Below are 57,671 nucleotides of genomic sequence, written 5' to 3' on the forward strand. Positions count from 1 at the left end.
GAACAGGCAGACGCACAGGACTTAAAATCCTGCGGTGGGTGACCACCGTGCGGGTTCGACCCCCGCCCTCGGCACCATATGCGCCCGTAGCTCAATTGGATAGAGCGTTTGACTACGGATCAAGAGGTTAGGGGTTCGACTCCTCTCGGGCGCGCTTTTATTAACGGGAAGTGGCTCAGCTTGGTAGAGCACCTGGTTTGGGACCAGGGGGTCGCAGGTTCAAATCCTGTCTTCCCGATATTCCAAAAAACATGGGGCCTTAGCTCAGCTGGGAGAGCGCCTGCCTTGCACGCAGGAGGTCAGCGGTTCGATCCCGCTAGGCTCCACTTATTTTAATATCATTTATGGCGGTGTAGCTCAGCTGGCTAGAGCGTACGGTTCATACCCGTGAGGTCGGGGGTTCGATCCCCTCCGCCGCTACCATAAAGGACCTTTAGCTCAGCTGGTTAGAGCAGACGGCTCATAACCGTCCGGTCGTAGGTTCGAGTCCTACAAGGTCCACCACTAAAGGTTTATATCTCGGAGGTATACCCAAGTTCGGCTGAAGGGATCGGTCTTGAAAACCGACAGGCGGCGAGAGTCGCGCGGGGGTTCGAATCCCTCTACCTCCTCCATTTTTCTTAAATTACATATTATATCATCGCGGGGTGGAGCAGTACGGTAGCTCGTCGGGCTCATAACCCGAAGGTCGCAGGTTCAAATCCTGTCCCCGCAACCAAATGGTCCCGTGGTGTAGTGGTTAACATGCCTGCCTGTCACGCAGGAGATCGCCGGTTCGACCCCGGTCGGGACCGCCATTTTAATAAGGCTCGGTAGCTCAGTCGGTAGAGCAGAGGACTGAAAATCCTCGTGTCGGCGGTTCGATTCCGTCCCGAGCCACCATTTTGAAGTCGCAAGCCGGCTTAGCTCAATTGGTAGAGCAACTGACTTGTAATCAGTAGGTTGGGGGTTCAAGTCCTCTAGCCGGCACCACTTTCAAAATGAGCCATTAGCTCAGTTGGTAGAGCATCTGACTTTTAATCAGAGGGTCGAAGGTTCGAATCCTTCATGGCTCACCATTTTCAATTTAATGCGGGTGTAGTTTAGTGGTAAAACAAGAGCCTTCCAAGCTCTGGTCGAGAGTTCGATTCTCTTCACCCGCTTTTCAATTATGGGCCTATAGCTCAGCTGGTTAGAGCGCACGCCTGATAAGCGTGAGGTCGATGGTTCGAGTCCATTTAGGCCCACCATAATTATTCCGCAGTAGCTCAGTGGTAGAGCTATCGGCTGTTAACCGATCGGTCGTAGGTTCGAGTCCTACCTGCGGAGCCATATTATAGAGAAGTACCCAAGTGGCTCAAGGGGCTCCCCTGCTAAGGGAGTAGATCGCGAACGCGGTGCGAGGGTTCGAATCCCTTCTTCTCTGCCAGAACTGGCCCGTTGGTCAAGTGGTTAAGACACCGCCCTTTCACGGCGGTAACACGGGTTCGAATCCCGTACGGGTCATACTAAAAGAGATAGCATAGTCTGCTATCTCTTTTTTGTTGTGTATAGATATAGAAGAAGCTATGACAGATTATAAATAATAAGTTTAAAATAGGATTACCTTTTCTCATACATAAGAAAAGGTAATCCTATTTTTTGAATATGTTTTAACTGTCTATTGAATGTTCATCTTGTTTAATAACAGCATGACTATATGCGGAGTGAAGAGTTTTGTAACCTAAAAGTGCAATAGTTAAGGCGAGGCCTCCTGCTATAATAGCCACACTAAATCCTGCATGGGCTCCAAAGTTATCAATAACTAAACCAGCTATTGCTGACCCTAGGGAGACTCCAATACCAAGTCCTGTAATTGCCCAAGTCATTCCTTCGGTTATTTTTGATTCAGGTACGATTTTTTCCACAAGCCCCATAGTAATAATCATAGTAGGAGCGACAGATAGCCCTGCAAAGAAAACAATAACTACCAGCCAAGCAATAGTGTTTACAAAAACTAGTGGCAGCATTGTTATCATGGAAAGTGTGACTGCTATTAAAAACTGATTATAGGGTGGAGTATTGAGTTTAAGCGTACCAAAAATTAGACCTGCAAGGCATGAGCCGATTGCATAGACAGAAAGCACAAAGCTAGCAGCTACTGTGTTTCCTTGCTGTTCAGCAAAAGCTACACTAACGACATCTATTGTGCCAAATATAGTACCTATGGCGATGAGTGTGAATACTAGTACTCGCAAAGAACCAATTTTAAATACTGTTCCTTTATTTGTAATATCGTGAGGATGTACAGGAGGTTCTGTGCTTTTTTGTAGGGTGAATAGACATACCCCGATTGTAAGAAAAACAGATGACAAAAGTGGCCCTGCTTCTGGGAAGAACATAACACTTAAACTGACAGATAATACAGGACCAATTATGAAGCAAATTTCGTCGACGACCGATTCAAAGGAAAATGCTGTGTGCAATTTATGTGATCCACGGTATAGTTTAGTCCAACGTGCACGTACCATGGCTGACATGTTTGGCATACAACCTGCACATAAGGCGGATAGAAATAGCGTCCAATAAGGAGCTTCATATTTCGTACATAGAAGTAAGAGGATCGTAAAGAAAACACTGATACCTGTAGTCGGAAGAAGTATGCGAGATTGCCCTAATTGATCGGCCATCCGAGAAATATGAGGAGCTAGTAAAGCTGATGATAATGTAAAGGTAGCTGCAACAGCTCCAGCAAGCCAATAGTCACCACTTACTTGAGATAACATGGTAACAATACCAATGCCCATCATTGATATAGGCATCCGAGCTATAAATCCCGCTAATGAGAATCCTTTTGTACCAGGAGCACTGAAAATCTCACGGTAGGAATTAAACATGATCATCACCAAAGTATTTGACGTTTACATATACATTCTTCATTCTTTTAACTCCTCCTCTGGTTCATTAATACCTTCTATAAAAAGGGACTATAGGTAAGAAGTTATATTATCTTGTAAGCTAGAAATAATTGACATACGCACCGTATGCCAATATCATATTAACATACGGTGCGTATGTCAATTGAAATGTTTTATCTCTGGATAGAGAGATGACGTTTAGAGGAGTTATTCTTTTACATAGAGAACGATACTAATAATGCAATTCATTTTGAATAAATAGAATGAATAGAAGTAGGAGGAAAAGATGATTAAAAAAACAAGAGCAGAGATGATCATTGAAACACGTGCTAAATTGCTGAGTGCAGCAAGAGAGGCTTTTGGTACAGTGGGATATGTAAATACGTCTATGGATGATTTTACGGCATCTGTCGGTTTAACACGTGGTGCAATTTATCATCATTTTGGTGATAAAAAAGGATTGTTAGAAGCAGTTGTAAAAGAAATTGATATGGAAATGGATAATAAATTAGGGAAAGTATCAGATGAAGCGGAAGGAAAATGGGAAGGGTTTGTTGGGCGTTGTCGTGCATATTTAACGATGGCACTTAATCCAGAAATTCAGCGAATCGTACTTCGAGATGCACCAGCAGTATTAGGAACTAGTTATTATCAATCATCACAGTCACAATGTTTAGTAACGATGGCCGAGATGCTTCAGCAATTAATGAAGGACTGTATTATTGAAAAGACGGACTGTGAAGCTTTAGCAAGATTTATAAATGGCGGACTAGTGGACCTTGCTTGTTGGATTGCGAATTCTGAAGATGCAGAGGCACAGTTGTCTAAAACTTTGCATAGCCTATCACTTATATTGAATGGTTTATTATTAGAAAAGAATGCGTAATTTTAACGGATATTTTTTAATATATAGTAATGATTAAAAGGGAGGTGATAAAGTATAGGCTAATTCATTTATTTCACCGTATTCTATATAAGCTAATTGACGTCCATCTTGTAAGGGAATGATGTGATCAGTCAGTTTTAATCTTATAATGTGATTACATTTTTTGTGAATATTAGGATTTTGATTATAGAAAGTGAATTTAGTTACAGTGAGTAATTGAATCATACATTTTTATTCACAATCTAAAGAAAACACCTAATTTGGTATGGATTCCACACCCACCCCATCAACTTTACACTCTATGTGAAAAAGTTCACAAATAGGTCATAATTTGTGAAGTAATTCACAATGATACGTGCTACAATATGAATGTAAAGAAGTTAAACAACATTAAATTAGTATTTTAATTAATTACTTAAACAATCATAAAAAAATATATGTGAACAATAGAGAGGGGAAATTACCATGAAAAAAGGTATCAATCGTGTAGTATTAGTAGGAACAGGAGCTGTAGGTTGTAGTTACGCTTACTCAATGATCAACCAAGGTGTAGCTGAAGAATTCGTATTAGTAGATGTTAATGAAGCAAAAGCAGAAGGGGAAGCGATGGACTTAAGCCATGCGGTACCATTCTCTCCATCACCAACAAAAGTTTGGAGCGGTAGCTATGCAGATTGTAAAGATGCAGATTTAGTAGTCATCACTGCTGGGTTACCACAAAAGCCAGGTGAAACTCGTTTAGACTTAGTTGAGAAAAATACAAAGATCTTTAAACAAATCGTTCGCGGCATTATGGATAGCGGATTCGATGGAATCTTCTTAATCGCAACTAACCCAGTTGATATTTTAACTTACGTAACTTGGAAAGAATCTGGTTTACCGAAAGAGCGCGTAATCGGTTCTGGTACTACTTTAGACTCTGCTCGTTTCCGTTACATGTTAGGTGACTACTTAGATGTAGATCCACGTAACGTTCATGCTTACATCGTTGGTGAGCACGGTGACACTGAACTTCCAGTATGGAGCCACGCTACTATCGGTGTACAAAAACTAGAAACAATCTTAGCTAACAACGAACAGTACAAACAAGAAGACTTAGATAAAATCTTCGAAAATGTACGTGATGCAGCTTACCATATCATCGAACGTAAAGGTGCAACTTACTACGGAATCGGTATGTCACTACTTCGTGTAACTAAAGCGATCTTAAACAACGAGAACAGCGTATTAACTGTATCTGCATACCTTGAAGGTCAATATGGTGAGAAAGATGCTTACGTAGGTGTTCCAGCTGTTATTAACCGCGAAGGTGTACGTGAAATCGTAGAACTTGAGCTAAATGAAGAAGAAAAAGCGAAATTCGCTCATTCTGTAAAAGTATTAAAAGAAACTATGGCACCAGTACTATAATTAATTGCTAAATAATCCGGAAGTGGGGACCTGCTTCTTACTTCTGGATTTATATATAATTCAATATAAATTCCTTTTCCGGTTTCCCTTGTATATCCCCAATATACCCCTTTTGCTGGATAAGGGTCGTTTATAGAAAAAAGCACTCTACTTTACGTAGAGTGCTCTTTATTATTATTTTTTAGGCGTTAACCCCAATTTCTTTAAAATATCTGCCAGTGTACCGCTTTTTGATTTTTCTACAGGTGTTTGTGATTTAGATGCATCTGGCCCTTTTTTCAAGAAGTTCTTTTCAACGAAGCAAATATCTTTTTCGTCGACAATCCCATCTTTATTAAGATCTCCGTCTTTTACAGTTAGTCCTTTTTTACCATAGTTGCTAGTGATAATTTCAGCATCTTTAATATCGATTACTTTATCACCATTTACATCGCCGGCAAGGTTTTCGTCAGGTCTTGCATAATAATATTGGCCAAGCAGATTACCGTCTTTTTCAGTACCAAGTTTCGTTGTTAGGCGGCTTGAAATGAGTTACTTGATGTTTCTGAATCACTGAAATAGGCAAATACACCGCTGAATGTAAGGGATAAACCAAGTGAAGCAGTGACAACTCCAATTCCTACTTTTTGTTTTAATGACATAAGAAAGCCCCCCTAGTTAAATTTTTATAGCGACCGTTCGCAACAAGGATAAATAATTAAACATAGTAGTCCGCTGTGAATTATAGTTACGAAAAATCGAAGTGCTTTATTGAGAACATGTATATGCTTATGAATTTTGCATTTCAATAAAATTGTGACAAAAAATGTTGAGAAACATTTTTTTATGACAGATTATTTTGTTTTGATTTTGATTGGAAAATAGCATGAAAAATAGGATAAACCTAATAAAATAAAGATTGAGAAAAAATAATAGACAGAAAAACAGAAGAATAATAAAGCGTTTTCAATGAATATTCGTCAAAATTCGATATTTTACACGGAAATGTGAGGAAAAACTAACGTTTTTAAGAAAAAAACGAATATTTTTTATAAATTAACAAGGATATTGCAGTTTTTCGCAGAAATAGTTAAAGTATAAAAAATTCTGTCATCTAAGTGAGGTGAGCATATTGAGTGTAATAAATTGTGAAGAAGTGAAACGAGATGAGTTTCATACAGAAAAGTACTATGAAAGTTATAACATCTTTGGCGCACATGTTGTGACGGAAGATGAGATTCAAGGGGTACGATTTACAGTGTGGGCTCCTCATGCGAAAGCAATGAGTGTTGTTGGAGATTTTAATGAGTGGGATTATGAGCAACATAAGATGCTACAAGTGACAGAAGAAGGCATTTGGTCCTTATTTATACCGCATATTGAAGAAGGAGAAATATATAAATATGCGATTAAAACGTTGACTGGTGACGTCATTTTAAAGGCAGATCCGTATGCTGTATATGCAGAAGTAAGACCGAATACGGCATCTGTAGTTTTTGATATAAAAGGATATGAATGGAATGATAAAAACTGGAATCGTAAGAAAAAGAAAAAATCGATTTATAAAGAAGCGATGACAGTTTATGAATTACATTTTGGTTCTTGGAAAAAGAAAGAAGATGGAACGCTGTACTCTTACAGGGAAATGGTTGAAGAGCTCATCCCGTATGTGGTGGAACATCAATTTACACATATTGAAATTATGCCGCTTGTTGAGCATCCATATGATCGTTCTTGGGGATATCAAGGAACGGGATATTATGCAGCGACGAGTAGATTTGGTACACCGCATGATTTAATGCATTTTGTCGATGAATGTCATAAATATGGAATCGGTGTCATTTTAGATTGGGTGCCGGGGCATTTTTGTAAAGATGCTCACGGTTTATATTTGTTTGATGGCACACCGACCTATGAATATAAAGATAAAGATGTACAAGAAAATCCAGTATGGGGAACTGTCAATTTTGATTTAGGAAAGAGAGAGGTACGTAATTTCTTAATTTCAAATGCGTTATTTTGGATGAGATATTTCCATATTGATGGTTTCAGAGTAGATGCAGTTGCGAACATGTTGTACTGGAATAAAGAAGGACAAGAGCAAAGTAATGAGCATGCTGTTTCATTTTTAAGAGAGTTAAATGAAGCAGTGTTTGCAGAGGATGAAGATTTTCTTATGACGGCAGAAGATTCAACAGCTTGGCCACTTGTAACAACTCCGACGTATGAAGGTGGGCTTGGATTCAATTACAAATGGAACATGGGCTGGATGAATGATGTGCTGAAATATATGGAGTGTGCGCCTGAATATAGGAAACACATTCATGAGAAAATGACGTTTTCTTTACTATATGCGTACTCTGAAAACTTCATATTACCGCTTTCTCATGATGAAGTCGTTCATGGGAAAAAGTCGTTATTAAATAAAATGCCAGGTGATTACTGGGATAAGTTTGCTCAGCTTCGTTTATTATATGGATATTTCTTTACTCACCCAGGAAAGAAGTTACTTTTCATGGGAGGAGAATTCGGACAGTTTGATGAGTGGAAAGATCTTGAAGATTTAGATTGGAATTTACATGATTTTGAAATGCATCGTTATATGCATGATTACTTTAATGAGCTCATAGCATTGTATAAGCGCTCAAAACCACTTTGGCAGCTTGACCATTCACCTGAAGGTTTTCAGTGGATTGATGCTAATAATAATGAGCAAAGTATTTTCTCTTTTATCCGCCAAGGGGATAAACAAGAAGATGCGTTAGTTGTCGTATGTAATTTTACGAAAGCTACATATGAAAACTATAAAGTAGGTGTACCAGATTTCGAGTATTATAACGAGATTTTAAACAGTGATGCACAGCAATATGGCGGTTCGGGGCAAGTGAATAAGAAACGTCTTAAGACGTTTCTAGAACCGTACCATAATCAAGCAGCACATGTAGAGATTACAATTCCACCATTTGGCGTATCCATATTACGACCAGTGAAGACGAGAAAGGGGAGCAAAAAACAAGATGGCTCAAAAACAAAAGTGCGTAGCGATGTTACTAGCAGGGGGAAAAGGTAGTCGTTTAAGTGCATTAACAAAAAATTTAGCCAAGCCAGCTGTTCCATTTGGTGGTAAATATCGCATTATTGATTTTACGCTAAGTAACTGTGCGAATTCTGGTATTGAAACGGTTGGGATTTTAACACAATATCAACCACTTGAACTTCATAATTATATCGGAATTGGAAATGCGTGGGATTTAGACCGAGTAAACGGTGGAGTCACAGTATTACCTCCTTATGCAGAGTCTTCAGGGGTGAAGTGGTATACAGGTACGGCAAGTGCCATTTATCAAAATTTAAACTATTTAAGTCAGTATGAACCGGAGTATGTTCTTATTTTATCAGGCGACCATATTTATAAAATGGATTACAGTAAGATGCTAGATTACCATATTGAGAAAGAATCGGACGTATCCATTTCTGTTATTGAAGTACCTTGGGATGAAGCGAGTCGCTTTGGCATTATGAATACAAATGAAGAGATGGAGATTGTTGAGTTTGAGGAGAAACCACAATTTCCAAGAAGTAATCTTGCATCAATGGGAATTTATATTTTTAACTGGGCAATCTTGAAAGAGTATTTAGAGATGGATGCAAGAAATCCTGAATCTAGTAATGATTTCGGAAAAGATGTACTTCCGCTTTTATTAGATGAAGGGAAGAAGCTAATGGCGTATCCATTTGAAGGATATTGGAAAGATGTTGGAACGGTGAAAAGCTTATGGGAAGCGAATATGGATTTACTTCGCGATGAAACATCGCTGAATTTAAACGATCGTAATTGGCGTATTTATTCTGTGAATCCAAATGAGCCACCTCAATATATTGCAGAAAAGGCAAAAGTAGAAGAATCGCTTATTAACGAAGGATGCGTCATTGAAGGGGACGTGAAGCATTCTGTGTTATTCCAAGGGGTGACGGTGGAAGAAGGTAGTATGGTTATTGATTCTGTCGTTATGCCAGGAGCAAAGATTGGTAAAAATGTTGTGATTGAAAGAGCGATTGTTGGATCAGAAATGGTTATCGAAGATGGCACAATCATTCGTCCAGAAAAGAATGTTGACGATGTAGTATTAATTGCTGAAGGGAAATAGAAAAGGGGGATGAAATGAATGGGAGAAAAAATGTTAGGAATTATTAATGCAACGGGAAGTTTTCCTTCCTTAAAGAAAGTAACAGGGCATCGTTCACTAGCGGCGTTACCGTTTGGGGGCCGTTATCGACTCATTGATTTCATGCTTTCAAATATGGTAAATTCTAGTATTCATAGTGTGGCAGTTTTTACAAGCCATAAAAACCGTTCGCTAATGGACCATGTTGGTTCAGGAAAACAGTGGGATTTAGATAGAAAAAGAGACGGACTATTTTTATTCCCGCCAAATTGCCAATGTGACCAAGATGAGTTTGGATCTTTTGCACACTTTAGAAGACATATTGATTATTTTCTAAGAAGCAGAGAAGAGTACGTTGTTATTACGAATAGCCATCTCGTAACAGCATTAAATTTTCAGGCGGTGTTAGAGCGACATATACATACGGCAGCTGATATTACGGAAGTTTGCCATGAAGGGGTTTCGCTTCAAACATACGTGTTGAAGAAACAATTATTGTTAGATTTATTTGAGTCATATAAAGATGTGGAGCAATATAGCTTATTCGATGTAGTGAGAGAAAAGCGCGGAAAATCATTGCATATTGCTACGTATGAGCATACAGGATATGTAGCTATTATTGATTCGATTGAAAGTTACTATAAACATAGCTTAGAAATTTTGCAACCTGCTATTTGGAAGCAATTATTTAAGAAAGAAGCACCAATTTTTACGAAAGTAAAAGATGAGCCACCAACTCGTTATTTAAAGGGTGCAGTCGTGAAAAATACAATGATTGCAAATGGCAGTATTATTGAAGGGGAAGTAGAAAACAGTGTTGTTTCCCGTTCAGTTAAAATTGGAAAAGGTTCAATTATTCGTAACAGTATTATTATGCAAAAGAGCCAAATTGGAGATAACTGTATAATAGATGGTGTTATTATTGATAAAGACGTGAAAATTGGCGACGGTGTCGTATTAAAAGGAAACACCGATGAGCCGTATGTTGTAGAAAAAGGAAGCGTACAAAACAGTACGATTAATAGTTATTCCTAAAGAATCAGTGGGGTTTTTTCCCCACTGATTAAAGTTTTAATTTAAATGAAAACTCGAAGGGAGGAAGCTGCAAGAGGAGTAATAAAAACTTTTCGCGCAGTGGGACAACAAGTGAATATTTTATTTGCAGTATCAGAATGTGTACCGTTTGTGAAATCGGGAGGATTAGCTGATGTAGCGGGTGCGCTCCCAAAAGAGCTGAAAAAATTAGGAGTGGACGTTCGTATTATACTTCCGAATTATAGTCTCATTCCGCAAAAGTTAAGAGATGGATGTACGTTACATAAAGTAATTAACGTCCCGCTTGGGTGGAGAAATCAATATTGTGGAATTTTAAAAGGTGAGCAAGACGGAATTACGTATTACTTAATAGATAATGAATATTATTTTAAGAGAGATTCTCTGTATGGTCATTATGATGATGGGGAGCGTTTTTCTTATTTCTCAAAAGCAGTGTTAGAGTGTATTCCGCATCTTGATTTTGAAGTGGATGTTCTTCATAGCCACGATTGGCATACAGCTATGGTGAATTTCTTACTACGTGAAAAGTATCAAGATAACTCATTATATGAGCGTATTAAAACGGTATATACGATTCACAACTTGCAGTTCCAAGGAGTATTTCCTCCTGAAGTGATGTACGACTTGTTAGAGCTTGGTGATGAATATTTTCATAGTGAGCAGCTAGAGTTTTATGGAAACATAAACTTTATGAAAGGCGGTATTATCGCTTCGGATCAAATTACAGCGGTGAGCCCGACGTATAAAGAAGAAATTCAATATGAATTTTTCGGTGAGAAGTTAGATGGATTACTGCGAAAATATAATGATAAGCTTAGCGGCATTGTAAATGGTATTGATACGAGCGTATATAATCCAGAAACCGATTCGTATATTAAGGCTCAGTATGATGCAGAGTCATTATATGAAAAGAGTGAAAATAAACGCGCTTTGCAGCGTTATTTTGGTTTGCCAGAAAAAGAGGATACACCAATTATTTCAATGGTAACGAGATTAACGAAGCAAAAAGGTCTTGATTTAGTACGCACTGTATTCCGCGAAATAATGGAAGAAGATGTACAATGTATTATTTTAGGTTCAGGTGATTCGGAATATGAGCAATTCTTTGAGTGGATGGCATATGAGTATCCGGAGAAGGTAAAAGTTTATATCGGATTTAATGAAGAATTAGCGCACCAAGTGTATGCGGGAAGCGATTTGTTTTTAATGCCATCGCTGTTTGAACCTTGTGGACTTGGACAACTTATCGCATTAGCGTATGGTACGATTCCAATTGTAAGAGAAACAGGTGGATTAAACGATACAGTACATTCTTATGATGAAGAAACAGGCGAAGGAAATGGTTTCAGTTTCACGAACTTTAATGCACATGACATGCTGCATACGGTTCACCGTGCAATTGAATTTTATCACGATAAACCAGTGTGGGAGCAGCTTGTAAAACAAGCGATGACTGAAGATTATAGCTGGGAGCAATCGGCTCTTGCTTATAAGGAATTGTATAAAAGTCTCATGGAATAACATGTAGGTGGTGAAAAAATGTTTACTCATGTTGAAAGTTTTAAATCAACTTTTCTAGAAAAGTTAGAGACGATGTATGGGAAAAGTTTCAAAGATTCTACAACTCGTGATCAATATAATACGCTCGGCCATATGGTACGTGAGTATATGAATAGTCAATGGATTGCAACGAACGAGAGTTATCGATCCGGAGAGCAAAAGCAAATGTATTACTTGTCTATTGAGTTTTTGCTTGGACGTTTGCTTGGAAGTAACATCTTGAATTTAGGTATTAGAGATGTATGCGAGCAGGGGTTATCTAAACTAGGGATTTCGTTACAAGAGTTAGAAGAAGTGGAAGCAGATGCAGGTCTTGGTAATGGTGGACTTGGACGCTTAGCAGCCTGTTTTCTTGATTCACTTGCATCTTTAAACTTACCAGGACACGGCTGTGGAATTCGTTATAAACATGGTTTGTTTGATCAGAAAATTGTCGATGGTTATCAAGTTGAATTTCCAGAACAGTGGCTTCTTCATGAAAACGTATGGGAAGTAAGAAGGCATGATCAAGCTGTAGAAGTAAGTTATTTTGGCAGTGTTGAACCGCTAGAAATTGACGGGCGTTTAGAGTTTAGGCATACAAATGCAGAAGTCATTATGGCGGTGCCATATGATGTGCCGGTAGTAGGCTATGAGACGAGTACTGTAAATACACTTAGACTTTGGAATGCTGAACCAGTTCCTTTCCCGCAAAACTGCAAAGATATTTTGAAATATAAGCGCGAAACAGAGGCTGTATCGGAGTTTTTATATCCAGATGATACGCATGATGAGGGGAAAATACTTCGTTTAAAACAACAGTATTTCCTAGTATCAGCAAGTTTACAAAATATCGTTCGAATGCATAGAGAAAGATATGGTGACCTTCGTCAACTACATGAAAAAATCGCGATTCACATTAACGATACACATCCGGTTTTAGCAATTCCAGAACTGATGCGTATTTTACTAGACGAAGAAAAGTTAACATGGGAAGAAGCTTGGCACATAACGACGCAGACGATTTCTTATACGAATCATACGACGTTATCAGAAGCGCTCGAAAAGTGGCCAATTCACATTTTTAAACCGTTATTACCGAGAATTTATATGATTATTGAAGAGATTAATGAACGTTTCTGTCATGAACTTTGGGAACGTTATCCTTATGAATGGCATCGCATTGAAGACATGGCAATTATTGCGCATGATCTTGTGAAAATGGCTCATTTAGCAATTGTCGGTAGCCATAGCGTAAACGGTGTAGCAAAAATTCATACGGAAATATTAAAACAGCGGGAAATGCGATTGTTTTATGAATTTTATCCAGATAAGTTTAATAATAAGACGAATGGAATTGCTCATAGGCGCTGGCTTATGAAAGCAAATCCACAGCTAACAAATCTCATTTCAGAGGCGATTGGAACAGAGTGGAAGAAAGAACCGATTAAGCTTCAATCGTTGCAAACAGTTCAATATGATGCTAGTTTCCAAGAGAAATTTGCAGAAGTAAAACAAGAGCGTAAAGAGATTTTAGCGGAGCGCATTCATAATACAATGGGGATTACGATTGATCCAAATTCTATTTTTGATGTGCAAGTGAAAAGACTACATGCTTACAAACGACAATTATTAAATGTTCTTCATATTTTATATTTGTATAACCGTTTGAAAGAGGATGCTAGTTTTACATTTTATCCGCGTACTTTTATTTTTGGAGCGAAAGCATCACCTGGCTATTATTACGCGAAAAAAATTATTAAATTAATAAATGAACTCGCAAGAAAAGTAAATAATGACCCGTACGTCAGTCAATATATGAAAGTTATCTTTCTAGAAAACTACAGAGTTTCTTTAGCGGAAGATATATTCCCGGCAGCGGATGTAAGTGAACAAATTTCAACGGCGAGTAAAGAAGCATCGGGAACAGGTAATATGAAATTTATGATGAATGGTGCAATTACACTCGGAACGCTAGACGGAGCTAACATTGAAATAAAAGACCGGGTCGGTGATGATAACTGTTTCATTTTCGGCTTAACAGCGGAAGAGGTTCTTCATTACTATCAAAATGGTGGATATCGTGCAAGTGATTATTATCACCACAATAGGCACATTAAAAAAGTAGTTGATCAATTAACAAATGGTTTCTTTGCACAATCGGGAGCTGAATTTGAAGCGATTTACGATTCTCTTGTTATTCAAAATGATGAATACTTCGTTCTGCGAGATTTTGGCCCATATGCTGAAAGACAAGAAGCTGTCGGTAGAGCTTATGAGAACCGAACAAAGTGGCTAGAAATGTCGATTTTAAATATTGCACAGTCTGGTCATTTTGCGAGTGATCGAACGATTTTGCAGTACAGCAATGAAATTTGGGGTATTGGTAATGCTGTTAAACAGTTTTAAAGAGGTTGCTACGTTGGGGGATATATTATCGATTTACCAACAAAAATGGATATTAATAAATAAAACGAGCTTACTTTTCTTAAGCTCGTTTTATTTATTTTGCTTAAGAAAGAAATGGAATAGTGGTATATATTATACCTGCCCCATCATACTCTCCTGTCGCAAAGTATGAAAATGTAAAGAAACCTGTGACCGTAAAAATTACAATAAGAAAAAGTGTGAAGATAAATTTTAACATGTAAGGTCCCCTCATCCAAAAATAACTTCATAGAGTATTATAGTATACGAATATTTTATTTCCAATTGTTTACTGGTTAAAAATGAGAAGTCAGACATGTTTTGTATGTTGTAATGGAATGATTATTTGTAATGGATTTTGTGTTTTTTGTAAATGTCATATTGTGATGGACGTGTGCATACTCCCAATCATGATCATTAAAATTTATGTTTCGGGGAGGGAGAAGTGGAACGACATCGAACAAGTTGACGAAACGAAAACTACTAGCTACTTGTAGTTTATAATAATTTCGAAAAGCGATATCTCCTACTTTTGGAGAAGCAAATGTATAAAGTCCATATTGTGCGAAGGCAGTATTTATACGCGCATCTAATATGTGTAATGTGGCAAGCGCACCACCTAGACTATGCCCAGTAGCTAGCAGTTTTTTATGTGCTGGCAATGATACGAGCATATCCATAATAGAATCACGGCAAGACTCATAAATAGAGAGAAAGCCGTGATGGACATTTCCTCCATTTAAAGCATAAGGATAAGGTTTTTGATTGACGAGAGAGTCAATAATCCAATCTGGGTCTGTTTGAGTGCCCCTAAAGGCAACGATAATTGTATCCTCAGATTCTAATATAAACCCGAACCATTCTGTTGTTTGAATGGCCTTTCCTTGAAAACCTTGTACATATTGAAAACCAGCTGGTATTTCGAAAATACCATTTTGTTTATATTGTTCATACGTTAACTCACAACAAGAAGCTAACAGTATGGCAGTGTCTTTATCAAAGGATAAAGGAGTACGCATTAAGGAAGCCCTCCTTAAGAAAAGGTATAGTTTAATATATGCAGTGAGGAACTTGATTCATTCTTTTGGAAAAAAGGCTTGAACCTACAGTTACGTGAGGGAGTATGATTTTTGTAAACATATTGTTAGGAGGAGTGTAAGATGAGCAAAAAGGAAGGCTGTTCAATTGGTGAGTTTTCAAAGAGAACAGGCACATCAATACGGACACTACAATATTACGATGAAATTGGACTACTTAAACCTGAAAAGAATGTTTGCTCTGGTCACCGTGTGTACAAAGGAAAAGATATATTAGATCTACAGAAAATAGTGAGTCTTAAAGTATTAGGATATAGCTTAGAAGAAATACGCGTTATGCTGAAAATGCCAAGTTTGAATGTAAATTTAAAAGAAACGTTGGAACAACAAAGAAAAGCCTTTGAAGAAAAGAGAAGACACATTGAAGTTTCGATAAAGGCGCTTGAACGAACAATGGTATGTCTTGAGGAAGATGAAGAGTTGGATAGTGACATATTAATGAGTCTAATTAACAGCATTCAAAAAGAAAACGAACAACGTTTATGGCTTGAAGGATATGTATCAAAAGAATTGGCTGATGGATTATATAATAAGCCGGAAGAAGAGGGCATAGCACTTGATAAAGAGTTTGTGCGTTTAGCAAAAGAAGTGAAAAGGTTATTTGGAAGACAAATTGAGGATTCAGAAGTGCAAAAATTGGTTGATGAACATATGAAGGCGACTCTTAAGTATGTTGGTGAAGAGACAATGTATTCTTTAGGTAAATTAGAGAATGTAGAAGAACAATATAATAATATGATACCATCTCCTTACACGGAAGAAGAAGAGGCATGGCTTAATGAAGCGATGGAGTATTATATGATTCGAAATGGTATGTATAGCCCTCCGAAGTAAAAATAAAATGCCATATTCATAAACTTTAGAGAAATGCCTCCGATGTTTTTTTTGCATTGGAGGCATTTTTTTACTCTTTTCCATCTAAAAGGAAATCAAGTTCACCTAATATACTACCTTCAACAGTACTTTATAATGCTGGGCTTGTAAGAGGTTTGAAAAAATAGCCTGTATATATTTGAACGATGATTACCTATTTTCTTGTGTTTGTTCGCACTATATACCGAAAATTTCGGGAAACGAAACATATTATTTATCTGTTTGTTTTTGCTTTTTTTTCAAATACTCCGCACGCAATTGTTCAAGTTGCTGCTTTTTATCAAATTTGGCAGGCTTCTGTTTTTCATGAAACTTTGCCACAGCTACCTGACTTTTGGAATCTAATTGATATTTTCCCACTTTTTTCACCTACTTTTCTTGTGTTTAAAGAGAATCTATTCAACAAATATAATATACCTTATTTTACTGAAGTAAACCTTATTACTTTATTTTAACTGCTTTTTCTCGTTTGTAGACGTAAATTAAAACACCCTTTCACTGCATTACTGCAAGCAAGGGTGTTTTAATTGTAGTATTTTATTAGTCGATGGCCATGCCAACATAAGGGCCCTTTTTACTCTTTCCCATCCAATAAACGACCGATTCCACCTAATACACTACCTTCACCAGTACTTTGCGCTGCTGGGCTTGTAAGGCGTGCTGCTAATCGGCTAAGTGTTAAGGACTGAATCCAAACTGTTCCAGGACCTTCTAATGTTGCGAAGAATAAACCCTCACCGCCAAATAGAGCTGTTTTTACTTTTCCAACGAATTCGATATCATAGTTAATATCCTTTGTCATGGCAACGAGACAACCTGTATCAATGCGAAGTTTCTCACCAGGTTTTAATTCACGTTTATATACAGTTCCGCCTGCGTGCATGAAAGCGAGGCCATCACCTTCAAGTTTCTGCATGATGAAACCTTCACCACCGAAGAAACCAGTTCCTATTTTTTTTGTAAATTCAATTCCAATAGAAACACCTTTTGCGGCACAAAGAAAGGCATCTTTTTGACAAACGATTTTCCCTTGGTATTCTGTTAAATCTACAGGAATAATTTTACCAGGATAAGGAGCAGCAAATGAGACGTGGCGTTTGCCGTGCCCTGTATTTGTAAATACAGTCATAAACATGCTTTCACCTGTAACGAGACGTTTACCTGCTCCCATTAATTTTCCGAATAGACCGTTAGATGGGCCAGAACCATCACCGAAGATTGTCTCCATTTCGATGTAGTCTTCCATCATCATCATTGCGCCCGCTTCTGCGACAACGCTTTCCTTTGGATCTAATTCAATTTCAACAAATTGCATATCATCGCCATATAACTTATATTCGATTTCATGTGCTTGCATTTTTTCACCTCATAAATATGTAGTAATTATATTGTACAGAAGTTAAAAGAATTAGAACACTATAGTTTTGTTAATTTTCGAATAAAAATAGAATGAAAATTTAAGGTTATACTAGGATTATAAAAAATGATGGAATGAAAGTGTTCTCATTTGACGTTTTCGATATAGCATGATATAGTGAAAGCACTATTGAGCTACATAATGTGGTACGGAAATAAAGCACGTTGTATTAAAGGCTGTAAGCTTGTTATACATTCATGTCCTTTATATCCACCTTTTCATGTGGATTCATAGTTTCATTTTTATTTAGGAGGTACATGACATGCAAACAGGTAAAGTTAAATGGTTTAACGGCGAAAAAGGTTTTGGCTTCATCGAAGTTGAAGGCGGAGAAGACGTATTCGTACATTTCTCAGCTATCCAAGGCGACGGCTTCAAAACTTTAGAAGAAGGTCAAGAAGTTTCTTTCGAAATCGTTGAAGGAAACCGCGGACCACAAGCAGCTAACGTTACAAAAAACTAATTAGCTAGCGATAAAAAGCATTCCGATTTTCGGAATGCTTTTTTTATTCTTTGGAACTAGATTCATTTGAAGATAACTCGCCTTTGAAAGTGCGCTCTTCAAAGTCATCAAGCATTTGTTCATACTCTTCATGTTCTTCTGTGGCGAAAACTTGCGGATTTTTGCCATACATGTCTGTTCCTATAAAATTTTCAAAATCCTCTACATACCCAACATTTTCCTCGCTATTTACGTACATGCCATTATAGTTTTTGGAATCCTGTCTTTCTAAATCGGACGGTGTTTCTGATGTCCCGTAATTTGCGACATCTTGCCATGCATCTTCAGCATCGTATTCTACAGAATGATCTTCGTCGTGCTTGTGAAAAGAAGGAGCCAACACCTCTTCTTCAACTGGTCGCGTGTTCATATTTAATTTATTTGTAGTGTGCTGAATACACGTTGTAGCGGTTGGCATTGCCTCTAATCTTTCAAACGGAATTTCTTCACCAGATACTTCACAAATGCCGTACGTACCAGCTTCAATTTTTTGCAGAGCATGTTTTGTATCATCTAGTTGTTTATGCCAAAATTCGATGAGTCCGAAATCTTTTTCTCGTTCGTATAATTCTGTAGCCATATCACCTGGATGGTTGTCATAGCTAGACAGTTCTCCTACTGAATCGCGTTCAGAAGCACGATCTGTATTTTCATGAGTTTGTATCGTTTGCTCTAGTTCTTGTTTTTGTTTTTCTAAAATGGATTTAAATTGGCCTATTTGTTGTGGAGTTAACATAGTCGTCCACCTTCCTACAATTCAGTTTCTTTACATAGTATGAGCGTTGAGAGTAGGAATTATGAGATGAATTTCAGATATGAAAAAGGAGCCGCATAAGCAGCTCCTTTTATAGAAAATATCCAAGTAATAATCCGATTCCCATTAGGAAACCGAAGATTGTATTTGTTTTTGCTGTTGCAATCATCGCAGGTACCATTTCCATTGGAATGCTTTTGCCGATAAAGCCTTTCGTCGCTTTAAATGCTTTCGGTGCACTTAAAAATACGATAAGCATCCATGGTGATACGATGCCCACGATAATTAAAGCAATTGTCCAAATGTAGGAAACGATGAACATCGAAGCAAGTACACCAACAGCTCTTTCACGTCCCACGAGAATTGCTAACGTTTTACGACCGTTTTCTTTATCGCCATCCAAGTCACGAATATTATTAGCTAGTAAAATGGCACCAATTAAAATGGAGCTTGGAATAGATAGTAAAATGACTTCTGATGTTACAGTGCCAGTTTGAATAAAGAATGAAATCCCAATAATAATGACACCCATAAATAATCCGGCTGTCAACTCTCCAAATGGTGTATATGCAATTGGAAGTGGCCCACCTGTATAAAGATAAGCAACGGCCATACAAACAAGACCGATTGCAGCGAGCCACCAGCTAGAATTCATACAAATATAAACACCTAATAGTATTGCGATCCCGAAAAATCCAAATGCTAAGTTAAGCACCGTTTTTGGTTGAATGCCATCGCGAACGATAGCGCCGCCGATACCAACTGAACCTTCGTGATCGAGTCCTCTTTTATAATCAAAGTATTCATTAAACATGTTTGTTGCTGCTTGAATGAGAAGACAAGCAAGAAGCATCATAAGGAAAAGAGGAAGATGTATTTGATTTATACCTCCGACTTGCATCGCATAGGCTGTTCCGATGAAAACAGGAACGAAAGCTGCTGTTAATGTATGAGGACGTAGTAAACTCCACCAAATGCGCCAGCCTGTTTGCTTACTTGGCTTTGGCGCCGTAGGAGAGGAATTCGTTTCGACGTTCATTTCCATGTTGAATCCTCCTTTGGTCACATATTGTACACAACTAAGTGTAGAAAAAGCATCATTTAGTGTCAACGTTTATTTTCTAGGAAGAGAAGGTGAATTTCTCAGAAATGCTAAACGTTGACAGGCCTTTCGTTTGAGGTGTATCTTAAAATCAAGCGTAATTATGACTATTTTTCGCCCATAGGGGGGAGACAATTGTGATTCAAACGAAACAAATAGGCTTGCAAGAAGCTCTTAGTGCAGCCATTAAGCGTGCAACTGATGAAAAAATATTGGTTAGCTTCGTAAAACAAATAGACTGGATGGATCCGCTTCTGTTTTATGCAGCAGGAAAAAGGATTGCATTCGAAAATAGATGTTATTTTGCAGACCCAGTTCAGCATGTAATATTTTCTGGAATTGGCTCTGTTTTCACTATAGCAACTGCTTCTCACAAACGCTTTCAAACTGCTCGTGACGAGTGGGATAAAGTAAAAGAGAAAGCATTTGTACAAAGAGAAAAATACGAATTTGGAACAGGTCCTCTTTTATTTGGTGGATTTTCATTTGACCAAGAAAAAGAGAAAACGGACTTATGGAAAGAATTTGATGATACGACATTTTCACTACCAGCATTTTTATTAACTGTAAAAAATGAAAAAGCATGGTTAACAATGAATACATTCGTTTCAGCAACAGATTGTGCAGAAACTCTTTATAACGAAATTGTTTCTTTAGAAGAGAAAATTTTTGGGGAGAGTAAATGTGCATTAGAAGGATCGAAATTAACAGTTACTTCTAAAGTAGAAGTGGATCCGAAAGGCTGGATGGAGGCCATTGAGAAAGTACAAGATGAAATGAAGCTGGGGAACGTGCAGAAGGTTGTATTAGCGAGGGAGTTAAAAGTAGAGATGGATCATCATATTGATTCTGCTCTTGTCTTAGAAGCACTTCGTATTGGGCAACCGGATTGTTACGTATTTTCTTTTGATTATAAAGGAGCATGTTTCTTAGGAGCGACGCCAGAGAGGTTAATTCGCAAAGAAGATGAGAAGTTTACTTCGATGTGTCTTGCTGGTTCAACTGGCCATGGTCAATCTATAGAAGAAAGTAAGCGAAATAGTAATGCGCTTCTTCATGATGAAAAGAATTTAGCTGAACACGGTTATGTTGTGAACATGATTAGGTCGGTATTAAATGAGCACTGCGAATCCGTTAATATTCCGGAAAGGCCGGGCTTATTAACAACGAAAAACTTAATTCATTTATATACGCCTGTAGAGGCAAAAGGCGATGCGAGTCTTTTAACAATGGTAGAAGAATTACATCCAACACCAGCTCTTGGCGGGACACCTCGTTTGGAAGCGATGAAACTGATTCGTGATGTTGAATTGTTAGACAGAGGATTATATGGCGCACCGATTGGCTGGATAGATGATGAAGGAAATGGTGAGTTTGCGGTTGCACTCCGCTGCGGGTTATTAAATGGCGAGAAAGCATCCTTATTTGCCGGTTGCGGGATTGTAATTGATTCTGTACCGCAACTTGAATATGAAGAAACAAGTTTGAAGTTTAGACCGATGCTTGGTGCTTTGGAGGAATTAATGAAATGAACAATCATATAGAAGCATTATCATATTATTTAGGCGCGTTCGTGGATGAACTGACGCGTCTAAATGTATGTGATGTTGTCATTAGTCCAGGCTCACGGTCAACGCCGATTGCTCTACTAATGGAACAACATGAAGGAATGAACACATATTTACATGTAGATGAAAGATCTGCAGGATTTTTTGCGCTCGGTATCGCAAAAGCGAAAAAACGTCCTGTTGCATTATTGTGTACATCAGGAACGGCAGCAGCTAATTACTATCCAGCTGTATGTGAAGCTTTTCATTCAAGAGTGCCGCTTATCGTCTTAACGGCAGATAGACCGCATGAATTAAGAGATGTCGGTGCACCACAAGCGATGAATCAATTCAATTTATACGGTACATTTGTGAAGCAATTTACAGAGATGGCTCTTCCAGAAGCGAGTGAAGCGATGTATCATTACGCTCGCATGACAACGCAGCGTATGATAGCGAGTGCTTGTTTAGCGCCGCAAGGACCTGTTCATCTTAATTTTCCAGTACGCGAACCGCTTATCCCGGATTTCTCATTAGAAGATTTATGGGATAAAGGACGCGGGGAATATACAGGAGTAGTTCAGCAAGGGAACGTGACGATGCCGAGTGAATATGTAGATTCGCTTGTAGGGCGCCTTTCGCATATGGAGAAGGGGCTTATTATTTGTGGAGACGATAGTCATTCAGAACTCGCAGCATTTGCGGCAGAATTAGCTGAAAAAACTGGATATCCAATATTGGCAGATCCGCTTTCTAATATTCGTAGCGGACATCACGATAAAACGATGGTAATCGACTGTTATGACACATTTCTACGAAATGAACAGTTAAAAGAAACGTGGAAACCGGACGTTTTAATTCGCTTTGGTGGTATGCCTGTTTCCAAATCATTAACACAGTTCATAAAAAAACAAACGAAAGCAGTTCATATCGTTGTTGATGAATCTGGACAATGGAGAGATCCAGCTCTCGTTGCGACAGAAGTTGTCCAAGCAAGTGATATTGTATTTTGCAGTACACTAATAGAAAAAATGCCAGTTATGAAAAAGAATGATTGGTTCGGAATGTGGAAACATATAAACGAAAAAACGAAGGAAACGCTTCGTGAAATGGAGACATATGATACTGCATTTGAAGGGAAAGTCATTACGGATATTGTCCGCGTATTACCAGAAGGAGCAACGTTATTTGCAAGTAATAGTATGCCAATTCGTGATACGGATTCATTCTTCTTCACATCGGATAAAAATATTCAAGTGATGGCAAACCGCGGTGTAAATGGGATTGACGGAATCATTTCGACAGCTTTAGGAGCGAGCATTATTTGCGATCCGCTCGTATTAATTATTGGTGATTTATCATTTTATCACGATTTAAATGGGCTGTTAGCAGCGAAATTACATGAATTAAATATAACAATTGTCGTTGTAAATAATGATGGCGGGGGTATTTTCTCATTCTTACCACAGTATGAGAAAAAGGAACATTTCGAATCATTATTTGGAACACCAATTGGTCTTGATTATGAACACGTTGTTAAAATGTACGGTGGTTCATTTAGCCGTGTAAATGGTTGGGAAAGCTTCCGAGAAGAGGTACAAAAAGGAACGACTACAGAAGGTTTACACGTTGTGGAAATTTGTACGAACCGTGATGAAAACTTAATATTGCACCGGACATTATGGGCAAAAACGATGGACGTGATTACTACATCTTTACAAGGTGAATCAAAATGAACGTAACGCTGCAAGGTGTATCGTATGAATATGAAGTAGTCGGAAGCGGGGAACCACTTCTACTTCTTCATGGTTTTACGGGAAGTATGGAAACGTGGCGTTCTTTTATTCCTTCATGGAGCGAGCAGTTTCAAGTTATTGTAGTAGATCTTGTTGGGCATGGAAAAACAGAAAGTCCCGAAGATGTGACGCATTATGATATTCGAAATGCGGCAGTGCAAATGAAAGAGCTACTAGACTATCTTCATATTGAAAAAGCGCACATACTCGGCTATTCAATGGGTGGTAGACTAGCGATTACGTTGGCTTGTTTATATCCAGAGTATGTACATTCTCTTTTATTAGAAAATTGTACAGCTGGGCTCGAAAATGAAGCGGATAGAAAAGAACGTCGTGAAAAAGATGATCGACTTGCCGATAAAATTGAGCGAGAAGGCATAGAAAGTTTTGTATCCATGTGGGAAAATATTCCGCTTTTTGAAACGCAAAAACGTTTAGCAGAAAACGTACAAGAAGCAGTGCGAAAAGAGCGACTTGCTAACAATCCAAAAGGACTTGCAAATAGCTTGCGCGGCATGGGAACAGGGGCTCAGCCTTCATGGTGGAAAGAGCTACATAACTTGAAAATACCTGTTCTTTTAATGAACGGAGAATATGATGAAAAGTTCTTTCGCATATTAAAAAACATTGAAAAAAGCGTCTCGAACGCGAAATTTGTCAAAATTGATGGTGCTGGCCATGCAATTCATGTGGAACAACCGGAAAAGTTTGATACAATAGTAAAGGGATTTCTAAAAACTATGCAGTGATGCTTTTTTCAGCAAGAAGGAAGTCACACTTATAGATGAGATCAGACATACACAAGGAGGTAGTTGTAATGGCTATTGAATGGGTAAAAGAAGGCAATTACGAAGATATTATTTATTCAACATACAATGGTATCGCAAAAATTTCGATTAACCGTCCTGAAGTACATAACGCATTCCGTCCAAAAACGGTAATGGAGTTAATCAACGCTTTTGCACATGCTCGTGATGATGCAAATGTTGGCGTTATCATTTTAACAGGTGAAGGTGGACGTGCATTCTGTTCTGGCGGCGACCAAAAAGTTCGCGGTCATGGTGGATATGTAGGTGACGACCAAATCCCACGTCTAAACGTATTAGACTTACAACGTCTAATTCGCGCAATTCCTAAACCAGTTATCGCAATGGTAGCAGGTTATGCAATCGGTGGTGGACATGTACTTCATATCGTATGTGACTTAACAATCGCTGCAGACAACGCTGTATTCGGACAAACAGGTCCTAAAGTAGGAAGCTTTGACGGTGGATACGGAGCTGGTTACTTAGCTCGTATGGTAGGCCACAAGAAAGCTCGTGAAATTTGGTACCTATGCCGTCAATATAGTGCTGGGGAAGCGCTTGATATGGGCTTAGTAAACACAGTAGTACCATTAGAAGAGCTTGAAGCAGAAACAGTACAATGGGCACAAGAAATCTTAGCAAACAGCCCAATGGCACTTCGTTTCCTAAAAGCTGCATTCAACGCAGACACAGACGGTCTAGCTGGTATTCAACAACTAGCTGGAGATGCAACGTTATTGTACTACACAACTGACGAAGCAAAAGAAGGTCGCGACGCGTTCAAAGAAAAACGCAGTCCGGACTTCGGTCAATTCCCTCGTTTCCCTTGATGAAACCAAAAGCGAAAGCGGCTTGCTTAGAACAAAAGGGCGTTGGAACTCCTGACGTAGAGGCGCTTTTTGCCTCGTAGGAAGGCGTGAAACGACCGACTGTTCTAGCCGCTGTAGCTAGATGAGATCAACCGGAAACAAAACAACTAAGAGACTTGATGTCATATCAGGTCTCTTTCTTTCATGAAAGGAGAATGAGTAATGGAGACGATGCCTAATTGGTTAATACAGCGTGCATTTTTAACACCAGATCGCACTGCAATTGAAATAGAGGAAGAGAAAGTTACTTTCGTGCAGCTACATGAAAAAGTAGTATCTGTTTGTGAGCACCTCACGCATGTTGGAGTGAAGCGAGGGCAAAAGGTGGCTGTTCTGATGAAAAATGGTATGGAGATGATTACAGTTATTCACGCCCTATCTTACGTAGGTGCAGTAGCTGTACTTCTAAATACACGTCTTTCAAGAGAAGAGCTACTTTGGCAAATGGATGATGCTGAAGTTGTTTGTTTAGTGACGGATCAACAGTTTGATGCTAATGATGTTCCTGTATATTCATTTGCTGAAGTGATGCATGGACTGAAGGTAGAAGCCTCTATACAAGAAGAATTTTCTTTAGAAGAAGCGATGACAATTATTTATACGTCTGGGACGACAGGAAAACCGAAAGGCGTTATTTTAACGTACGGAAATCATTGGGCAAGCGCGGTTGGTTCTTCGCTTAATTTAGGTCTTCGTGATGATGATTGTTGGTTAGCTTGTATGCCGATGTTCCATGTTGGTGGGCTATCTCTTTTAATGAAAAATATTATGTACGGTATGCGCATTTTACTCGTTCCGAAATATGATGCTGATTTTATTCACAACGCACTTCAAACGAGGGACGTTACGATTATTTCTGTCGTATCAAAAATGTTAACAGATTTATTAGAGAGACTTGGAGAAGGGACATATCCAGCTTCTTTACGATGCATGTTACTTGGCGGAGGACCCGCGCCGAAACCGCTATTAGAAACGTGTGTGGAAAAAGGAATCCCTGTGTATCAAACGTATGGTATGACAGAAACGTCTTCTCAAATTTGTACGTTATCAGCAGATTACATGTTAACGAAAGTTGGCTCGGCTGGAAAACCATTATTCCAGTGCCAACTTCGTATTGAAAAAGACGGCGTAGTAGTGCCGCCACATGCGGAAGGCGAAATTGTAGTAAAAGGACCGAACGTAACAGGCGGTTATTTTAACCGTGAAGATGCGACGCGTGAGACAATTCAAAACGGATGGCTTCATACGGGTGACCTCGGTTATCTAGATGAAGAAGGATTTTTATACGTATTAGACCGCCGCAGCGATTTAATTATTTCTGGCGGAGAGAATATATACCCAGCTCAAATTGAAGAAGTGTTACTCTCTCATCCGGCAATAGCGGAAGCCGGTGTTGTTGGTATGTCTGATGATAAATGGGGACAAGTACCAGCTGCTTTTGTTGTGAAAAGCGGGGCGGTAACAGAAGAAGAAATTCTTCATTTTTGCGAGGAGAAATTAGCGAAATATAAAGTGCCGAGGAAAGCATGTTTCTTAGAGGAATTACCACGTAACGCTTCGAAAAAATTGTTAAGACGAGAGTTAAGACAATTAGTGGAGGAGATGTAGTGGAAATAAAAAAAGCGAAACTGTATATAACGGAAATGCCACTCGTAATCCCGTTTGCTGCGAGCTACGGGACTTACGAAGAGCGTGAGAGTATTGTTATTGAATTAGAGGATACAGACGGGTACATTGGATTTGGGGAAGTCGTTGCATTTTCTGAACCGTGGTATACGGAAGAAACGGTGAAGACAGCACTACATGTACTGCAAGACTTTTTGTTACCTGATTTATTAAAGGCTGAAATTTCTCATCCGAATGAGGTGCCGAGTTTGTTTCAACATATCAAAAGAAACCGGATGGCGAAGGCTGGAATAGAAGGGGCTGTTTGGGGTTTATATGCGAAGCGTCAAAAGAAATCGCTAGCGACAGTTCTTGGCGGAACTAGCACTGAAATTGAAGTCGGCGTTGTAATAGGGATCAATACAATTCCGGTTATGTTAAAACAAATAGAGAAGTACGCGGAAGAAGGATACGAGCGTTTTAAAGTGAAAATAAAGCCAGAGCATGATTACGAATTATTGAAAGAGATTCGTAAAGAGTTTCCGCATATCCCGCTAATGGCAGATGCGAATTCAGCGTATACATTAGCGGATACGGAGAGGCTGAAACGACTAGATGAATTCCAATTAATGATGATTGAACAACCGTTAGCGGATTACGATTTTCTTGATCATGCACAGTTGCAAAAGAAAATTGAAACGCCGATTTGTTTAGATGAAAGTATTCATAGTTTTGAAGACGTGCGCGTTGCGATCACGCTTGGCAGCTGCCAAATTGTGAACATTAAACCAGGGCGAGTGGGCGGATTAACAGAATCTATTCAAATCCATAATTATTGCATGGAGCATAATATCCCTGTTTGGTGCGGCGGTATGGTAGAGATGGGGATTTCACGAGCGCAAAATGTCGCTCTTGCCTCATTGCCTAACTTTACGATTCCAGGCGATATATCTGCTTCTAGTAGACATTGGGAGAGGGATATTATTTCACCGGAAGTGATGCTTGGGGGTGGGAAAGTAATGGTGCCGCAAAGTGTTGAAGCTGAGTATGAAGTAGATCGTGGAAGGCTGACGGAAATCACGAAGCAGCGAATTGTTTTTGAACGGTAAAGGAGAGCTTCCTTAGGCTGCCCGCAAATAGCGAGAGGATTTTGTCGTTAATTGTCGGTAAGTCGATATATTTCAATAATCGCTGATATAATTTGAGTTACGGTCGATATAATTGAAAAATCGCTGATATAATTTTATTTACCAAGGTTACTTTAACGAGTAGCCTTTTCGTATTGTACAAATTGGATAGACTAGTTTACAATCTAGCGTATAAAAATGGAATGAAAAAGGGGGAGTAAAATGAAGCGCATTTCAATTTTAATAGCTGATGATGAGGCGGAAATTGCTGACTTAATTGAGATACATTTAGAAAAAGAAGGGTACCATGTTGTGAAAGCAGCGGATGGGGAAGAGGCGGTTCATATTATTGAAACGCAGCCAATCGACTTGGTAGTTTTAGATATTATGATGCCGAAAATGGATGGTTATGAGGTGACGCGTCAAATTCGCGCGAAACATCATATGCCGATTATTTTTTTAAGCGCGAAAACTTCGGACTTTGATAAGGTGACAGGTCTTGTACTAGGTGCGGATGATTATATGACGAAGCCTTTCACACCAATAGAATTAGTTGCACGTGTAAATGCACAACTGCGTAGGTTTTTTACGTTAAATCAACCGAAAGTAGCGGAGAGCAAATCTGCTTTAGAAATAGGCGGAGTCGTAATTAATCCCGAGCGCAGGACGGTTGATGTGTATGGTGAGCAAATTGAATTAACGCCGAAAGAGTTCGATATTTTATATTTATTAGCGAGTCATCCGAAGAAAGTGTACAATGTGGAAAATATTTTTCAGCACGTATGGGCAGACGATTATTATGAAGGTGGAAATACAGTAATGGTACATATTCGTACTTTGCGGAAGAAACTTGGAGAAGATAAAAGAAAGGATAAATTAATAAAAACAGTATGGGGAGTAGGTTATACTTTCAATGGCTAATATGATGAAAAGTTTTCGATTTAAAATGATTGCCTTATTTGCGTTAAGTATGGTGCTTGCAGCAACTGTAACTTATATAATTTATAAAGGATTGCAGCTGTATTATAAAACAATGGTTCGCTACGAAGAGCCTTTAGCGCAATTTAGGTCAATGGTAAGGGAATTTGGAGACATTAACTTCTTTTTAATTTTCTTTATTCCGTTATCTGTTATCTTTTTCTTCTTTTTGACAAAACCGTATTTAAAATACTTTGATGAAATTTCTAATGGGATTCATCATCTTGCGAACGGTAATTTTACGAATAAAGTTCAAGTTTCATCAAATGATGAGTTTGGAAATATCGCGCGCGAAATAAATGTTGCGAGTGAAAAGTTAAAAGAAGCTGTGGAAAGAGGAGACTTTGCAGAAAGTAGTAAAGATCAGCTTGTTGTGAATTTAGCTCATGATTTAAGAACACCATTAACATCCGTGTTAGGATATTTAGATTTAATTCTTAAAGATGAAAATTTAACAAAAGAACAAATTAAACATTTCTCCACAATTGCATATACAAAATCGCAAAGACTGGAAAGTTTAATTGATGAGCTATTTGAAATTACACGTATGAATTATGGCATGCTAAAGCTGGATAAAAAGCCGATTGATATAAGTGAGTTGCTTATACAGTTAGAGGAGGAATTGTATCCGTTATTAGAAAAACATCATTTAGAAGCTAGATTGAACGTGGCTCCTCATTTACCGATGCACGGTGATGGAAAATTGTTAGCTAGAGTATTTGAAAACTTGTTAACAAATGCCGTTCGTTACGGGTATGATGGACAATTTGTTGATATGAATGGGTATGTTGATAATGGAGAAGTTGTCGTACAAATTATGAATTACGGAGATAGCATCCCGGAAGAAGATTTACCGTATCTTTTTGATATGTTCTATACAGGTGATAAAGCAAGAACTGAGAACCGTGGCGGGACAGGCCTTGGACTATTTATTGCGAAAAATATTGTCGAGCAACATAACGGTACGATTTCTGCTGAGAGCAATGTAGTTAGAACGATATTTGAAGTACGATTGCCAAAAGACGAGAATGTAACAATTTAATAAAAATTTAAACTTTACCCCACTTTTTATTTTAATAGTTTTTTCTATTCTATACGTAAGTTACGTTAAGGAGGAACTAGAAATGAAAAAGTGGGTATTTATTTCTTTTTTTATAGCATGCACAGTATGTGTAGGCGTTTATATATCACCGTTATTTCAAAAGGGAATCGATGTTAAAATTGTCGGAAAAGATGAGCTAGTAAAGGCGGCAAACACCGAGGGGAAAGAGATTACGAAGGAACAAATTTATAAGGGCGATTTATTATTAGTTAACAGGGATTATCCAGTAAAAAAAGATAGTATTAGGTCTGATATTATAAATGTAAATCATAATAGTGAATTAGTGAGAGGCTATGTAATATTTGATAGAAATCTTCGTTCATCAAAGGATGTTATGAAAAAGTTTTTGAACGTTGTCGATGCGGCTGGCAAAGAAAGTGTTAACCATTTTTTGATTAGTAGTGGCTATAGAGATTTCCAAGAGCAAAAACAGCTATATGAAAAAATGGGATCTGATTATGCACTTCCAGCAGAATACAGTGAACATAATTTAGGATTATCACTGGACATTGGGTCTACTCAAAAGAAAATGGAGAAAGCGCCTGAAGGAAAATGGATTGAAGAGAACGTATGGAAGCATGGCTTTGTATTACGTTATCCGAAAAATAAAAGTCATATTACAGGCATTCAATATGAGCCGTGGCATATACGTTATGTCGGATTACCTCATAGTGCGATTATGCAAAAAAAGAATTTCACACTAGAGGAATATTTAGAGTTTTTAAAAGAGGAAAAAGAGATTTCAACTGAAGTAGAAGGTAAGAAATATACTGTTTCTTATTATAAAGTTTCTGGGAATATGAAAGTGAATGTTCCAGCAAATAAGCAGTATGAAATTTCCGGGAACAATATGGATGGGGTTATTGTGACGGTTCAGGAATAGAGAAAAAGGCTGTGCCATTTGGGACAGCCTTTTCTTATATAAGAAAGAAATTGACGTTTTTTGTCGGTAAATCGATATTCCTTGTCGAATCGTTGATATAATTTCCTATACTATCAACATTTTGGAGGAGCATCTTTTTATTTACTTTTAAACATTATAACGTTATATTTACTTCACCCTTTTTTTGTGTTACGCTAAACGTGTGAAAGAGATATAAAAATGAAACTTTAATGTAAGCGTATTCTTATGGCTTCTTATAGAAAAGGGTGGAAATACAATGACAGAACGATTCGTACTACGTAATGTAAAACGTGTGAACGGGGAAGAGATTGACATTGTAATTGAAAATAATAAAATCGCACAAGTGACGAAAGCTGGTGCTGGCGAAGGTGGAAAGGTTCTTGATTACTCTGGTACTTACGTATCGAGTGGCTGGATTGATTTGCACGTTCACGCTTTTCCAGAATTTGATCCGTATGGCGATGAGGTGGATGAAATTGGCGTTAAGCAAGGGGTAACGACGATTGTTGATGCGGGTAGTTGCGGTGCTGATCGCATTGCAGATTTAGTACAAAGTAGAGAGCAGGCAAAAACGAATTTATTTGCCTTTTTAAATATTTCTCGCATCGGTTTGAAACGAATTGATGAATTATCCAAAATGGAATGGATAGATAAAGAGAAAGTAATAGAAGCAGTAGAAAAGTATAAAGATGTAATCGTTGGGTTAAAGGCGAGAATGAGTAAAAGTGTCGTTTGTGATAGTGGAATTGAACCGCTTCATGTTGCACGCTCTTTATCCCATAAAACATCATTACCAATTATGGTACATATCGGTTCAGCACCTCCTCGCATAGAGGAAGTTGTACCTCTTTTAGAAAAAGATGATGTCATTACACATTATTTAAACGGGAAAGAAAATAATTTATTTGATGAAGAAGGCAAACCGCTATCTGTGTTATTAGATGCAGTGAAGCGCGGTGTTCATTTAGATGTTGGTCACGGTAATGCTAGTTTTTCTTTTAAAGTAGCAGAAGCGGCGAAGCGTCACGGTATTGCCTTTAATACAATTAGTACAGACATTTACCGGAAGAATCGTATACACGGTCCAGTGTATAGTATGGCTCACGTTCTTTCGAAATTCCTTTACTTAGGGTATCCGCTAGAAGAAGTAATTGATGCGGTGACGAAACATGCGGCAGAGTGGCTGAAAAAACCAGAGCTTGGCCGTATTCAAGAAGGCGATATTGCAAACTTAACTTTATTTACGGTGAAAGATGAGAAGGTTACGTTAATTGATTCAGAAGGGGATCAGCGCATTGCTGAAAGAAGAATTGATACGAAAGGGGTTGTAATCAATGGGTCATTCATTGAATGCTAAGTACGGATTAAAAAGAGTGATTAATGCGAGCGGTAGAATGAGTATTTTAGGTGTATCCGCTCCTACAGATACAGTTATGGATGCGATGAAATATGGTGGACAAAATTATGTGGAAATTGCTGATTTAGTAGATAAAGCGGGAGACCATATTGCGAGAATTCTAGATTCAGAGGCAGCGGTCGTTGTAAATTCAGCATCGAGCGGAATTGCACTTTCTATCGCTGGTATCGTTACAGAAGGAAACCGTCGTAAAAGTGAAAGACTTCATCAAGAAGTCATCGCGAAAAACGAAGTGATTATGTTAAAAGGTCATAACGTTCAATATGGTGCTCCTGTTGAAACGATGATTTATTTAGGCGGCGGTAAGCTTGTTGAAGTGGGTTACGCAAATGAAGGGAAAGTAGAGCATATTGAAGATGCGATTGGTGAAAATACAGCAGCGATTCTATATGTGAAATCCCATCATGCCGTGCAAAAAAATATGATTTCTGTTGAAGAAGCATGGGAAGTTGCGCAGCGAAATAACGTACCACTTATCGTCGATGCGGCAGCTGAAGAGGATATTCAAAAGTATGTAAAGTATTCAGACCTTGCCATTTATAGCGGTTCAAAGGCAATTGAAGGACCTACTTCTGGTATTGTTGGCGGTAAACGAAAATATATCGAGTGGCTGAAAGTGCAATTACATTGCATTGGAAGAAGTATGAAAGTTGGGAAAGAAACGACTTTCGGTTTACTTCAAGCGCTTGATGAGTACGGAGTAAAAGAAGATGAGAGCCAGCAAGAAAAAGAGTTATTACAAGTACTTATGCCGCTAAAAGAATTAAATGGTGTAAATGTAACGATCGTTCAAGATGAAGCAGGAAGAGCAATCTTTAGAGCGCGTATTCATATTAACGAGAAAGAGTTAAATAAATCAGCAAAAGACGTTGTAACAGCATTACGCGAAGGGGAAATCGCAATTTACACACGTGATTATGGAGTAAGACAAGGATTCTTTGACATTGACCCACGTCCACTTCAAGGTGATGACATACATGTAATTGAAGAAAAAATGAGAGAAATCGTAGGGGGAAACTAAAATGACAAACATTCAAAAACGTTTTTATAAAGGCCGTGTAGCATTAAATGTATTAGCAAACAATATCCGAAATGCAAAAGACATTTTTGAAGCGGCAGAAGGTTATGTAGTAGTGGGAGTGTTATCAAAAGACTATCCAACAGTAGAAGAAGCAGTAACTGCAATGAAAGCATACGGAAAAGAAATTGATGACGCTGTATCAATCGGACTAGGAGCAGGAGATAATCGTCAAGCGGCAGTTGTAGCTGAAATTGCGAAGCATTATCCTGGTAGTCATATTAACCAAGTGTTCCCTTCAGTTGGAGCGACACGTGCAAACCTTGGCGGAAAAGATAGCTGGATTAATAGTTTAGTATCACCAACAGGAAAAGTAGGGTACGTAAATATTTCTACTGGTCCAATTAGTGCAGCTGGAGAAGAAAAAGCAATCGTTCCAATTAAAACAGCAATCGCACTTGTACGTGATATGGGCGGAAATTCATTGAAATACTTCCCAATGAAAGGATTAGCGCATGAAGAAGAATATCGCGCAGTTGCGAAAGCATGTGCGGAAGAAGGCTTTGCATTAGAGCCAACAGGCGGAATTGATAAAGAAAACTTTGAAACAATTGTACGTATCGCATTAGAGGCAAATGTAGAGCAAGTTATCCCGCACGTGTACTCTTCTATTATTGATAAAGAAACTGGTAATACGAAAACAGAAGATGTTCGTGAGTTATTAGCGGTAGTGAAGAAGCTAGTTGATCAATATGCGTAAGAAAATTGCAGCATTCGGCGAAGTAATGATGCGCCTGCAAGTACCTGGATATGAATTGTTGTCGCAAGCTAACACGTTAAATTACTCATTTTCAGGTACAGGTGTGAACGTTGCAGCGGCACTTTCTCACTTAGGGCATGAAGGGCTTCTTATTTCAACTTTACCGGAAAATTCGGTCGGAGATGCAGCTTTATCTTACATTCAAAAGTTAGGGATTCAAACGTCTCTTGTTTCAAGAGGCGGTAAATATGTAGGTATGTATTTTTTAGAAAATGGATTCGGTGCACGTGCAAGCCGCGTTACGTATTCGAATCGATTAGAAAGTAGCTTCAATACGGCGTCTGAAGAGATGTACCAATTTGAAGAAATTGCTAAGGAAATTGATATCGTTCATTTTTGCGGTATTACACTTGCGATGAATGATACGGTGCGCCATCATATGAAGTCTTTAGCGAGAGCAGTTAAAGAAAACGGAGGAACCGTCGTTTTTGATTGCAATTATCGTCCATCTCTTTGGGGAGAAGACGGATATGAGCAGGCGAAACCGCATTATGAAGAAATGCTGGGACTTGCTGATATCGTTATGATGAACGAAAAAGATGCAATGTTTGTTTTAGGAATGAAAACCGAAGAAACGGAGCGAGAGGCGCAACTTGTTGATCTTATTCCAAAGGTAGCTGAAACGTATCATATCGCTACAATCGCTGGTACTCATCGCTCTATTAACAGTGATAATACACATTCGCTTCGCGGGTTTATATGTAAAGATGGTGCGTTCACTTTTGCAAAAACACTTACGTTTTCTGTATATGATAGAATAGGTGCTGGAGATGCTTATACGAGCGGAATTATTCATGGCGAGATAAAAGAGTTCGCACCAGAGAAAGCTGTTTCATTTGCGTCAGCAGCTGGAATGCTAGCACATACAATCGTCGGTGATACGCCAATGTCATCAGAGAAAGATATACTTCGGACAATGACGGCATCAGTAGGTGATGTAGAAAGGTAGTGGGTGTAACAGTGAACGTAACGAGAAAAAAAGGACCATTATATTTACAAATAAAAAATATTATTCGTGATCGAATATTGCATGGTGTATATGCGATTCATACGAATATTCCTTCAGAACCGCAATTAGAGGAAGAGTTCAAAGTTAGTAAGATTACAGTACGAAATGCCATTAAAGAGCTCGCTCAAGAAGGATACTTGGAAAAGAAAAGTGGTAAAGGAACGAAAGTCATCCGTAATACTTCTGCGACAAAGTTGTCAAAGGGTAAGAAATTTACAGAAGTGTTAGTGGAAGAAGGATATAAAGTACAGAAGAAATTGCTGAAAGCAGAAATCGTTCATAATGAAGAAGGAACGGTACCATTTCGATTATTCGGTAAGGAGAGTTTTCGTATCGAACGTTTATATACGTTAAATGATGCACCGTACATTCATTATACGCACTATTTCTCAGCACACATGGCAAGTACAGATTTATCGGACTTTGATTTACAATCGCTTTACGATTTAGTTGAGGACCGAGGTATACATTTAGAAAACTTCAGAGATGAATTCGCAGTTGGACTCGCGCCTAGTTTTGTTGCAGAAGCGTTAGGCGAAAAAGAGGGGACAGCGTTATTAAAGCGTATGCGCTATTCTTACGATGAAGTTGGCGAAGTAATTGAATATAGCGAAGGCTACTACAATACAGAAATGCAGCATTATGTAGTGAATTATGACGTATAAAAGGAGGGTATTCGCTCTCTTTTTTTATAAAGTGAAACTTTAATCCCGCACCAATAAGGTGTTTACTGTCCACAAATAAGGGGTAAAAGTAAGGGGAATGAGAGATGGATATATACTTATTAATCGTCACGTTACTTGCAATCGCAATTGTTATTTTAGGGGTATCATGGTGGAAATGGCATGCATTTATTAGTTTAACAGTTGCGAGTTTATTTTTAGCTATTATGTCTGGACTGAATTTAACGAAAATAGTGACTGCCTATGAAACTGGTGTTGGTAGTGTACTAGGGCATTTAGTTGGTATTTTGGCACTTGGAACTATCTTAGGGAAAATGATGTCTGATTCAGGGGCAGGCATGCAAGTTGCAGATTTCTTTATTCGATTTTTCGGCGTAAAAAAATTACCTTGGGCTATGTTATTTGCAGGTTTTGTTATAGGGATTCCCGTCTTTTTTGAAGTAGGGATTGTCATTTTATTACCACTTGTTATTTCAATTCGAAAAACAACGAAGCAAAACATATTATTAATTGCTTTACCTGTTATTGCGGGATTATCTATCGTACATGGGCTAGTACCTCCGCATCCAGGGGCCATGACTGCAATTGGTATTTATAACGCGAACTTAGGAAAGGTGCTTTTATATTCATTACTTATCGCATTACCAACGGCTATTATAGCAGGCCCAATATTTGCAAAGTGGGTACATAAGAGGGTTATACCTGAAAATGAACCGGAGCTTGTTCGAGTTACGACAGTATCAACTGATTTGCCAAGTCGTAAAGTTTCATTCTTTATTATTTTATTACCAGTTGTATTGATGATTTTATCAGTAGTTGCACCATATATTTCATTACCGAAAAAGTTGACTGAATTTTTTGTGTTTATAGGAAGTCCAGTAATCGCCTTACTTATTTCATGTTTCGCAGCATTTTACTTACTCGGTATCAAACAAGGTATTAATAAAAAGATGATTAAAAAATTAACAGATGAAAGTTTATTGCCTGTCGGTTCTATTATTTTAATAATTGGTGCAGGCGGTGGATTTAAACAAATATTAATTGAAAGCGGCGTTGGAACAGCTATTGCACAAATGGCAGAACATATATCGTTATCACCAATTGTATTAGCTTTCATGGTAGCTGGATTAATTCGAATTGCAACAGGTTCAGCTACAGTAGCATTAACGACAGCGGCAGGGATTGTTTCACCAGTTATTCAGCACATGTCTGGTGTGAATTTAGAGCTTCTCGTTATTGCAACCGGTGCAGGTTCGTTAATGTTTTCTCACGTAAATGATGCTGGTTTCTGGCTTGTAAAAGAGTATTTAGGTTTGACGGTGAAGGAAACGTTTAAAACGTGGACGGTGCTGGAGACATTGTTATCATTTATTGCATTCGGTTTTGCCCTTTTGTTAAATATGTTTCTTTAAAAGATACCTAAATAGGTATCTTTTTTTTTGATTAAGCCCAATTTCTAAAACAAGCCCGTTTTTAGGTAAGCCAAGCTTCCTATTCGCCCTGAAAACATAATATAAATGGAATCCCCTCATTTAGAACAAGAGGAACTTGTTATGAATGATACTAAAGGAGGAATAGGGTAATGAGCGAAAAGTGTGAACACAGACATGATGATTGCGACCGTAGACGTGGATGCGGAGGCGGTTTTGCGCTTCTAATCGTATTGTTTATTTTATTAATTATCATCGGTGCTAGCTGCTTCGGCGGAGGCGGCGGTTGTGGCTATGGTGGTTATGGCGGTTACGGCGGCGGCTATGGTGGATATTGCTGCTAATTATTAAAAACTATTGAAAATGGCCTTGTGCAATACGCACAAGGCCATTTTATTCATATTTTTATATGCTGTGATAATTTATTAATGTACAGAGAACGGATTAAGAAGAAGAAAATAATCTCGATAATCCCGAAAAAGGTGAGTACGATACATGTCTCTTTTAGTAAGGAGAAAGAAAACATGCTTTGTAAAAACTTAACCGCAAATAACGTGTGAACACCAGCAACGATGTAAGGAACAAAAAATAAAATTCCTAATTGAATGGTTGCAGAGCGAAACATTTCTAATTCAGTTAAGCCAAGCTTTGTAATCGTAATATACTTTTGTCTTTCAGTTGTTAAGTCATTATACATACGGAAATATAAGACACTAGCCGCACCGATAAAGAAGATAAAACCAAGAAATGCCCAAATAAAGAATTGAGCAACTGCATTTCCTTTACCGTAAATGAGTTCATCCGTAGCCGTATGTATGAAGAAAGGAACTTGAGCTTTCTCTTCTGTATGCTTTTCGTAGAACTCACGTGCATCACCACTAATAACGCGTAACATATTTCTGGTTGGAACTATTGCATTTTCCCAGTTTTCTACGAAGTAGTTATAGATTACGGTTGTTTCAATATGAGGAATCATATTATCAAATACATAATCTTGTACGACAGCTAAATGTGGGAATGCAAAGGATGGTTCTATTCCCTTATTAATAAACCCTTTAATATGAAATTCTTTTTTATTAGATCCGAGTGTAATCGTATTTTGCTTTGCAAATGGATTAGATACGAGATCGAGAAGTTCTGGTGAGTGGCGAGAAATAATATACACTTCTGTAGAATCGATTGTTATTTCCGGTCTTTTCAATTGTTGGGCGATTGCGTTATAATCGCTCATCTTCATAAGCATAATATCTTCTTTTGAAGCTGTATCTTTTAAGACTGTAAACTTATATTTTTTGTACTGAAAATTACTAGTTGTAAGCTCCGTTTCAATTGTAGAAATATGCTTTTGTTCAAGGGAATTGTCACCTTCTGATGTATAAGTGAAGGGGACGGGATATCGCTCTAGTACTGATGCCTTCGTATTGTTATTAGCGGCGAATAACCCAATAATAATTGTAAATGCAAGTGCAGATAGCATAGAAACGATAAAGAGTACGTTAATATTACTACGGGTACGAGCAACTAAGTCCGAAATCCATAACATATTTATTTGTTTCAAATAAAACTTTCTACGCTTCTTTAAAATATAGATAAAAAGAAGAAATGTTTGTGAAAAGAATAAATATGTCCCGACTACTACGAGCGGTAAAATAGATAACATAATAAAAAAGACAGATCCATTTTGCACATTTTTTTCCGTTACGTAGCCTCGTGGATAACCAGCGATATAATAGCATAGCCCTAAACAAATTAAAGCGAATAAAGAGATGAGTATAGATGGTCTTTTTTCAGCTGGCATTTTCTTGTTCCCTTTAATGAGGTGGGCTGTTTTTCGAGTACGAATAAACATTGGTGTAAACGTAGAAACGATTAAAAATAAAATGATAAACGTTACGGTTGTAACGATAATCGCTTCTGTTGGCCAATATAAATAGAGACCTTTGGCATTTGTTAATTTCGAAGTGACTAATAAGAAAAAGTTAGAAAATACAAGGCCACCTTGAATGCCGATAAAGATAGACAATATCCCGATTATCATATTTTCAGTAAATAACAGTCTTTTTAATTGTCTCTGTGAGATACCGAGAATTGTGAGTATCCCGAATTGTTGCTTCCGTACATTTAAAAATGTTCCAATTGAATATAAGAGAAAGAAGAACGAGAACATAACAATCACAAGCTGTGCTGTACTAGCTAAGTTCATTAGAGGATCACGTTCTTGGAAACTTTGTACACTTTGTAACCGCGGGTGATACGCGTATACAGTAAATGAAAAGAAAACCATGATAGAAAAAGCACTACTTACAAAATAAGCGAAATATGCTTTAGAATTACGCGAGACATTTTTAAATGCAAATTGCCAAAATGTCATCCACGTCTTCCTCCTAATAACGCTAGAACATCTAATATTTCCTGATAAAATTTCTCGCGATATAGCCCGCGGTGCAGTTCGTTGTAAAGTTCGCCATCTTTAATGAAAATGACGCGGTTACAATAACTTGCGGCAAACGGATCGTGCGTAACCATTAAAATCGTTGCATCTTCTTCTTTATTTAATTTCGTAAATAGCTCCATTACGTCAATTGCCGCTTTTGAATCTAAGTTCCCTGTTGGTTCATCAGCAAGTAGAAGTGAGGGGTGATGGATAACAGCACGTGCAACTGCAGTACGCTGTGCTTGTCCTCCAGAAACTTCAAAAATACGTTTGTCCAAAATATGATCGATTCCAAGCTTTTTTGAAATGTTATCAAGCTTTTCGTCCATTTCTTTTAACGGAACATTATCTAACGTTAAAGGCAGTACGATATTTTCACCAATTGTTAGTGTATCTAGTAGATTAAAATTTTGGAAAACAAATCCTAACTCTTGGCGACGGAAAATGGCTAACTTCTCTCTACGAAATGTGTGCGGTTTTTTTCCGTTAATCACGACATCACCAGAAGTAGGGGAATCAATTGTAGAAATAACGTTTAAAAACGTAGATTTACCGCTACCAGATGGCCCCATGATAGCAACAAATTCACCTTTATCTACGTGTAAATTTATATTTTTTAAAGCGGTATGAGGTACTTTTCCCTCATACACTTTTGAGACGTTTTTTATGTGTAATACTTCTTCCATAATAATCACCTTTCTATTCTCTAAAACTTAATGTGTTGTGATAATTTTTGCATATAAAAGGAACGAATTAAAAGGAAAAATAAAATTTCAACTGTTCCAAAAATCAACAGTACGACTGTAATTTCAGCGAAGAACGAGAGATGTAATATTTCTTGTAGCATCTTTGTCGCAAACATCGTATGGATTGATGCCATAATGTAAGGTACGAAGAAAAGAATCGCAAGCTGAATTGTCGCTGAACGTTTCATTTCAGTCTCAGTTAAGCCTATTTTTGTAATCGTTATATATTTTTCTTGCTCACTTGTTAAATCTGTATACATCCGGAAGTAAAGAACACTGCCAGCACCGATAAAGAAAATAACTCCTAGGAAAGTACCAATTAAGAAGAACGAAGCGACATTTAGTTTTGTCTTATATAGAGAATCGCTCGCTTCACTTGCATGGAAAGGTGGATGCTCTGCTTGAATTGCTGCATTATCGGTGTCAATTTTTGTGATAAACGATGAACCGATATTATGTGCTTTTTCCCAATCTGTAACTTTGAAGTTATATACACTCATTTGTTTGGAAACGGTGGATAAGGCTTCTACATTTTCATCAGATAGTATGAGTAATTGGTATATTAAGCTGTTTGGGAATGGGCTATAGCTTTTGTATTCTTTCACTTGTAGTTGTAAATTGTTTTGAGTAAGTGTAAGTGTATTTTTCTGTTCTTTATTATGAAGCGTTCCAATAACTTGATCATCTAAGTCTTTCATAAGAATATAAGATTCATTCTTATTTACCGTGAGCGTTTCCCAATTTAAAGCCTTAGCAAGTACATTATAGTCACTTTGTTTAATGGCATAATAGAGCTGCGTGTTATCTTCAGCTGAAGATACTTCATATATATCTGTTTTAAATTTTGTATAAGTAAAGTGCTCTTCATTAAATTTCTGCTCTAACCAGTTTAAATGTTCATCAGCTAACGTATTTTCAGTATGCGATAAATAAGTAAACGGGAAAGGGTTTTGTCTAATCGCATCAAACTTTGTAAATTTCCCGAATCCATATAAGAATGTAATCATTGTAAAAGCGAGCGTCGATAGCATCGCCACAATAAAGAGCATATTAATATTCGTACGAATACGTGATGCTAGATCAGAAATCCAAAGCATATTAATTCGTTTCATATAAAACGTTCTTCGCATTTTTAAAATACGAAGAAGTAAAAAACTAATTTGTGAAAAGAAAAAGTATGTTCCAGCTGCAATAAGCGATGGGATGACAAATATACTAGAGACGGCATATAAAAGCCCAATTATGTCACCAAGCGACATAAAATACAGTGGATTTGCGGCTAACGCATATCCACATATTAAACAGGTCGCACCAAATAGAGAGATGAGAACGGATGCTTTTCTTTCTTTTTGTTTTGTTCCTTCTTTTAAAAGACGTACGGCTTTTCTCGTACGAATGAGCATCGGTGTAAAAGATGATACGAGAATGAAGAGCCCAAGAAAGATGATGATAGTTAAAACGATAGCACTTGTAGGCGGATATAAATATAAACCAGGTACGTGTGTAATTTTGGCGGTAACTAATAAAAAGAACTGTGAAAAGACAACTCCAAGTTGAATACCAAAAAATATAGAAAGAGCACCAATTAACATATTTTCTATAAATATGAGTCGTTTTAATTGTTTTTGAGATATGCCAAGTACTGTTAAAATCCCGAACTGTTTTTTTCGTACTTTTAAAAACGTCCCGATTGAATACAGTAAAAAGAAAAATGAAAAGAACACAATGACAACTTCTGAAATTGTCATTAATATGTTCAGAGCATAATTCACGTCTGTCATATGCAATTTCGGATGGAATAAATAAACTGCAAATGAGAAAAAGATTGCAATGGAGAACGCACTGCTTACAAAATAGGCAAAATAAGCTCTGGCGTTCCGCGTCACGTTTTTAAAGGCAAACTGCCAAAATGTCATTCACCTGAACCTCCTATTGGGATGAGCATGAAAAAGGAGGGATGAGATCCCACCTTCTCATGTGATAACTTTTTTAATATGTTAACCATTCGTATACTGTGATAATTTTTGCATATAAAGTGAACGAATGAATAAGAAAAATACGATTTCAACGAATCCAAAAATAATAAGAACGGCTGAAACTTCTTTGAACAGAGATAAACCAATTACATCTTGTAGCATTTTTGTTGCGAACATTGTATGAATGGATGCCATAATGTACGGAATGAAAAATAAAATACTAAGTTGAATGGTTGCAGATCGTTTCATCTCTGTATCTGTTACACCGATTTTAGAAATCGTTATATATTTCTCTTGTTCGTTCGTCAAATCCGTATACATTCTAAAGTAAAGAACGCTACCAGCTCCAATGAAGAAAATAACTCCTAAAAATGTCCCAATTAGGAAAAATGCAGCACTGCCTGATGTTATTTTGTATAACGAACCTGCTGATTCAAAGGAACGAATAAGAGGTCCTTCATACTGGGATTTATTTCGATCTTTTTGCACTTTTTCTATAAAATTATCAGCAATTTCATATGTCTGTTCCCAGTTTTGAATTTTGTAATTGTATGCTGATATATGTTTTACGGTGTTAGGTAAGTTATTTACGATAATATCAGGCAACACTATCGTTTGATATGAAAAGTCAGATGGGATTGCGTTTACATGCTCATAGCCTTTTACTCGTAATTTCGTATTTGTACTAGAGAGTGTAATGTAATCTCTTTTGTAGCTTTGCTCAAATTCGTTGAATATGGTGATATAAGATGTCCCTGTTAGCACATATGCTTCGTTATCATCCATAAATAGTTGTTTCATTCGTAAAGAATCTGCAAGTTTGTTATAGTCACTTTGCTTAATTGCGTATACGTCATTATAAATAGCTATATCTTTATCTTCTTTTAGTGGTGTTTCATATATATCAGCTTTTATTTTTTGATAAGGGAAATGCTCTTTTTGTAATTGTTGCTCAAGCCAATTTAAATGCTCTGTAACAAAAGGGTTCGCATCATAAGAAAAATAAGAAATTGGAAAAGGAGAAGTTCTATTAACTTCTAGCTTAATAAATTTCCCGAATCCATATAGAAACGTAATCATTGTGAAAGCAATTGTAGATAGCATTGCTACAATAAAAAGCATATTAATATTCGTTCGAATACGGCTCGCTAAATCCGAAATCCAAAGCATATTAATCCGTTTCATATAAAACTTCCTTCTTTTCTTTAAAATATAAATCAGTAAGAAACTAATTTGTGAAAAGAAGAAATATGTTCCGATTGTAACAAGCATTGGGATAACGAAAATACTTGAAACCATATATATAACACCGATTTGCGGGCTTACTGATACGAAATATTTAGGATTTCCAGCTAACGCATAACCACCAAATAAACAAATCACACCAAATAATGAAACAAGTATGGATGGTTTTCTTTCTTTTTGTTTTCCACCATTTGTTTTTAAAAGGTGTACCGCTTTTTTTGTACGAATAAGCATTGGTGTGAATGCAGATACAATGATAAAAAGACTAAGGAAAACAATGGTTGTTAAAATAAACGCGTTAGTAGGACCGTATAAATATATTCCTGGAACATGCGTAAGTTTGGATGTTACTAATAAGAAAAATTGAGAAAAAACAACTCCAAACTGCATGCCGAAAAATATAGATAAAATCCCGATTAACATATTCTCCATAAAAACAAGACGATGTAATTGTTTTCTCGATATTCCTAAAATGGTCAAAACACCAAATTGTTTTTTTCTAACTTTTAAAAAAGTACCAATGGAATATAGTAAAAAGAAGAAAGAGAAAAATACAATTACTACTTCTGAAAATATCATTAATCCTGAAATTTCAGAAGTCATGTCAAAGTTTTGTAATTTCGGATGGAATAAGTAAACAGCAAACGAAAAGAACACAGCAATGGAAAAGGAGCTACTTACAAAGTAAGCAAAATAAGCTCTTGAGTTGCGCGTGACGTTTTTAAATGCAAATTGCCAAAATGTCATAGATTATACCTCCGGCTAGAAGATATAGAAGTAGTTGTATTGCAAAAAATGTATGAGAGTGAGTTCTCATACATTTTGCTTGCATATGTTACGATCATGCTTCGGTCACCTTCTCCGTATGTTCTGCTTGATTATTTGCAGCGTTGTGGAAGATGATTTTAATCGTCGTTCCTTTACCAACTTCAGAATCTAGTTTGACAGAGTGACCTAAATAATCACAAATTTTACTTACAATATAAAGGCCCATACCAGTAGATTCTCCGAATGCGCGACCGTTTTTCCCAGTGTAAAATGGTTCAAATACTCTTCGAATATCTTCTTGCGGAATACCAACACCTTCATCACGAACTTCTAAAATAATATCTTTTCCGTTTCGATAAGCAGATAAGAATACTTTCTTTCCGCGTTCACCAGAGTAACGAACTGCATTTGTCATTAACTGATAGATGATAAATTTTAGCCATTTCGCATCAGAAGCAACTTTTAAATCAGAATGGACTTCTAAAACAGGGAAGACACCATTACGAATGAATAGTTCTTTTAATCCGTTAATATTTTTTGTTACCGTATCTTTTAATGAAATCGTCTCAACATGGAAATCTTCATGGAAGTTATTTAACCTAGCCATGTATAAAGCCATATCAAGCCCTTGGTTTAGACGCTCTAATTCTTTTTTAAACTTTGGAATTAAATGCTCGTCTTCCATTTCTAGCACCATAAGCTGCATAACAGAAACAGGTGTCTTCATTTGATGTACCCAATGGTTAATAAATAATTGATGTTCTTGTTGTTTTACTTCATACGATTGTAGTTCTTTTTGGAAGAGGCGGTACTGCGTACGCACGAGTTCATTGACACCGTGAGGCATCGGAGCAGTTGCTCTTTCAATAAACGCATCTTCCATTTTTTCTGGTTGCTCACTTAATCTATGGTACATTCTACGATTGCGAACGTAACGGTAAGCGAGGAAACAAATAAATAAGTATAGGCTTAAAACGACGAAGTAAAATTTATTATTTTGAAATCCATCTACTGCATCATAAAGAACGAAAATGATACCGAAGTTTAATACGTACAGTAGGAAAAATGCAAAATGATCACGTAAAAATAACTTCATGCTTATTCACTCCAAGTTGCGTTAAAGCGATATCCAAGTCCACGTACTGTTTCAATAGAGTTCTCAATGCCAAGCTCATTAAACTTTTTACGAAGACGTGTAATGTTTACGTTTAATGTATTTTCCTCAACGAAACTTTCGTCATCCCAAAGCGCAGCTAATAAATCTTCACGGCTCGCTGTACGAGGAAATTTAGATAATAACATTTCTGCTAAAATTGCCTCTTTCTTCGTTAAAAGAACTTGTTCAGATCCAAAATGAATTTCTGGACGTTCAGGGAATAGTTTTAATCCTTCTACTTCAACGATACGTTCTGAAATATTTGGTGCATAATCACCGTAAATACGGCGTAATTGTCCTTTAATTTTCGCCATCACAACGTCGTAGTGGAATGGTTTTGTAATGTAATCATCCGCACCGCTTTCAATTGCCATAATTTGTTCCATCTCACCAGCACGCGCTGAAATGAAAATAATTGGACAAGTAGATTCATGACGAATTTGACGGCACCAGTAGAAACCATCGAATTTCGGTAAGTTTACATCAAGTAAAACAAGATGGGGTTTCACTGCGTTAAACGATTCCATAATATCATCGAAATTCTCCGCTACCACAGCCTCATAACCGTACTTCTGAATGTGAGATTGCAGTAATGATGAAATATTTGGATCGTCTTCAACGATTAAAATTTTATACATATGTATATTCCTCCTCAGAAAAACAATTGTAGCTATAGTGTATCATGTGTTTCAAGTCTTTTCATTATGTTGAAAGATAAGCTGGTAAACAGTATAGGTTAAAAGTGAGAAAAGTAAAAAGGGCGCTGGATACAATTGACAAATAACGGTAATCGGTTTAATATTTAGATAAATATCTAAATGTCTAATTATCGAAAGGAAGAAAGACATTGAATCAAGCATTCAAAGCATTAGCAGATCCAACAAGGCGAAAAATTTTAGACTTATTAAAAGAAGGTGATCTAACCGCTGGTGAGATTGCTGAACATTTCAATATGACAAAACCAAGTATTTCACACCACTTAAACGCACTTAAAAATGCTGAACTTATTCAAGATGAAAAGAAAGGGCAATTCGTTGTGTACTCTTTAAACACAACGGTCTTTCAAGATTTGTTGACTTGGGTGTTTACATTTACGAATAAGGGGGAAGAGGGGAAATGAAAAAACATCTTTTTGCAATCTTATTAATCGTTATAATTTGTTTAGCTTGGGCGTTTGCTTGGCCACATTTGCCGGATACAATTGCAACGCATTGGAGCGGTGGTAAGGTAGATGGGTATTCTTCTAAATTGTATGGAATGCTTTCTATGGTTGGAATTATGATTGTTTTATATATTTTTCTCAACCTGTTACCAAAGATTGATCCAAAGAAAGCAAACTACGAGAAGTTTTCTAAAGCTTTTATGATGATAAATAACGGGATACTACTGCTACTATTTGTAGGAAATATAGATATTATCACAAGTGGATTAGGATACAATTTATTCATTAATCGCGTGCCTGAATTATTAGTTGGTATTTTATTTATAGTCATCGGAAACTATTTACCACAATGTAAACCAAATTATTTTGTAGGTATAAAAACACCGTGGACGTTAAGTAACGAAGAAGTATGGAGAAAGACGCATCGCTTTAGCGGAAAGGTGTTTGTTGCATTAGGAATTATTATGATTCTAAGTGTTTTTGCACCAGTAACGTGGAAATCTTTCGTAATGGGTGGAATTATTATCGGTGCAGTAGGGCTCACGATGGGATATTCATATATTGCTTATAAAAAAGAAATAGGGGCTTAATAAAAAATTATGGGGGAGAGAGGATGAAAAGACACGTATTACCATGGAGTTTAATTATTGGCATTGTAATTGGATGGTATATTGTATGGCCACATTTACCAGAACAAATTCCACGTCATTATAATGCGGCAGGAGTAGTAGATGGATATTTTTCTAAAGTAGAAGCAAGTTCTGTTTCAATAGGTAGCATGATGTTGCTGTATTTGATATGGCTAGCTCTTGGGTATATTGACGTAACGAAAGATAAGTATAAACAGCATGCTAAAGTCCTTTCCGCAGTCCATTATGCAATTCTTTTAATAGGATTCGGTTGTAACTTATTTGCGCTATTAGCAGCGTCTAATTATATTGCATCGGGCTCAATTGCATTTAATTTTGGACTTGGAACATTGTTTCTTGTACTAGGTAATTACATGCAACAAACGAAGCCAAACGGGTTAGTAGGCATTCGAATGGACTGGACATTAGAAAATCCTGTAGTTTGGAGGAAAACACATAGATTTGCTTCGAGGGTATTTGTAATAGGTTCACTTTGTATATATGCCGGGGCTTTGCTTCCAGATCCATTTAATATTTTTATAGGGATTGGAATCATATTAATATGCATTATCGTATCAACAATAAAGTCATATAGTATTTATAAAGAAGAGTTGAAAATGTAAATAAAGCTGCTTTTCCTTTTAGGGAAGAGCAGCTTTGTTTTTAGGTTATTCAAATTACTATATTTAATAAGTTATATTCAAATTTTTAATTAACCAAGGCTTTATCAATGACAGAACTGTTATAGGTTGCATAGCTTTAGTGTGATCCATATCATTTCCTCTTAAGATTTCTATATCCCATCCAAGATGTTCTAACTTTTGTTTGTTTTTTTGAAGTATACCAATAATATCAACTACTACATTGCCAAAATTTTCACCGTAAACAATAGTGTCTTTTTCCCCAGAAAACGCTAATCTCGGAATGATTAGTTTATGTTGGATGTCTTGATCATCAAACTCCATCAAATTCTCGTACATTGTAACAAACTGTTTAGTTTGACTCATGTCGATCTTTATCTGTATGTTATCCCAATCAATTTTTTCAGGATTAATATGTGCTTGATCAATAACAGGAGAATTGTGATTATTCACAGCTTGCTCGTATGTTTTATTTGTTACTACCATCATTTCTTTATATGGACCATCTATTGGTGGAAACCCGCCCATGATTATACTGTCTAATCTATCCGTTCGAATGGCTAATTGTAATCCGGCTAAAGCTAACCAAGAGTAACCATAATAACTAAACTTATTAATATTCATTTCGTCAGCAATTGTTAATAGGTCTTTTACTATATTTTCAGGTGTGAGATTCTCTGGATTTGGATGTTGCAAACGATGGCCTTCGTAGTCAAAATATAAAATCTGAAACTTATCTATGAGTCCATCAATAAAATGTTTTCCAAATTCAGGATCTACTCCCCACAACTTTAAAGTTTCAGCATCTTGCCCATATACAGATTCTTTAGCAACTGGGAGCATGATTGTTCTAAATTTTGGATTTCCAACCAAACCAACCTTTAATACTGATTCGTCCGTAAGTTTTATGATTTTCTCCATTTCTATCACTCCTAAATTGTTTATACTAAAATCATATAACATTCATGCAATCTTCCGGATTTATGATTTTTTTTCTCGTATATATAAGGATTTTATTTGAAATATGTTAATGTAGCACTTGAAGGTTTTACTTTAAAAAGGAGTTAATAAATGAAGACATATAGTCCTAAACAAATTGCGAATGTCTTAAATGTTAGCACAACAACTTTGAGAAGATATGAAGAACAAAATCTCATTCCTGTTGTGCCAAGAACGGAAAGTAATCACCGGTTTTATACATCGATACACTTTCAAGCATTTATTACCATTAGAGCATTATTAAAAGGATATGATATACCTATTGTTTATAAAGTTATGAGGATGATTAAAAACGTAAAGTTTGAAGAAGCACTTTGGTTAATTAATGAACAGCAATTCAATATTCAGGTGGAGAAAAAACGAGTAGAAGAAATACTAAACATGATTCGAAATGCTGATTTTACTAAATATAAAAATGTAGAGTTAAATGAACGCATGAGCATTGGAGAGGCTGCAAACATAGCAGGCGTAAATACTTCGGCTATCCGTCATTGGGAACATGAAGGGTTAGTCCACTCAGAAAGAAATAAAGAAAACGGTTATAGAATGTTTCCAATATCTGAACTGCGTAAAATACTGGTTATAAGCAGTTTGAGAAAAACCGTGTATTATATAGAAAATATGAAAAGCTTGCTAGATGATTTAGAAACATTACACTATGGAAAAATTGAACGTTCCTTTCAGTTGGCTTTAGAAAACTTGAACAATCAACTATTACTCCAATTTAAAGGAATTGAAGAACTGATGAAATATATACACTTTTACGAGTAAGCAAATATGTAAAAAGAGCTAGGCACAATGCTTAGCTCTTTTCCTTTTGTTATCACTTCTTCAAAACCGGTATCCAAATTTCACTTTTAAAGTTTGGAGAAGATATATCTTTCTGTTCATTCCACAATATCTCCGGTCCTTCCGCTAGTTCATAGTTCGAAGAAGGGAACCATTCAGAATAAATACGTCCCCATACATTTTGTAATGCATCAGGAAATGGACCGACAGCTTCAAATATAGCCCATGTTGAAGCTGCGACTTCAAGTTGCGCGAATTGCTCTGGACAATCCTTTGTTGTGGCTACTCCAATATAGTGATCGAGTTCGCCTTTTTCCTCCATTCTTCCTTCAGAAAAATTAGTGGAAGCACTAATAATTCCAGTAGGTTCAATGTTTGAAAGGGACTTTAATGTTTGAATAGACTCTGGGTTTAAACTTTTCCACATAGAAGCAATTTCTTCATTTACACCGTTAAAAACGATTGGTACTCGTTTTGTAATACCTATAATTCGAAAGGGGTCTTTTTCTTCAATTCGATAATTCATTTCATTTCCTCCTTGAATGGATAACTGGAAGGTCATTGGTGAATAAGCCTTCAAAGAATGGCTACTATTTCGGGCCTCTGAAGGTGTTATACCGTGCAAGTTTTGAAATGCACGAGCGAATGAATCTGGTGAGTTGTAGCCATATTTTATAGCGACATCAATGACTTTTACATTGCTGTTTTTTAGTTCAAAGGCAGCGAGAGTAAGACGTCTACAGCGAATATAATCAGATAGTGATATGCCTGCTAAAAACGAAAACATTCTTTTAAAGTGATACTCAGAACAGAGAGCTAGCCTCGCAACTTCTTTAAAATCAATTTCATTCGTAAGGTTACCTTCAATATAGTGCATTGCAGTATTCATATTTTTAAGTGAATCCATATTATGACCTCCTCTGTACATAGAATAACAGGAACGAAATAACCCCATCCGACATTTCGTGCACAACTTTGTAGGTGCATTTTTTACCTTACAAAATTGTAATGTTCCTGTAAGGAGAATGAATGGATGGTATGATATCCCAATGTTATAGTAGCAAAGTACTTTAATTCATTATGTTAACTTTTTGATGTCTTTACTTATGTGCCTTACATAACTGTCATGTTTGTGTAAGAAACATCGATAGTGGCAAGAGTAGAGAGTGTATATAGTTGAAAATAGAGAATAGAAGAAATGAGGGATGTCGAGATGAAAACAGTGTTAGAAGCAAAAAATATCGAAAAAGTGTATGACACGGGTGGTAATAAATTTGCAGCGTTAAAAGGTATTAACTTACAAGTAAAAGAAGGTGAATTCGTTGGAATTATGGGACCTTCTGGTTCTGGTAAGACGACTTTACTAAATGTTCTTTCTACAATTGATAATGCGACGAACGGTGAAATTTTAATTGATGGAAAAGATATTGTGAAGATGAATGATGATAAGTTAGCATTATTCCGCCGCGATCATTTAGGTTTCATTTTCCAAGATTATAACTTATTAGATACGTTAACAGTGAAAGAGAATATTGCTTTACCACTTGCGTTATCAAAGGTGAAAGCGAGTGAGATTGATCGCCGCGTTCTTGAAATCTCAAAGAAATTTGGTATTGATCATATTTTAAGTCAGTTCCCATATCAAGTGTCAGGTGGACAGAAGCAGCGCTGCGCAGCATCACGTGCAATTGTTACGAATCCAAGTATGATTTTCGGAGACGAGCCAACTGGAGCGCTTGATTCTAAATCTGCAACAGATTTACTTGAAAGTATGAAGTCATTAAATGAATATGATAACTCAACAATTTTAATGGTAACGCATGATGCATTTGCGGCGAGTTATTGTAAACGAGTTATTTTCATTAAAGATGGTGAACTATATAAAGAATTGCACCGCGGTGAATCAACGCGTAAACAGTTCTTCCAAAAAGTCGTTGACGTAATGTCTTCTATTTCTGGAGGTATGGCTGATGACCTTATCTAGCATTGCCCTCCGCAACATACAGCGGAACTTTAAAGACTACTTTGTATATTTTGCATCAATGATATTTAGTATTGTAATTTACTTTACATTTAAAGCACTGCAATATAATTCACAAATGGAAAAAGCAGCAGAAGCTTCTAAAAAGATTAGTGGTGCATTTCAAGTTTCAAGTGTGATGCTTATCATTTTCGTAGCAGTGTTTATTATATATTCGAACGGATTCTTTACACGTAAACGTAAAAAAGAAGTTGGCTTATATTCGTTACTAGGTATTCGGAAAAGACAAATTGGTAAAATGCTCTTTTATGAAAATATGTTAATGGGATTAATGTCATTAGTAATCGGGATTGCGATCGGTAGTGTCCTTTCAAAATTATTCCTTGAGTTATTAGTAAATATGATGGGATTAAATTTAAACGTTCATTTTGAAGTACCGATGGCTGCGATTATTGATACAGCAATTATTTTCTTTGTGATTATTTTATATACATCACTTCAAGGGTATCGTTTAATTTATCGCTTTAAGTTAATTGAACTTTTCCGCGCAGAGCGTGAAGGAGAAGCAATGCCAAAAGGATCCGTAATTATGGCGTTAATTTCAGTTTTCTTAATCGGCTCAGGTTATTTCTTAGCGTTAATGTTTATGAAGGCAGTTATGTATGCAAACTTTATGGCAGTCGCACTTTATATATTACTTGCGACAGTATTAGGTACGTATTTACTATTTATGTTCTTTACAGTATTCGTATTGAAACGTGCAAGAAATAATAAATCATCGTTTTATAACGGTATGAATATGATAACGACGTCACAGTTACTATATCGTATTAAAGGAAATGCAAAGTCACTTGCGACAATTTCTATTTTAAGTGCAGTAACATTAACGGCGGTTGGTACGTCAGTTACGATGTATTACAACACATTTACACAATCAAAAGCAGTTGCACCATACAGCTACTCTTATGAGAAGAAAGATGCAGAACTAGATAAGAAAGTAAATGCGATTTTTGCTGAAGAGAAAGAGAATCACCCTGTAAAAGATCAATTTGAAGTTGAGATGGTTCCTGTAAAAGGAAAGTTTGAAGGAGCTAAAGTCGATTTCATCTTTAATATGAACTACAGTATCTCAGAGAAATATCAATTTATATCTCAATCTGAATTCAACAAACTTGCGAAAAAAATCGATGCGGAAACAGTGAATATAGCTACTGGCGAAGCATTTATATATGATAGTTCTTATATGGAAGGGTATGAGTTTAGCCCTGAATATAAAGGAAATAAAGCGGTATTCCAAATTGGAAATGAAACGAAGACATTGACGATCCAAGGTGCAAATAATAATGCAATTACGAACTTAGGTGAATTAGTTGTTGTCGTTTCAGATGAAATGTATGAACAGGCGAAGCAAGCATTTGGAACACGTGTTGTAAAAAATATTGATGTAAAAGATGAAAGAAACAGTAAAGTATTAACAGAAAAATTAACAAAAGTGATGCCAGCTAGTGAATCAGAAATGGCACCACCATTTAGAGACTTCTATACTGGTTTCCATATGGGACTTGAAGCAACTGGACTAATGATGTTCATCGGAATGTTCTTAGGACTTGTATTCTTACTAGCAACAGGTTCTATTATTTACTTCAAACAGCTAACAGAAGCAAGTGCAGATCGTGAGCGTTACGTTGTCCTTCATAAAGTCGGTGTAACGAAACAAGAAATGAAAAAAGCTATTGCAAAACAAGTGAGCTTTATCTTTGCAATTCCACTAGTAATCGGAATTCTACACAGTTTGTTTGCATTAAAAGGTTTAGGGAACATACTACCATTTGAAATTATGATTCCGCTTCTAATTAGTATCGGAGTATACGGCGTTATTTATATCGGATATTACTTCTTAACAGTTCGCTCTTATTATAAGATTGTGAGCGCGAAGTAATGAAAGAGTTGTTTTATCTTAGTAAAAAAGCATCCGACTAACATGTTAGTCGAATGCTTTTTTGTCTATACGTGAGCTTTATTTTCGTCCGAACTATCAAACATGTCCATTACTTTAAAAATACCTTCCAATAGCAAGGTACATAGAATAGCGAAAATTAATACGGCATGAGGTGATAATTCAACTGATGTGAAGTTAAGGTCTGCCAACCAAAAGTAACCTACATAAAAACTTAGAAATGTGCTAACAGCCGAAAGTGTAAATCCTAAAAATCCTAATTCCTTTAATTTTTCCTCAGATAATTTACATAAACGTAAAACAATAGAGAAGAGAATTCCTACTATGAAAAATCCCATACATAATGCGAACAATGATATTATGCTTGGATACTTAACTTCATCGGGCATCCACTTTTTCATTCCCACTATTAAAAATGTAGGGACAAGAATAGGTAATAAAAGTGGTAGCACTATTTGTATAGCTGCAAATAATGCATTTGATTTATTATCGTTTTGATTATTCATAAAGCCTCCAAAAATGATTTCTATACTAATTTCAAATATCTTAGAGGATTCTAACATAAAAATAGTAACTTCGCTATACAAAATCGGAGTAGGAACATGATCATTCATGGTAAATAAACAAGCTGACTTATTTGTATATGTTTGATTCGCTTATCTTTGGAATTCAATTTTTTATGTTTGTTTATAGTAAAGATGAAGATTTCCTTCATCTTCATAAAATCTTAAGAAACTTCCTCAATTTTTATTAAGAAACGATAGTTATACTTAGAAACAAGTTAAAAACTATTGAACGAATGGGGAGAAGGTTACATGCAACTCATAACATTCTTACACGAATTTATTAAACATCCGAAACATACTGGTGCAATTGCGCCAAGTTCAAAAATATTAGCAAAGAAGATGGTAGATGTAATTGATTTTAATAGAGCGAAATGCATTGTAGAGCTAGGGCCTGGTACAGGAGCTTTTACGAAAGAAATTATGAAGAGAAAGAAGAAGGAGACATTATTTCTTCTTATTGAAATTAATGAAGTATTTTTCAAAGAGTTAAAGAGAAAATTTAAAGATGAGCAGAATGTGATTGTTATACATGGCTCAGCGGAAAATATAAAGAAGTATAGGGAACAATTGAATATAGAATGTATTGATTACATCTTATCAGGATTGCCTTTCACTTCTTTACCAGAAGAGGTTTCAAAGCGCATTTTAAACAGTGTAATGGAAACGATACATGAGAATGGAGAATTTATTACATTTCAATATTCACTTGTGAAAAAAGGATTTATACAGCATTTCTTCCCTGAAATTACACTAGAAAAAGTGTGGTTCAATTTCCCGCCAGCTTACGTCTTTAGCTGTAAAAAAGAGCCAAGGAGAGCATATGCATAATGGAGCTAAATGAATTAATGTCATACATTGAGCAGTATGGTTATTGGGCGTTATTTTTCTGTTTATGGTTAGGTATTATCGGTATGCCAATTCCAGATGAAATGATTGTAATGAGCGGTGGATTAGTATCATCGATGGGTATATTGGATTTGATTCCCGCCTTTTTACTAACGTATTTAGGCGTTGTATCCGGCCTTTCTTTAGGGTATATACTCGGGAAAATTTTTGGCATAAAAATACTTAATAAATTGATGAAAAAGAAAAAGACGAAGTATCTTTTAAAATCGCAAGAGATGATAGCAAAATATGGTCATTATGCATTAGTTATAAGTTATTTTATACCTGTTGTGAGGCATATCGTACCGTATTTAGTAGGAATGAATAACATGTCTTTTAAAACGTATGCGGTTTATTCATATGTAACAGGCTTTGTCTGGACGTTAGTTTATTTCGTACTAGGCTCAATATTTGGAAAGCATATAGAAGTGATAGTAACCCTTGCGACCGAGTACGGTATATATTTTGGTGGCATCGTTATTGTAGTTTGTAGTATTTCTTATATGTATATGCATAAGAAGAATGCCGTAGTGAGTGAAATAAAGCAACATTCATAGTTTGGTAAATGATGCTGGAGGAGATTTTGTGAGTAAAGGAACGATACTTATCGTGGACGATGAGAAGGAAATTAGAAAGCTTATCACTATCTATTTAAAGAATGAAGGTTATGAAGTATTACAAGCTGGAGATGGTGAAGAGGGTTTAGAAATAGTAAAGAAAAGAGACGTGCATCTAATCGTCCTTGATATTATGATGCCGAAGATAGATGGTATTCATATGTGTATGAAAGTGAGAGAAATAGCGGAAATGCCTATTATTATGCTGTCGGCAAAAACGCAAGATATGGATAAGATTTTAGGATTAACAACTGGGGCAGATGATTACGTAGCTAAACCATTTAATCCACTGGAACTCATTGCTCGTATTAAATCACAACTTCGGAGATATATGAAAATGAGTGGGACAAGTGTACAAGATGAAAATGAAATAGAAATTGGAGATATGAAAGTTAATATAGTAACACGGCAGGTCATTATTGCAAATGAAGAGGTGAAATTGACACCGAGAGAGTTTGAGGTATTAGAATTGCTTGTACGAAATCAAGGAATGGTATTAAATGCAGCACAAATTTATGAAAGAGTATGGAAAGAGCAAGCTTTCCAATCCGATAATACTGTGATGGTACATATTCGGAAAATACGTGAAAAGATAGAGGCGATTCCAAGGAAGCCTCGGTACATTAAAACGGTATGGGGAGTTGGCTACAAGATTGAGAAAGATATTTGAACCGATAATATGGATGAATCAAGTTTTAAAAAAAATGACAGGTAAAATAGTGAGTTATTTGGAAAAGAGCATACGGATACAGCTAATGGCTACATTTACTTTTTGTACGTTACTCGGTGTATTAGTAGGATGGTCTTCATCTTCTTTTTTTGAGGATGCGAATAAAATTTCTATCATTGATTATGCATCAGGTATGGAAGCCATTGATGGACAGACACAAAGGCTTGTTGAAAGTATGACCGGGGAAGGTAAGGAAATTAATATACAAGAACTGCTTGATCAATTGAATGACCAAAATCAACTAAAGATTTTAATAATAGACGAAGATGGAAAAGTCGTTTATAAAACAAAGGGAGCGCCGGAAGAACAAATCAATCTTCATGAGACGATGCGTAATGTGATGGATTTTAAAATGGATCAAGTACGATATGTAGAGGCGCAAAATTTAATTCAAGATGGAACTGAACAAAAGCGTAAGGAGTTTACAACTTTTTATCCGGTTACTGTTAATACGGAAAATATGTATATCATTGCAAGTGGTATACCACAAGGAAATGTGAAGTATATAGTGAATGATAGCAGTCCATTTCCATCTTTACTAGGTTTTATCACTTTTATACTATCTTTCTTTTATATAACGAAAAGGAAAATGAATCAGATTGAAGCGATGGCAGAAGGAGTAAGGGAATTTTCGAAAGGTAATTTACAATATAAAATCAAACAGGCAGGTCAAGACGAAATAGGTTTATTAACTTCTAATATTAATCAAATGGCAGAAAAGCTCTTGGCTAATATAGAAAAGGAAAAACAAATAGAGAAGCAAAAAAGTGAATTGATTACAAATGTATCACATGATTTAAGAACACCACTTACTTCTATTATGGGGTATTTACGTTTACTAGGTGATGCGAAATATGAAAATAAAGAACAGCATGATGAGTATATAAAAATTGCCTTTTCAAAATCAGAGCAGTTGAAGATGTTAATAGAAGATTTGTTTGAGTATACAAAACTAACAGATGAAAATATGGCGTTAGATTCGCAAGAAGTGTGTATAAATGAACTACTTGATCAATTAATAGAAGAGCTAGTACCACAAGCGGAGGAGCATAATCTTTTTTTTGTAAAAGAATTTCAGGAAGATCGTATATATGCTGTGGTGGACTCAGAAAAAATGGTACGTGTGTTTGAAAATCTTTTAATAAATGCAATTAAATACAGTATAGATAAAGCAGAAATTCGGGTTTTACTTCAA

51 protein-coding genes, 16 tRNA genes and 2 pseudogenes (1 of these 69 running past the window's edge) are annotated in these 57,671 nt (G+C 36.8%); 51 read left to right on the forward strand and 18 right to left on the reverse strand.

Translation table 11 applies throughout. The features are described from left to right. The first annotated feature begins 80 nt into the window (after positions 1-80). From C4S65_RS00005 to C4S65_RS00080, 16 genes are all read left to right on the forward strand, one after another. A tRNA-Arg gene (locus tag C4S65_RS00005) sits at positions 81-154 on the forward strand. A 10-nt stretch (positions 155-164) separates the two neighbouring features. Next, a tRNA-Pro gene (locus tag C4S65_RS00010) sits at positions 165-238 on the forward strand. A gap of 15 nt (positions 239-253) precedes the next feature. Next, a tRNA-Ala gene (locus tag C4S65_RS00015) sits at positions 254-326 on the forward strand. A gap of 20 nt (positions 327-346) precedes the next feature. Continuing rightward, positions 347-423, forward strand: a tRNA-Met gene (locus C4S65_RS00020). Positions 424-427: 4 nt separating this feature from the next. Next, positions 428-504, forward strand: a tRNA-Ile gene (locus tag C4S65_RS00025). Between the two features lie 17 nt (positions 505-521). Then, positions 522-614, forward strand: a tRNA-Ser gene (locus tag C4S65_RS00030). 27 nt (positions 615-641) lie between these two features. Then, positions 642-718: transfer RNA gene (locus C4S65_RS00035), tRNA-Met, on the forward strand. Positions 719-721: 3 nt separating this feature from the next. Further along, positions 722-797 (forward strand) — tRNA-Asp (locus tag C4S65_RS00040). 9 nt (positions 798-806) lie between these two features. Continuing rightward, positions 807-882 (forward strand) — tRNA-Phe (locus tag C4S65_RS00045). Positions 883-896: 14 nt separating this feature from the next. Beyond that, positions 897-972, forward strand: a tRNA-Thr gene (locus C4S65_RS00050). Between the two features lie 10 nt (positions 973-982). After that, a tRNA-Lys gene (locus tag C4S65_RS00055) sits at positions 983-1,058 on the forward strand. 13 nt (positions 1,059-1,071) lie between these two features. After that, a tRNA-Gly gene (locus C4S65_RS00060) sits at positions 1,072-1,142 on the forward strand. A gap of 10 nt (positions 1,143-1,152) precedes the next feature. Further along, positions 1,153-1,229: transfer RNA gene (locus tag C4S65_RS00065), tRNA-Ile, on the forward strand. A 7-nt stretch (positions 1,230-1,236) separates the two neighbouring features. Next, a tRNA-Asn gene (locus C4S65_RS00070) sits at positions 1,237-1,311 on the forward strand. A gap of 6 nt (positions 1,312-1,317) precedes the next feature. Continuing rightward, positions 1,318-1,408: transfer RNA gene (locus C4S65_RS00075), tRNA-Ser, on the forward strand. A gap of 5 nt (positions 1,409-1,413) precedes the next feature. Further along, positions 1,414-1,485: transfer RNA gene (locus C4S65_RS00080), tRNA-Glu, on the forward strand. Positions 1,486-1,631: 146 nt separating this feature from the next. Here C4S65_RS00080 and C4S65_RS00085 read toward each other — a convergent pair. Continuing rightward, the gene (locus C4S65_RS00085) at positions 1,632-2,855 is read right to left on the reverse strand and encodes an MFS transporter (RefSeq protein ID WP_000483447.1); all 1,224 of its coding nucleotides are present in this window, start codon (positions 2,853-2,855) and stop codon (positions 1,632-1,634) included. A gap of 307 nt (positions 2,856-3,162) precedes the next feature. Here C4S65_RS00085 and C4S65_RS00090 point away from each other — a divergent pair, with 307 nt between their 5' ends. Both C4S65_RS00090 and C4S65_RS00095 read left to right on the forward strand, forming a co-directional pair. Next, on the forward strand, positions 3,163-3,762 hold the full coding sequence (locus C4S65_RS00090) for a TetR/AcrR family transcriptional regulator (RefSeq protein WP_000592775.1): 600 nt from the start codon (positions 3,163-3,165) through the stop codon (positions 3,760-3,762). A gap of 465 nt (positions 3,763-4,227) precedes the next feature. Further along, the gene (locus C4S65_RS00095) at positions 4,228-5,172 is read left to right on the forward strand and encodes an L-lactate dehydrogenase (protein ID WP_000715339.1); all 945 of its coding nucleotides are present in this window, start codon (positions 4,228-4,230) and stop codon (positions 5,170-5,172) included. 174 nt (positions 5,173-5,346) lie between these two features. On the opposite strand, the pseudogene C4S65_RS00105 reads toward C4S65_RS00095, so the two are convergent. Together C4S65_RS00105 and C4S65_RS00110 are read right to left on the reverse strand one after the other, a co-directional pair. After that, positions 5,347-5,700 (reverse strand): annotated as a pseudogene (locus C4S65_RS00105) (dockerin type I domain-containing protein); the annotation flags it as partial. Then, positions 5,691-5,813, reverse strand: a pseudogene (locus tag C4S65_RS00110) (TasA family protein); the annotation flags it as partial. The pseudogenes C4S65_RS00105 and C4S65_RS00110, both read right to left, overlap by 10 nt. A 470-nt stretch (positions 5,814-6,283) precedes the next feature. Between C4S65_RS00110 and glgB the strand changes: the two are divergent. The 5 genes from glgB to glgP all read left to right on the forward strand — a co-directional run bounded on the left by glgB (position 6,284) and on the right by glgP (position 14,321). Continuing rightward, positions 6,284-8,221: a 1,4-alpha-glucan branching protein GlgB gene (glgB, locus tag C4S65_RS00115; RefSeq protein WP_000111406.1), complete on the forward strand. Its 1,938-nt coding sequence runs from the start codon at positions 6,284-6,286 to the stop codon at positions 8,219-8,221. Beyond that, positions 8,169-9,299: a glucose-1-phosphate adenylyltransferase gene (glgC, locus tag C4S65_RS00120; protein ID WP_000057602.1), complete on the forward strand. Its 1,131-nt coding sequence runs from the start codon at positions 8,169-8,171 to the stop codon at positions 9,297-9,299. Before glgB ends, glgC begins: the two co-directional genes overlap by 53 nt. 18 nt (positions 9,300-9,317) lie before the next feature. Further along, positions 9,318-10,352 carry a glucose-1-phosphate adenylyltransferase subunit GlgD gene (gene glgD, locus C4S65_RS00125; RefSeq protein ID WP_000504165.1) on the forward strand — a complete coding sequence of 345 codons (1,035 nt, stop codon included), beginning with the start codon at positions 9,318-9,320 and terminating at the stop codon, positions 10,350-10,352. Between the two features lie 111 nt (positions 10,353-10,463). After that, positions 10,464-11,894, forward strand: a complete 1,431-nt coding sequence (gene glgA, locus C4S65_RS00130) for a glycogen synthase GlgA (RefSeq protein ID WP_042973442.1) — start codon at positions 10,464-10,466, stop codon at positions 11,892-11,894. Positions 11,895-11,912: 18 nt separating this feature from the next. Beyond that, positions 11,913-14,321: a glycogen phosphorylase gene (gene glgP / locus C4S65_RS00135; RefSeq protein WP_086405763.1), complete on the forward strand. Its 2,409-nt coding sequence runs from the start codon at positions 11,913-11,915 to the stop codon at positions 14,319-14,321. Positions 14,322-14,424: 103 nt separating this feature from the next. Here the strand turns inward: glgP and C4S65_RS35005 are convergent, their stop codons facing one another. Both C4S65_RS35005 and C4S65_RS00145 read right to left on the reverse strand, forming a co-directional pair. Next, on the reverse strand, positions 14,425-14,559 hold the full coding sequence (locus tag C4S65_RS35005) for a hypothetical protein (RefSeq protein WP_000911076.1): 135 nt from the start codon (positions 14,557-14,559) through the stop codon (positions 14,425-14,427). Between the two features lie 76 nt (positions 14,560-14,635). Then, positions 14,636-15,358, reverse strand: coding sequence for a lipase family protein (locus tag C4S65_RS00145; protein WP_061667093.1), 723 nt, complete (start codon positions 15,356-15,358; stop codon positions 14,636-14,638). A 141-nt stretch (positions 15,359-15,499) separates the two neighbouring features. Here C4S65_RS00145 and C4S65_RS00150 point away from each other — a divergent pair, with 141 nt between their 5' ends. Next, the gene (locus tag C4S65_RS00150; RefSeq protein WP_061667094.1) at positions 15,500-16,270 is read left to right on the forward strand and encodes a MerR family transcriptional regulator; all 771 of its coding nucleotides are present in this window, start codon (positions 15,500-15,502) and stop codon (positions 16,268-16,270) included. A gap of 249 nt (positions 16,271-16,519) precedes the next feature. On the opposite strand, the gene C4S65_RS34180 is transcribed toward C4S65_RS00150, so the two are convergent. Then, the gene (locus C4S65_RS34180; RefSeq protein ID WP_000521642.1) at positions 16,520-16,669 is read right to left on the reverse strand and encodes a hypothetical protein; all 150 of its coding nucleotides are present in this window, start codon (positions 16,667-16,669) and stop codon (positions 16,520-16,522) included. Between the two features lie 214 nt (positions 16,670-16,883). Next, positions 16,884-17,666 carry a TIGR00266 family protein gene (locus tag C4S65_RS00160; RefSeq protein ID WP_001147843.1) on the reverse strand — a complete coding sequence of 261 codons (783 nt, stop codon included), beginning with the start codon at positions 17,664-17,666 and terminating at the stop codon, positions 16,884-16,886. A 322-nt stretch (positions 17,667-17,988) separates the two neighbouring features. On the opposite strand from C4S65_RS00160, the gene cspD reads away from it, so the two are divergent. Further along, the gene (gene cspD, locus C4S65_RS00165) at positions 17,989-18,189 is read left to right on the forward strand and encodes a cold-shock protein CspD (protein WP_001193052.1); all 201 of its coding nucleotides are present in this window, start codon (positions 17,989-17,991) and stop codon (positions 18,187-18,189) included. 43 nt (positions 18,190-18,232) lie between these two features. Here the strand turns inward: cspD and C4S65_RS00170 are convergent, their stop codons facing one another. Both C4S65_RS00170 and C4S65_RS00175 read right to left on the reverse strand, forming a co-directional pair. Further along, the gene (locus tag C4S65_RS00170; protein ID WP_000957355.1) at positions 18,233-18,964 is read right to left on the reverse strand and encodes a yteA family sporulation protein; all 732 of its coding nucleotides are present in this window, start codon (positions 18,962-18,964) and stop codon (positions 18,233-18,235) included. Positions 18,965-19,073: 109 nt separating this feature from the next. After that, positions 19,074-20,027 (reverse strand): 1,4-dihydroxy-2-naphthoate polyprenyltransferase, encoded by a 954-nt coding sequence (locus C4S65_RS00175; protein WP_000425752.1) that lies wholly within the window; start codon positions 20,025-20,027, stop codon positions 19,074-19,076. A 194-nt stretch (positions 20,028-20,221) separates the two neighbouring features. Here C4S65_RS00175 and C4S65_RS00180 point away from each other — a divergent pair, with 194 nt between their 5' ends. From C4S65_RS00180 to C4S65_RS00260, 16 genes are all read left to right on the forward strand, one after another. Continuing rightward, positions 20,222-21,616, forward strand: coding sequence for an isochorismate synthase (locus tag C4S65_RS00180; protein WP_061667095.1), 1,395 nt, complete (start codon positions 20,222-20,224; stop codon positions 21,614-21,616). After that, on the forward strand, positions 21,613-23,367 hold the full coding sequence (gene menD / locus C4S65_RS00185) for a 2-succinyl-5-enolpyruvyl-6-hydroxy-3-cyclohexene-1-carboxylic-acid synthase (RefSeq protein ID WP_001059213.1): 1,755 nt from the start codon (positions 21,613-21,615) through the stop codon (positions 23,365-23,367). Before C4S65_RS00180 ends, menD begins: the two co-directional genes overlap by 4 nt. Continuing rightward, the gene (gene menH / locus C4S65_RS00190; RefSeq protein WP_061667096.1) at positions 23,364-24,176 is read left to right on the forward strand and encodes a 2-succinyl-6-hydroxy-2,4-cyclohexadiene-1-carboxylate synthase; all 813 of its coding nucleotides are present in this window, start codon (positions 23,364-23,366) and stop codon (positions 24,174-24,176) included. Before menD ends, menH begins: the two co-directional genes overlap by 4 nt. Before the next feature lie 68 nt (positions 24,177-24,244). Next, positions 24,245-25,063, forward strand: a complete 819-nt coding sequence (menB, locus tag C4S65_RS00195; RefSeq protein WP_000963887.1) for a 1,4-dihydroxy-2-naphthoyl-CoA synthase — start codon at positions 24,245-24,247, stop codon at positions 25,061-25,063. 201 nt (positions 25,064-25,264) lie between these two features. Next, positions 25,265-26,710: an o-succinylbenzoate--CoA ligase gene (locus C4S65_RS00200; RefSeq protein WP_000449532.1), complete on the forward strand. Its 1,446-nt coding sequence runs from the start codon at positions 25,265-25,267 to the stop codon at positions 26,708-26,710. Then, positions 26,710-27,816 (forward strand): o-succinylbenzoate synthase, encoded by a 1,107-nt coding sequence (gene menC / locus C4S65_RS00205; RefSeq protein ID WP_098838570.1) that lies wholly within the window; start codon positions 26,710-26,712, stop codon positions 27,814-27,816. The genes C4S65_RS00200 and menC overlap by 1 nt, the downstream gene beginning before the upstream one ends. Positions 27,817-28,056: 240 nt before the next feature. Beyond that, on the forward strand, positions 28,057-28,755 hold the full coding sequence (locus tag C4S65_RS00215; protein ID WP_000822510.1) for a response regulator transcription factor: 699 nt from the start codon (positions 28,057-28,059) through the stop codon (positions 28,753-28,755). Beyond that, a complete protein-coding gene (locus C4S65_RS00220) occupies positions 28,748-29,854 on the forward strand; it encodes a HAMP domain-containing sensor histidine kinase (protein ID WP_000002608.1) in 1,107 nt (368 codons plus the stop codon). Before C4S65_RS00215 ends, C4S65_RS00220 begins: the two co-directional genes overlap by 8 nt. A gap of 82 nt (positions 29,855-29,936) precedes the next feature. After that, positions 29,937-30,797, forward strand: coding sequence for a M15 family metallopeptidase (locus C4S65_RS00225; protein WP_098838569.1), 861 nt, complete (start codon positions 29,937-29,939; stop codon positions 30,795-30,797). A 277-nt stretch (positions 30,798-31,074) separates the two neighbouring features. Continuing rightward, complete coding sequence (locus tag C4S65_RS00230; protein WP_000139963.1) at positions 31,075-32,175, forward strand: amidohydrolase/deacetylase family metallohydrolase; 1,101 nt, start codon at positions 31,075-31,077, stop codon at positions 32,173-32,175. Next, positions 32,153-33,256 (forward strand): DgaE family pyridoxal phosphate-dependent ammonia lyase, encoded by a 1,104-nt coding sequence (locus tag C4S65_RS00235; protein WP_000510123.1) that lies wholly within the window; start codon positions 32,153-32,155, stop codon positions 33,254-33,256. The genes C4S65_RS00230 and C4S65_RS00235 overlap by 23 nt, the downstream gene beginning before the upstream one ends. A 1-nt stretch (position 33,257) precedes the next feature. Next, positions 33,258-34,013: a KDGP aldolase family protein gene (locus C4S65_RS00240; protein WP_000181936.1), complete on the forward strand. Its 756-nt coding sequence runs from the start codon at positions 33,258-33,260 to the stop codon at positions 34,011-34,013. Beyond that, positions 34,006-35,022 (forward strand): sugar kinase, encoded by a 1,017-nt coding sequence (locus C4S65_RS00245; protein ID WP_001227502.1) that lies wholly within the window; start codon positions 34,006-34,008, stop codon positions 35,020-35,022. The genes C4S65_RS00240 and C4S65_RS00245 overlap by 8 nt, the downstream gene beginning before the upstream one ends. Then, positions 35,022-35,747 (forward strand): GntR family transcriptional regulator, encoded by a 726-nt coding sequence (locus C4S65_RS00250; protein ID WP_000539264.1) that lies wholly within the window; start codon positions 35,022-35,024, stop codon positions 35,745-35,747. Before C4S65_RS00245 ends, C4S65_RS00250 begins: the two co-directional genes overlap by 1 nt. A 104-nt stretch (positions 35,748-35,851) precedes the next feature. Beyond that, positions 35,852-37,177: a gluconate permease GntP gene (gntP, locus tag C4S65_RS00255; protein ID WP_061667098.1), complete on the forward strand. Its 1,326-nt coding sequence runs from the start codon at positions 35,852-35,854 to the stop codon at positions 37,175-37,177. A gap of 170 nt (positions 37,178-37,347) precedes the next feature. Continuing rightward, entirely contained in the window at positions 37,348-37,539 is a 192-nt protein-coding gene (locus C4S65_RS00260) for a YjcZ family sporulation protein (protein ID WP_001290387.1), read from the forward strand. Positions 37,540-37,592: 53 nt separating this feature from the next. On the opposite strand, the gene C4S65_RS00265 is transcribed toward C4S65_RS00260, so the two are convergent. From C4S65_RS00265 to C4S65_RS00290, 6 genes are all read right to left on the reverse strand, one after another. Beyond that, positions 37,593-39,566 (reverse strand): ABC transporter permease, encoded by a 1,974-nt coding sequence (locus tag C4S65_RS00265; RefSeq protein WP_000144948.1) that lies wholly within the window; start codon positions 39,564-39,566, stop codon positions 37,593-37,595. Continuing rightward, positions 39,563-40,315: an ABC transporter ATP-binding protein gene (locus C4S65_RS00270; protein WP_000393250.1), complete on the reverse strand. Its 753-nt coding sequence runs from the start codon at positions 40,313-40,315 to the stop codon at positions 39,563-39,565. The genes C4S65_RS00265 and C4S65_RS00270 overlap by 4 nt, the downstream gene beginning before the upstream one ends. A 20-nt stretch (positions 40,316-40,335) precedes the next feature. Then, positions 40,336-42,291: an ABC transporter permease gene (locus C4S65_RS00275; RefSeq protein WP_061667099.1), complete on the reverse strand. Its 1,956-nt coding sequence runs from the start codon at positions 42,289-42,291 to the stop codon at positions 40,336-40,338. Between the two features lie 81 nt (positions 42,292-42,372). After that, positions 42,373-44,343, reverse strand: a complete 1,971-nt coding sequence (locus C4S65_RS00280) for an ABC transporter permease (RefSeq protein WP_086405772.1) — start codon at positions 44,341-44,343, stop codon at positions 42,373-42,375. 94 nt (positions 44,344-44,437) lie between these two features. After that, positions 44,438-45,460: a sensor histidine kinase gene (locus tag C4S65_RS00285; RefSeq protein ID WP_000765341.1), complete on the reverse strand. Its 1,023-nt coding sequence runs from the start codon at positions 45,458-45,460 to the stop codon at positions 44,438-44,440. A gap of 2 nt (positions 45,461-45,462) precedes the next feature. Beyond that, entirely contained in the window at positions 45,463-46,158 is a 696-nt protein-coding gene (locus tag C4S65_RS00290) for a response regulator transcription factor (protein WP_000276738.1), read from the reverse strand. 209 nt (positions 46,159-46,367) lie between these two features. Here C4S65_RS00290 and C4S65_RS00295 point away from each other — a divergent pair, with 209 nt between their 5' ends. From C4S65_RS00295 to C4S65_RS00305, 3 genes are read left to right on the forward strand one after another with little or no spacing between them, the layout of a single operon-like run. Then, a complete protein-coding gene (locus C4S65_RS00295; RefSeq protein ID WP_001070526.1) occupies positions 46,368-46,640 on the forward strand; it encodes an autorepressor SdpR family transcription factor in 273 nt (90 codons plus the stop codon). After that, on the forward strand, positions 46,637-47,272 hold the full coding sequence (locus C4S65_RS00300) for an SdpI family protein (protein ID WP_086790826.1): 636 nt from the start codon (positions 46,637-46,639) through the stop codon (positions 47,270-47,272). The genes C4S65_RS00295 and C4S65_RS00300 overlap by 4 nt, the downstream gene beginning before the upstream one ends. Before the next feature lie 23 nt (positions 47,273-47,295). Continuing rightward, on the forward strand, positions 47,296-47,934 hold the full coding sequence (locus C4S65_RS00305; RefSeq protein ID WP_000820679.1) for an SdpI family protein: 639 nt from the start codon (positions 47,296-47,298) through the stop codon (positions 47,932-47,934). Between the two features lie 63 nt (positions 47,935-47,997). Here C4S65_RS00305 and C4S65_RS00310 read toward each other — a convergent pair whose 3' ends face one another. Further along, entirely contained in the window at positions 47,998-48,873 is an 876-nt protein-coding gene (locus C4S65_RS00310) for a hypothetical protein (RefSeq protein WP_000411236.1), read from the reverse strand. 150 nt (positions 48,874-49,023) lie between these two features. Between C4S65_RS00310 and C4S65_RS00315 the strand changes: the two genes are divergently transcribed. Next, positions 49,024-49,722, forward strand: a complete 699-nt coding sequence (locus tag C4S65_RS00315; RefSeq protein WP_061667101.1) for a MerR family transcriptional regulator — start codon at positions 49,024-49,026, stop codon at positions 49,720-49,722. 52 nt (positions 49,723-49,774) lie between these two features. Here C4S65_RS00315 and C4S65_RS00320 read toward each other — a convergent pair whose 3' ends face one another. Continuing rightward, on the reverse strand, positions 49,775-50,647 hold the full coding sequence (locus C4S65_RS00320; RefSeq protein ID WP_061667102.1) for an AraC family transcriptional regulator: 873 nt from the start codon (positions 50,645-50,647) through the stop codon (positions 49,775-49,777). A 306-nt stretch (positions 50,648-50,953) separates the two neighbouring features. On the opposite strand from C4S65_RS00320, the gene C4S65_RS00325 reads away from it, so the two are divergent. Next, positions 50,954-51,724, forward strand: coding sequence for an ABC transporter ATP-binding protein (locus C4S65_RS00325; RefSeq protein ID WP_000859656.1), 771 nt, complete (start codon positions 50,954-50,956; stop codon positions 51,722-51,724). Then, complete coding sequence (locus C4S65_RS00330; protein WP_061667103.1) at positions 51,711-53,660, forward strand: ABC transporter permease; 1,950 nt, start codon at positions 51,711-51,713, stop codon at positions 53,658-53,660. Before C4S65_RS00325 ends, C4S65_RS00330 begins: the two co-directional genes overlap by 14 nt. Before the next feature lie 65 nt (positions 53,661-53,725). Here C4S65_RS00330 and C4S65_RS00335 read toward each other — a convergent pair whose 3' ends face one another. Further along, positions 53,726-54,184, reverse strand: a complete 459-nt coding sequence (locus C4S65_RS00335; protein ID WP_001064712.1) for a hypothetical protein — start codon at positions 54,182-54,184, stop codon at positions 53,726-53,728. Positions 54,185-54,493: 309 nt separating this feature from the next. Here C4S65_RS00335 and C4S65_RS00340 point away from each other — a divergent pair, with 309 nt between their 5' ends. The 4 genes in view from C4S65_RS00340 to C4S65_RS00355 are tightly spaced (at most 28 nt apart) and all read left to right on the forward strand, a layout consistent with a single transcriptional unit that may run on beyond the window. Then, positions 54,494-55,072: an rRNA adenine N-6-methyltransferase family protein gene (locus tag C4S65_RS00340; protein ID WP_001176072.1), complete on the forward strand. Its 579-nt coding sequence runs from the start codon at positions 54,494-54,496 to the stop codon at positions 55,070-55,072. Continuing rightward, positions 55,072-55,686, forward strand: a complete 615-nt coding sequence (locus C4S65_RS00345; protein ID WP_000422375.1) for a DedA family protein — start codon at positions 55,072-55,074, stop codon at positions 55,684-55,686. The genes C4S65_RS00340 and C4S65_RS00345 overlap by 1 nt, the downstream gene beginning before the upstream one ends. A gap of 28 nt (positions 55,687-55,714) precedes the next feature. Continuing rightward, on the forward strand, positions 55,715-56,416 hold the full coding sequence (locus C4S65_RS00350; protein ID WP_000033682.1) for a response regulator transcription factor: 702 nt from the start codon (positions 55,715-55,717) through the stop codon (positions 56,414-56,416). Continuing rightward, positions 56,400-57,671, forward strand: partial view of a HAMP domain-containing sensor histidine kinase gene (locus C4S65_RS00355; RefSeq protein WP_061667104.1) — the 5' portion only. It continues 237 nt past the right edge of the window; 1,272 of the gene's 1,509 nt are visible here — the first part of the coding sequence; it begins with the start codon at positions 56,400-56,402; the stop codon falls past the right edge of the window. The genes C4S65_RS00350 and C4S65_RS00355 overlap by 17 nt, the downstream gene beginning before the upstream one ends.

It is taken from the genome of Bacillus sp. ok061, from assembly GCF_900108285.1.
GTDB classification, from domain to species: domain Bacteria; phylum Bacillota; class Bacilli; order Bacillales; family Bacillaceae_G; genus Bacillus_A; species Bacillus_A thuringiensis_S.

Coding starts and splice junctions, on each gene's coding strand:
- C4S65_RS00085 (WP_000483447.1), bottom strand. CDS start 2,855: ATGTTTAATTCCTACCGTGAGATTTTCAGTGCTCCTGGTACAAAAGGA.
- C4S65_RS00090 (WP_000592775.1), top strand. CDS start 3,163: ATGATTAAAAAAACAAGAGCAGAGATGATCATTGAAACACGTGCTAAA.
- C4S65_RS00095 (WP_000715339.1), top strand. CDS start 4,228: ATGAAAAAAGGTATCAATCGTGTAGTATTAGTAGGAACAGGAGCTGTA.
- glgC (WP_000057602.1), top strand. CDS start 8,169: ATGGCTCAAAAACAAAAGTGCGTAGCGATGTTACTAGCAGGGGGAAAA.
- glgD (WP_000504165.1), top strand. CDS start 9,318: ATGGGAGAAAAAATGTTAGGAATTATTAATGCAACGGGAAGTTTTCCT.
- glgP (WP_086405763.1), top strand. CDS start 11,913: ATGTTTACTCATGTTGAAAGTTTTAAATCAACTTTTCTAGAAAAGTTA.
- C4S65_RS35005 (WP_000911076.1), bottom strand. CDS start 14,559: ATGTTAAAATTTATCTTCACACTTTTTCTTATTGTAATTTTTACGGTC.
- C4S65_RS00145 (WP_061667093.1), bottom strand. CDS start 15,358: ATGCGTACTCCTTTATCCTTTGATAAAGACACTGCCATACTGTTAGCT.
- C4S65_RS00150 (WP_061667094.1), top strand. CDS start 15,500: ATGAGCAAAAAGGAAGGCTGTTCAATTGGTGAGTTTTCAAAGAGAACA.
- C4S65_RS00160 (WP_001147843.1), bottom strand. CDS start 17,666: ATGCAAGCACATGAAATCGAATATAAGTTATATGGCGATGATATGCAA.
- cspD (WP_001193052.1), top strand. CDS start 17,989: ATGCAAACAGGTAAAGTTAAATGGTTTAACGGCGAAAAAGGTTTTGGC.
- C4S65_RS00170 (WP_000957355.1), bottom strand. CDS start 18,964: ATGTTAACTCCACAACAAATAGGCCAATTTAAATCCATTTTAGAAAAA.
- C4S65_RS00175 (WP_000425752.1), bottom strand. CDS start 20,027: ATGGAAATGAACGTCGAAACGAATTCCTCTCCTACGGCGCCAAAGCCA.
- menD (WP_001059213.1), top strand. CDS start 21,613: ATGAACAATCATATAGAAGCATTATCATATTATTTAGGCGCGTTCGTG.
- menH (WP_061667096.1), top strand. CDS start 23,364: ATGAACGTAACGCTGCAAGGTGTATCGTATGAATATGAAGTAGTCGGA.
- menB (WP_000963887.1), top strand. CDS start 24,245: ATGGCTATTGAATGGGTAAAAGAAGGCAATTACGAAGATATTATTTAT.
- C4S65_RS00200 (WP_000449532.1), top strand. CDS start 25,265: ATGGAGACGATGCCTAATTGGTTAATACAGCGTGCATTTTTAACACCA.
- C4S65_RS00215 (WP_000822510.1), top strand. CDS start 28,057: ATGAAGCGCATTTCAATTTTAATAGCTGATGATGAGGCGGAAATTGCT.
- C4S65_RS00220 (WP_000002608.1), top strand. CDS start 28,748: ATGGCTAATATGATGAAAAGTTTTCGATTTAAAATGATTGCCTTATTT.
- C4S65_RS00225 (WP_098838569.1), top strand. CDS start 29,937: ATGAAAAAGTGGGTATTTATTTCTTTTTTTATAGCATGCACAGTATGT.
- C4S65_RS00230 (WP_000139963.1), top strand. CDS start 31,075: ATGACAGAACGATTCGTACTACGTAATGTAAAACGTGTGAACGGGGAA.
- C4S65_RS00235 (WP_000510123.1), top strand. CDS start 32,153: ATGGGTCATTCATTGAATGCTAAGTACGGATTAAAAAGAGTGATTAAT.
- C4S65_RS00240 (WP_000181936.1), top strand. CDS start 33,258: ATGACAAACATTCAAAAACGTTTTTATAAAGGCCGTGTAGCATTAAAT.
- C4S65_RS00245 (WP_001227502.1), top strand. CDS start 34,006: ATGCGTAAGAAAATTGCAGCATTCGGCGAAGTAATGATGCGCCTGCAA.
- gntP (WP_061667098.1), top strand. CDS start 35,852: ATGGATATATACTTATTAATCGTCACGTTACTTGCAATCGCAATTGTT.
- C4S65_RS00260 (WP_001290387.1), top strand. CDS start 37,348: ATGAGCGAAAAGTGTGAACACAGACATGATGATTGCGACCGTAGACGT.
- C4S65_RS00265 (WP_000144948.1), bottom strand. CDS start 39,566: ATGACATTTTGGCAATTTGCATTTAAAAATGTCTCGCGTAATTCTAAA.
- C4S65_RS00270 (WP_000393250.1), bottom strand. CDS start 40,315: ATGGAAGAAGTATTACACATAAAAAACGTCTCAAAAGTGTATGAGGGA.
- C4S65_RS00275 (WP_061667099.1), bottom strand. CDS start 42,291: ATGACATTTTGGCAGTTTGCCTTTAAAAACGTGACGCGGAACGCCAGA.
- C4S65_RS00280 (WP_086405772.1), bottom strand. CDS start 44,343: ATGACATTTTGGCAATTTGCATTTAAAAACGTCACGCGCAACTCAAGA.
- C4S65_RS00285 (WP_000765341.1), bottom strand. CDS start 45,460: ATGAAGTTATTTTTACGTGATCATTTTGCATTTTTCCTACTGTACGTA.
- C4S65_RS00290 (WP_000276738.1), bottom strand. CDS start 46,158: ATGTATAAAATTTTAATCGTTGAAGACGATCCAAATATTTCATCATTA.
- C4S65_RS00300 (WP_086790826.1), top strand. CDS start 46,637: ATGAAAAAACATCTTTTTGCAATCTTATTAATCGTTATAATTTGTTTA.
- C4S65_RS00305 (WP_000820679.1), top strand. CDS start 47,296: ATGAAAAGACACGTATTACCATGGAGTTTAATTATTGGCATTGTAATT.
- C4S65_RS00310 (WP_000411236.1), bottom strand. CDS start 48,873: ATGGAGAAAATCATAAAACTTACGGACGAATCAGTATTAAAGGTTGGT.
- C4S65_RS00315 (WP_061667101.1), top strand. CDS start 49,024: ATGAAGACATATAGTCCTAAACAAATTGCGAATGTCTTAAATGTTAGC.
- C4S65_RS00320 (WP_061667102.1), bottom strand. CDS start 50,647: ATGGATTCACTTAAAAATATGAATACTGCAATGCACTATATTGAAGGT.
- C4S65_RS00325 (WP_000859656.1), top strand. CDS start 50,954: ATGAAAACAGTGTTAGAAGCAAAAAATATCGAAAAAGTGTATGACACG.
- C4S65_RS00330 (WP_061667103.1), top strand. CDS start 51,711: ATGACCTTATCTAGCATTGCCCTCCGCAACATACAGCGGAACTTTAAA.
- C4S65_RS00335 (WP_001064712.1), bottom strand. CDS start 54,184: ATGAATAATCAAAACGATAATAAATCAAATGCATTATTTGCAGCTATA.
- C4S65_RS00340 (WP_001176072.1), top strand. CDS start 54,494: ATGCAACTCATAACATTCTTACACGAATTTATTAAACATCCGAAACAT.
- C4S65_RS00345 (WP_000422375.1), top strand. CDS start 55,072: ATGGAGCTAAATGAATTAATGTCATACATTGAGCAGTATGGTTATTGG.